Below are 55,792 nucleotides of genomic sequence, written 5' to 3'. Positions count from 1 at the left end.
GGCCGGCTGGATCCGGCGGACATCCGTGCGTTCATCGAGGCGTATACGGCGGGGACGGTGGCGGACTACCAGATGGCGGCCATGTGCATGGCCATCTTCTTCCGGGGCATGGACTCCCGGGAGCTGGGCGCCTGGGCCCGCGCCATGCTGGAGTCCGGCGAGGTCCTGGACCTGTCCGACACGCCGGGTGTGAAGGTGGACAAGCATTCCACGGGCGGGGTGGGCGACAAGGTCTCCCTCAGCCTGGCGCCGCTGGCCGCCGCGTGCGGCGTCCCGGTGCCCATGATTTCGGGCCGCGGCCTGGGGCACACGGGGGGGACGCTGGACAAGCTGGAGTCCATCCCTGGCTTCAACGTCAACCTGCCGACGTCCGAGTACCGGCGGCTGGTGCGCGAGGTGAACTGCTGCCTGATTGGCCAGACGGCGCAGGTGGCCCCCGCGGACAAGAAGCTCTACGCGCTGCGGGACGTGACGGCGACGGTGGACTGCATCCCGCTGATTGCGTCCTCCATCATGAGCAAGAAGCTGGCGGAGGGCATCGACGCGCTGGTGCTGGACGTGAAGGTGGGCAGCGGCGCCTTCATGAAGCGCGACGAGGACGCGCGCACGCTGGCCAAGACGATGATTGGCCTGGGCGCGGAGATGGGGAAGAAGGTCGTGGCCCTGCTCACCGACATGGACCAGCCGCTGGGCCGCAAGGTGGGCAACGCGCTGGAGGTCATCGAGGCGGTGGACATGCTCCGCGGCAACGCGCCGGAGGACTACACCGAGATTACGTATGCCCTCACGGCGGAGATGCTGGTGCTGGGCAAGAAGGCCGCCTCCGTGGAGGAGGCGCGCGAGCAGCTGCGCAAGGTGGTGGAGGATGGCAGCGCGGTGCGCAAGCTGAAGGAGATTGTCCAGGTGCAGGGGGGAGACCCGCGCGCCATCGACGACTACTCGCTGCTGCCGCAGGCGAAGTCCACCGCGGACGTGGTGGCGCCCCGGGACGGGTTCGTCACCGGCATCGACACGGAGGGCGTGGGCCTGGCGGCGGTGGCGCTGGGCGCGGGCCGGCAGCGGACGGACAGCAAGATTGACCCGGCCGTGGGTTTTACGCTGCTGAAGAAGACGGGCGAGTCCGTGAAGCAGGGCGAGCCCGTGGTGCGCGTGCACTACAACGACGCGGCCCCGCTGGAGAACGTGAAGGCGCGCCTCCTGGCCGCGTACCACTTCGGCGACGCGGCCCCCGCGGCCCGGCCGCTCATCCGCGAGCGGGTGGAGTAGGGCGCGGCGCTGAGTGGTGACCCGGGAGCCCCCGTCGATGCCCTGCCAGGGCGCGGCGCGGGGCTCCTTTCACGTGGCGCCTCAGGGAGTGGCGCCGGTCAGGTCGCCTCCGCCTCCGCCCTGCGGGCCACGAGCAGCGACTCGATGTCCCGGATGACGCGGATGCACAGCACCGCCGCCGCGATGGAGAGGCTCTCCGCGAGAATCCCGGCGAGGAGCGACACGGACAGCGAAGAGGCGCTCGCGGTATCCGCCCGGGCGAAGGTGTTGCCGACGTTGCTGATGATGTTGCTGAGGATCCACGTCGCCCACCAGGCCGTGAGCATGGACCGCCGCTCAGGAGGGCCGCCCAATGCTTGCCAGAGGCCCCGCACCACCTCGAGCGGCTTGACGAGGTTGGCGAACGGAATGAACCAGCAGAACGTGGCCCAGCCGGTTGATTCGTCGCTCAAGCCCAGGGCATTGGCGGTCTTCACGCTCAGGCGCAGCCAGCGCAGGTAGAGGACCATGGTGGCGAGCATCGTCAGCAGGGAGGGGAGCGCGAGCAGCGCGTTCAGTTGGTCGAAGGACTCGGCGTCTTCGAGGCTGGGGCTCCCATTTTCGAAGCTCAGGTAGAGCCAGAGGTTGAGGATGGCGACCGGGACGGCGAGGACCGCGCTCGCCGCCAGGGCCACGCTCGCCCACCGCGTCCGGGCCCGGGTGAAGGGCAGCGCCTGGACCTGCCGAGCGGAGCAGGGTGCGCAGACACCCGCCTGGGCTGTCCGGCACTTCGCGCAGAGAAAGCGCCCGCACCGCTCACACGTCCCCGTGGACGGTTCGCCATCATGTTCAGGGCAGACGGGGGCTGTTTCGGGAACGGCGGATTCGGTCATCATGGTGTCGTCAGGGCAAGGGCAGGCCGCCGCGCACGCATCGCGCGTTGGAACGAATAGGGAGCGGGCGGGAGGAGGACCTTCGGCGGCGCACTCTAGCGGGAGGGCCCGTCGTCGCACAGAGGTGCCCCGGACCCGGCCCGCCACCGGGAGACGGTCGGCACCTTCTGGCTTCACCCCGCACAGGGAAGGCGCCATCCTTCAGCCCTGAGCCATTCGGGGCAGGGGAACATGAACCAGGGCGCGGCGCTGTACATCCATCCGGGCGTGAAGGTCCGGCCGTGCGAGTGGGGCTACGGCGTCTTCACCGACGCCTTCATCAAGGCGGGCGACCTCATCGAGGAATGCCACTACCTCAAGCTGCCGCGCACCCTCTCCCAGAACCCCCAGCTCCAGGACTACGTCTTCCTGCTCAAATGGGCCGCGCACGAAGTACCCCGGCAGGGCGAGTGGGTGGCGCTCGTGCTGGGGTATGGGATGATCTACAACCACGCCCGCGAGCCCAACACGTCCTATCACCGCGAGGCGACCCGGGACGTCTTCTGCTACCACGCGCTGCGGGACATCCACCCCGGCGAGCAGCTCTGCATCAGCTACGGCGAGGACTGGTGGGCGTCCCGGGATCAGGGCGTCCCGGCCTGAGCGCCTCGCCCAGCCCCCCCGCGCCGGGCCCCCGGTGGGGCGCGGGCAATCCGCCAAATGGCCCGGCCTGGAACGGTGGGGCCCCAAATTCCCGGCCTCGCGCGCGGGTGTTCCCTCGTATGATGCCCAGATGACGAGGCGTCGTGACAAGGCGGGGAGGGCGGTCGGAGGGGTGGACGTCGTCTCGGACGAGACGGCGGCACGCGTCTACGGTATGGGCTCGCGGGCCAGGACCCACGGGGACGTGGGTTTCAAATGCGTGGCGGTGGCGCGAGCATGAGCGGCAGGGAGGTAGCGGCGATGGCCGAGAGGAACGACTCGATGAGCGACAAGGCCGAGGACCGACGGGACTCACCCCGGGTCCCCATGCGCCTGAAGGTGCGCCGGGAGGACAGCTCGGGGGACTTCGAGCAGCATGAGGGAGACCTGTCCCTGGGCGGCTGCGCCTGGCAGGGCTCCGGGTGGGCGCAGGGGACGCGGGTGGAAGTCCGCTTCCACCTGCCCATGCTCCCCGATGAGGTGGTGGCGAAGGGTGAGGTGCTCCACGTCACGCAGGGCGCCAACGGCCCGGCGGCGCGGGTCCGCTTCGTGGACCTGCCGGTGGAGTCCGAACTGGCCATCGCGCGCCACCTGGATGACGTGCAGCGCGGTACGGCCCGCTCGTAACGGCCCGCAATCCGGCTTCGTGTAGGAGGGCGTCATGGCGGACGAGGTTCCCTGGGAGCGCCTGTTCGAGGAAGCCGCGCGCGTGCGTGCGCGCGCCCACGTGCCCTATTCACGGTTCCCCGTGGGGGCCGCCGTCCTCTATGCGGACGGCGCCGTGGTGGCCGGCTGCAACGTGGAGAACGCCACCTACGGGCTCACCGTCTGCGCGGAGCGCAATGCCTTCGCCGCGGGAGTGGCCCAGGGGCACACCCAGCCGGTGGCCGTGGCCATCGTCGTGGACACCCCCGAGCCCTGTCCTCCGTGTGGCATGTGCCGCCAGGTCATGGCCGAGTTTGGCGGGCAGGAGTTGCCCGTGCGCAGCCGGACGCCGAAGGGCGGCGAGGCGCGCTACACCCTGGGAGGGCTGCTGCCGCATGCCTTCACCAAAGACTTCCTCTAAAGAGAGAGCCTGAGCACGCCGTGGATTTGCTCCTGACTGGTGGCACGGTTGTAACGATGAACCGCGAGCGCGAGGTGCTCGTGGATGCGGACGTCCTCGTCCAGGATGGGCGCATCGCCAAGGTGGGCCGGGGCCTCAAGCCCCGGGGCACCCGGCGGGTGGTGGACGTGACGGGCAAGGTGGTGCTGCCGGGCCTCATCCACGGCCACCTCCACGCCTGTCAGACGCTCTTCCGCGGACGCGCGGATGGACTGGAGTTGCTGGACTGGCTCCGCGAGCGCATCTGGCCCTTCGAGGCCGCGCACGACGCCGCGTCCATGCGGGCCTCCGCGGACCTGACCTTCGCGGAGCTCATCCGCTCGGGCGCCACGGCGGCGCTCGACATGGGCAGCGTGTACCACTACGACGCCGTCTTCGAGTCGGCGCGGGACTCCGGCTTCCGGCTGGTGGGCGGCAAGGCGATGATGGACGCGGGCGCGGGCGTGCCCGCGGGCCTGCGCGAGAGCACCGAGGCGTCGCTGCGGGAGAGCCTGGCGCTGAAGGAGCGCTGGCACGGCACGCACGACGGCCGGCTGCGCTACGCCTTCGCCCCGCGCTTCGTGCTGTCCTGCACCCCGGCGCTGCTGCGCGAGGTGGCGCGGCTGGCCCGGGAGCACGGGCTGCGCATCCACACCCACGCCAGTGAGAACGCGAAGGAGACGGACGCGGTCCGCCAGTACACCGGCGGCGAGGACAACGTGGCCTTCTTCCACACGGTGGGGATGTCCGGCCCGCACGTGACGATGGCCCACTGCGTGTGGCTGTCCCAGGAGGAGCAGGACCTCCTGCGCGACACCCGCACGGTGGTGTGCCATTGCCCCGGCTCCAACCTCAAGCTGGCGTCGGGCATCGCCAAGGTGCCGGAGCTGCTGGAGGCCGGCGTGGCGGTGGCGCTGGGCGCTGACGGGGCGCCCTGCAACAACACGCTCGACATCTTCTACGAGATGAAGCTCGCCGCGGTCATGCACAACCCGCGCGTGGGGCCGTGCGCGATGACGCCCATGCGCGTGCTGGAGATGGCCACGCTGCACGGCGCCCGGGCGCTGGGCCTGGAGGACGAGGTGGGCTCGCTGGAGCCCGGCAAGCGCGCCGACATCACCGTGGTGGACGTCAGCGGCCTGCACGCGGGCCCCACGCCCGAGGACGTGCTGGTGCCGCTGGTGCACTCCGCGCGGGGCAGCGACGTGGCGCACGTCTTCATCGACGGCCAGCCGGTGCTGCGCGACGGCGTGCTCACCACGCTGGACGCCTCCTCCGTCCTGGCGAACGCGAACGCGCAGGTGGCGCGCATCCTCAAGCGCCGCCAGAAGAAGGCGCGCAGCGGCTGAGGCTCAGGCCGGCAGCCGCAGCACGAAGGACGTGGACCAGCCGGGCGCGTCCTCCACCGCCAACCGCCCGCCGTGGGCCTCCGCGGCGAGCCGGCAGAAGTAGAGCCCCAGGCCGTAGCCCCGGCGGCTGTCCCGCTCCGGGTCGGCCTGCCCGTACTTGTCGAAGATGCGCCCGCGCGCCTCTTCGGAGATGGGCGGGCCGTCGTTGCGCACCGCGAGCCAGCGGCCGTCCTCATCCGCGCCGGCCTCCAGGCGCACCCGCCCGCCCGACGGGGCGTAGCGCAGGGCGTTGGTGGTGAGGTTCTCCAGGACGCGGACCAGCAGGCCGGCGTCGCCCACCAGCTCCAGCCGCGCGGGGACCTCCGCGTCCAGGGTGAGCTTGCGCGCGCGCGCCATGCCCTCCAGGGAGCGGCGCACGTCCTCCACGATGCGCGTGGCCGGGAAGGTGGCCCGCTGCGGCTCCAGCCGGCCTTCCTCCAGCCGGGGCACGTCCAGGAGGTCGGAGATCATCCGGTCCAGCCGCGCGGTGACGGCCAGTCCCGTGCGGACCGTCTCCCCGAGGCCGCCGTGCCGGGGCACCTCCTGCTCCATCCACGACAAGGACAGCGTCAGCGCCGACAGGGGCGAGCGCAGGTCATGGACCAGGAACTCGGTCAGCTGCTCCTTGTCCCGTTGCAGCCGCTGCAGCTCGGCGTTCTGGGCCTGGGCATCCGCCAGCATGCGCTCAATCGTGCGGCGCGCCTCCTCCACTTCCTGGAAGCGGCGGGCCTCCAGCGCCCGGTCCACTTCCAGGCGGGAGAGCGTCACCGCCAGGCCGCGCAGCCGCCCGGTGCCGTAGTGGCTCACCACGGCCACCAGCACCAGCGCCACCACGGCGATGGCCACCGCGCCCCAGCCCACGTCCGCCTGCCGCATGAGCGTCGCCTGGGCCACGGCGGACAGCAGCGCGGTGCCGTAGACGACGGTGCCGCGCATGCCCAGCCCGCTCAGGGCGACGACGAGCGCGAACAGGCCCAGGCTGAAGCCCGCGACACCCGCCGGAAAGGGCGACACGGGCAGGGTCGTGGCCTGGAGCCAATACACGAGCCCCACGTCCACCAGGGACTGCACCGCGCCCAGGCCCCGGGCCACGCGCCGCTGGCGGAGCATGAACAGCACGCCAGCGACCGAGGCGTAGAGCCCCAACGCGGGTGGGTACACGCCCCAGTCCCGGCCTCCGGCCAGCCACAGCGTGGTGCTGATGGCCAGGAAGAGGGCGGCGCCGACGAGCCGCACCGCCGCGCCCGCGCCGACGACGCTCCGCCGCTGGGCGTCCATGGCCCGCGACATCGTCTCTTCGAGCGGGCCGGGCACGGGAGGCGGAGACGTCACGAGGCGTGGGTTTTCCCCGCTTCCTTCGTTGCTTGCAAGCCCTGCCACCTATCGTGCGGAAGCGGACGGAAGGGCGGACGCAGCGCGGGCGGGCCCCATTTTCCGGCGCGGAACCGTCACGTCACGCTTTTGTATCCGCCGCAATCGCCTTAGGTAGAAGCGCGTAAGGACAGAGAAGCCATTGGGACTGTGTCTGCTTGCTCGCCCCGGCAATCGTGTAAGGTGGCTGCAAGTAGGTCTGGACGGAGGTAGACCGCCGATATGTGGCAACGATTCAAGAGAGCAATGCGCAGCTTCGCCGGGTTCTTCGTCTCCTCCATCGAGGACCCGGAGTTGATTCTCGAGCAGAACGTCCGTGACCTGAACGACCAGGTCCCGAAGATGAACGAGTCCATCGCCATGGTCCGGGCGAACGTGACGCTGCTGGAGAAGGAGAACGCCAAGTACCAGGACGACGTGCGCTCGCTGACGGCCAAGGTGAAGGCCGGCATCCAGGCGGGCCGTGACGACCTGGCCGCGCAGTACGCCTCCAAGCTCCAGATGGAGCGGGACGCGCTGGCCCGCAACGAGCAGCAGCTCGCCACCGCGCGCCAGGCCTACGAGAAGGCCCTGTCGGTGAAGAAGGCGTTCATGCGCGAGAAGGAGCGCAAGACGCAGGAGGCCATGAACGCCATCCGCGAGGCGCGCCGCGCCAAGTGGCAGGCCAAGGTCGCCGACACGATGGAGTCCTTCACCGTGGCGGGCATCGACTCCACCCACGATGAGATGCTGCGCAAGGTGCAGGAGAAGTCCGCCATCAACGAGGCCCGCATGCAGATGGCCCTCGAGTCGGTGGACCACACCGCGGCGAACATCGAGGAAGAGGCGGAGAAGATCCAGGCCGACGAGCTGGTGAAGCAGTTCAAGATGGAGATGGGGCTCGTCAGCAGCCCGGCGCCGGTGTCCGAGGTGGGCAGCGGTCCGGAGAAGACCATCGGCAAGAAGGTCGGCGTCGAGTAGTCCGTCTTGAATGAAGCTCCACCGCGGTCCAGGTCTCTTCCTCTTCCTGTTCCTCTGTGCGCTCGGCGCGAGCTACGTGCTCGCGTCGCGCATGGGGTACCTGGACCGCTTGCAGGAGCGGTACTTCCCGTCCACGCGTGAGGCGGTCCGCCTGTCGCCGGGAGACTTCCCGGCCGGCGTGGCGGCCCCGGTGGCGGACGTGGCCTCCGTGCCCCTGCGGCCGGTGCTCATCGGCTTCAGCCCGCGCGGCGCCTCCGCGGGCCTGCTGGTGGCGGCGGGCGGGGCGACGACGCTGGACAACCCGGTGCCTCCGCCCGGCGCGCCGCAGGGGCTGCTGAAGACGGCCTATGCGCTGGACGCGCGGGCGGTGCTCTTCGCCAAGGAAGACGACCTGCGGCACGCGCTGGCCATTGGCGCGGAGAACGGCGGCGTGGACATGGCCACCCTGTCCGTGGACCGGCTGGCCGCGTGGGCGCCGTCGCTGCGGGACGCGGCGCCCCGCACGCTGATGCTGGTGGGGCGCAGCCGGGGGCAGGAGGCCCTGGCCGCGGTGGGTGTGCCGGACCTCGCCTCCCTGCGCGGCAAGCGCCTGGGCGTGTATCCGTATGGCTCGTCGCACTACTTCGCGCTGTGGCTGCTGTCGCGCGCGGGGCTGCGCATCACGGACGTGCGCTGGGTGGAGCTGCCCACCACCTTGGATGCGGGGCGGGCGCTGCGCGAGGGCCGGGCGGACGCGGTGGTGGGGCTGTGGGGGGACGTGGAGCTGGCGGCGCGGGACCGGGGCGGCGCGGTGCTGGCGACGACGGCGGATGCGCCGCACCTGGTGGCCACGGTGCTGGTGGCCCGGGGGGACTTCGCCGCGCGCTACCCGGACGCGGTGCGGCGGGTGCTGCGGGGGCTCCTGGACACGGGGCAGAGCGTGTTGAAGGACCCGACGGCGGGGGCCCGGATGCTGGGCGAGGTGGCGCCGTACCTGGGTGACCCCATTGAAGCCATCCGGAGCGCGCCGCCGGCCACGCTGGCGGACAATCGGGCCTTCTTCGGGCTTTCCGGCGAGGCGCCCGTCACCTATGACGAGCTCTTCCAGAGCGCCGCGGCGCTCTTCCAGAAGTTGAAGCGAGGGCCTCCGGTGCCTCCCGCGGAGGACACGAAGGATTTGGGGGCCTTGAAGTACGTGTCGGAGGCGCGCGGCCCCTGACGCTGGAGGACGGACGTGGCGAAGTCGCCGAACTACATCAAGGCCGCCTTCATGATGCCCGCCAACCTGGTGGGGCTGGGCACGGCGGCTGCCTCGGCGGCCATGACGGGCGAGCCGCTGCCCATGCTGGTGGCGCTGGGCCTGGAAGGCCTCTACCTGGGCGTCATGTCGTCCATGAAGCGCTTCCAGCGGGCGGTGCGGGCGAACACGCTCGACGACCCGGAGGCGGCGCGCAAGGCGCTGGACGCGCTCCAGGCGGACCTGGCGCCCTCTCAGCGCGAGCACTACCAGCAGCTCGTCGGGCTGAAGGAGAAGATCCTCGCCAACTACCGGAAGCTGCCGGGCGGCAAGGTGTTGGAGGCGGACAGCGAGCCCCGGCTGGATGCGCTGCTGACGTCCTTCCTGCGGCTCATCTCCACGCTGAACCAGTACCGCACGTACCTGAACAGCTCCGACCGCGAGCACCTGCAGCGCGAGGTGGCGGAGCTGGAGGCGGACCTGGCGCGGGAGACGAACCCGCGGCTGAAGGACGTGAAGCAGAACCGCGTGGACATCCTCCGCAAGCGGCTGGCGCGCTTCGAGCAGGCCGGTGAGAGCCGCGAGGTGGTGAGCCACCAGCTGGCGGGCATCGAAGATTTGATGCGGCTGACGCACGAGCAGTCCGTGGCCATCCGCGACCCGGAGGTCGTCAACCGCCAGCTCACCATGCTGAGCGCGGAGGCGGAGGCCACCGAGGAGTCCGTGCGGCAGATGGAGCAGTTCCTCGAGTTCTCCGAGGAGACGCGGGGCCCGCTGCCCCACGGCGGCCGGGTGCGTTGAAGCTCCACGGCCCGCGGCCGTCGCCTGCCCATCATCCGGGCTCCCGGACTGGCGCTGGGGCCCCCACGAATCGGTTGACTCTCCGCCCCAGGCAGCCTGAGGTGCCCGCATGCTCCGCCGAGTCTGGCTCCCGTCCCTCCTCATCGTGCTCGCCGTCGCGGGCTGCTCCCGTTGTGGCAAGGACGCGGACCCCGCCGCCCCGGCCGCGACGGCGGGGGTGGCCCGCTACCTGCCACGCGACGCGCAGGCCGCCGTGGTCATCAATGACCTGGGGGCGCTGGGTGAGAAGCTCGCCCGCTTCCAGAAGCTGAAGGCCGCCTCGTTCGCCGCGCAGCTCCAGAACTTCTCCACCGCGGAGGGCTACGTCTCCGCGGTGATGCGCCAGATTGGCGTGGACCTGCGCAGCCGGCAGGCGCTCGAGACGGCCGGCATCGCGCCGGAGCTCGGCGCGGGCGCGGCGTTCCTCGGCGGCAACCGCGCCATCTCCGTGGTGGGCGTCAAGGACGCGGGCAAGCTCGAGGAGACGTTCGGCAACTTCGCGCGCAGCCGCCTGGGCGCGTCCGACAAGCAGCAGGCCTCCGTGGACGGCGGTGACCTGGTCACCTTCAGCCGTCCGGGCAGCGCCGCGCCCGCGCTGGGCATCTTCTTCGTGAAGGGGACGCGCTTCGCGCTGCTCGGCGCGGGGCCCACCGCCGCCACGCTGGGGACGCTGGCCACGCAGCCGGAGGAGCGCTCGCTCGCGAAGGAGCCGGTGATGGCGGCGTCGCTGCAACGGCTCCCGGCCCAGCGCGACTTCCACGTCTGGCTCCCGGGCGGCGCCGGACTCGTGCCGCCGGGCACCGTCCAGGGCGTCACGCTCACGGGCCGCATCGACGACCGCGCGGTGACGCTGAGCGCGGACGCGCCCTGGCCGGACACCGAGGCGTCGCTGGCGGCGCTGGACGCGGTGGCGCCCGCCGCGAGCGACCTGCTGGCCCCGCTGCCCGCCGACAGCTTCCTGGTGGCCCGGTTCCGCGGGGACGCGTCGCACCTCGACGGCGTGTGGCCCTATCTGGCCGGCGGCTATCTCACCCGCGCGGTGCAGAACAGCGGCCTCAACGTGAAGACCGAGCTGCTCGACAACCTCAAGCCGGGCGCGGTGCTGGGCCTGTCGCTGTCGCCCACGGTGAACCTGGGCGCGGGCATGCCGGCGTTGGATTTGCGCCGCACCAACCCCTTCCGCTTCGTCCACCTGGTGGCGCTCGCGGACGCCGAGGACGCTCCGAAGATGCAGTCCACGCTGGAGCAGCTGCCGCGCATCGCGGAGAACTTCGGCGCGAAGGTGGAGGCGTCGGACTTGAGCGGCCAGCGCGTGTACCTCACGACCTACCGCGCGGGCGAAGGCGCGCACTTCGCGCTCGCGCCTGGCGGGCGGCTGGTGGTGGCCTCGCCCAAGGCGCGGCTGGAGTCCACGCTGGCCTCGCTCGCGAAGCCCTCGGGTGACGGGCCGGTGGCCGCGGACCTGAAGGACGCGGGCCAGGACGCGGCCTTCAGCGCCGTGCTGGATTTGCGGCGCCTGTCGGACGCGGTGAAGAACCTGCCGTCGGAGGCCTGGGGTATTGGCGGCTTCGCCATCAAGGCCACCACCGTGCGCTGGCTGGAGGCCGTGGACGACCTGCGCGCCGTGACGCTGGCCGTGTCCCGCAAGGACAAGGCGCTCCAGGCGGAGCTGTCCCTGCGCCTGGCGCCCTCCGCCGCCACCTCCAGCCCGTCGGCCGCGCCGTGATTCAAGCCCGGGACGTCGTGAAGACGTACGTGGATGGCGACGGCACCCAGGTGCGCGTGCTCGACGGCATGTCGCTGGACGTGGCGGAGGGGGAGTTCGTCGCGGTGGTGGGCTCGTCCGGCAGCGGGAAGTCCACGCTGCTGCACCTGCTGGGCGGGCTGGACGTCGACTACCGCGGCGACCTCCGCGTGGGCGGCGTGACGCTGCGCGGCCTGGGCGACAAGGCCCTGGCGCGCTTCCGCAACACGCACGTGGGCTTCGTCTTCCAGTCCTTCCACCTCATCCCCAACCTCTCCGCGGTGGAGAACGTGCTGTTGCCGTCGCACTTCGGCGCGGCGCCCCCGGATGCGCGCGCGCGCGCGGAGGCGCTGCTGGAGCGCGTGGGCCTGGGCACGAAGAAGGACCGCGCGCCGGTGCGCCTGTCCGGCGGCGAGCGGCAGCGCGTGGCCATTGCCCGCGCCCTGTTCGGCAAGCCCCGCCTGCTGCTGTGTGACGAGCCCACGGGCAACCTGGACGCGGCCACCGGCACGGGCGTCATCGCCTTGTTCCAGGAACTGCACCGCGAAGGGCTCACCGTGTTGTGCGTCACCCATGAGGAGCGGATGAGCGCTGTGGCTGGACGGGTGCTGCGGCTCAAGGACGGGCAGCTCGTGGAGGAGCGCGCGGGACTTCAGGTGGCCACGGGAGGTTCGCCATGAGGCTGGACGCGCTGGCCCGGCTGGTCCGGCTGAGCCTCGCCCGCGAGCGCAAGGGGGCCTTCTTCTCCGCCTTCGGCGTGGCCATGGGCGTGGGCGCGCTGGTGTTCTTCGTGGGCCTGGGCCTGGGCGTTGGCGCCGTCATCCGGGAGAAGATCTTCCCCACGGACGCGCGGCTGGTGGACGTGGTGCCCCCGGCGGTGTCGCTGGGCTCGCTGCTGGGCGGTGGCAAGCTGGACGCGCCCACGGTGGAGCGCCTGCGCGAGCTGCCCGGCGTGGAGGCCGCCTACCGGAAGATGAACGTGCGCGTGCCCGCGGTGACGCGCTACGACGGCGTCTTCTTCGGCACCCGGCTGCGCATGGGCATGGAGGTGCTGGCCCTGGGCGTGGAGCCGGCGCTGGTGCAGGGCGACGTGCAACTGGGCGAGTTCAAGGACGCGGGGGAGGGGCAGCCGATTCCGGCGCTCGTGTCCACGCGGCTGTTGGAGCTGTACAACAAGACGTTCGCCCCGGCGCGCAAGCTGCCGCAGCTCTCCGCCAACATGCTGGTGGGCTTCGGCTTCCCGGTGGAGTTCAACCGCTCCTACGTGGCCGCGGCGTCCGCGTCGGGGCCCACGCAGCCCGGGCAGGCACAGGTGGTGGGGGCGTCCGACCGGGCGCTGCTGGCCGGCATCACCATTCCGCTGGAGGCGGCCGTCCGCCTCAACCGTGCGTTCGGCGTGGACGCGGAGAACTACTCCGGCGTCACGCTGGTCGCCACGGACCCGTCTCAGGTGCCCGTCATCGTGGACGCGGTGAAGGGCATGGGGCTGGAAATCGACGACCAGGAGCGCCGGATGGCGGAGAACTCGGGCGCGGCGGTGGCGCTCACCACGTCCGCGCTGGCGCTGCTGTCCCTGCTCATCTGCGTCCTCGCGGCGGTGAACATCGCCCACGCGTTGTCCGCCTCCGTCCGGGCGCGCGCCAGGGAGATTGGCGTCATGCAGGCGGTGGGTGCCTCACGCGCGGACATCCGCGCCATCGTCCTGGCCGAGGCCGCCGTGGTGGGGCTCGCGGGCGGCGCCGCGGGAACCACCGCCGCGCTGCTGCTCTCCCTGGGCGTCAACCGCCTGGCGGCGGGCTACCTGCCCAACTTCCCCTTCAAGCCCGACAGCTTCTTCTCCTTCCCCTGGCCGGTGGTGGTCGGCGGTGTCGCCCTGGGGCTCGTCGCCGCGCTCGCGGGCGCGTACTTCCCCAGCCGCCGCGCCGCCGCCACCGACCCCGCACGCACGCTCGCCGGATGACACTTCCTTCTCGCAAGACGCTGCTTGGCAACACGCTGAGCTTGATGGCCATCGCCTGGATTTACGGAGGCGACCTCTCCGACGCCGTGCGCGCCCGCACCGCGGACGTGTCCGCCTTCATGACGGTGCCCTCCCTGGAGCGGCCCGCCGTGGTGCTGGCGGTGGCCGCGGTGGCCGCGCTCGCGTTCGTCGTGGGCCTGCTCCAGCGCAAGGCCGAGGGCTTCAAGGGCTACCGGCTGCTGCCCATCGTCCTGGTGGGCGCGCTCTTCGTGGACCTCGTGCTGTCGGAGAGCCGCACGCCCCTGACGTCCACGGACATCGCGTCCATGGCGCTCCAGCGCTTCCACCAATCCGCGCAGGAGCGCACCTCCGCGCTGGAGGTGCCGGATGACCCGCGCCTCCTCCAGTCCCTGCTGGAGGAGCTGGGCCGGCCGCCGTACCTCGTGCGGGGGGAGCCACTTCCGGGGTACTCCCTCCAGGTCCGAAAGGACTGCGAGGGCCCCGTGCAGGACGCACCCGGTGTGCGCCCGGGGACGCTGCTCTACTGCGTGGCGCCAGAACGGCAGGGCGCCTGGGTGACGATGGTGGGCCTTCCCGCGGAGGAGCGCTTCGGCTCGCCGGCCGTCGTGTCCGTCGCGGGCGAGGCGCGCTTCCTGCTGGTGCGCCCCATTCCGCCGGATGAGGCGGAGCCAGGAACCGCATTCCGCGACAGCCTTGCCGCCCCACCGTCACCCGCCGGTGACACGGACGCGGGTCCTCCTCGGGCCGGGCCCTGATCCGCCGCCTGCCTGCCTGGTCAGTTTGGGCGGGGCTTTCACGAGGTTGACCCTTTGGAGCCCCGGTCGATAGGCTCGCCGAGAACGGACCCTCCCCCACGTGACGACCACTCAACCGAAGCGGCAGCCCATCCCGTTTGGGAAATATCTCCTTCTGGACCGCATCAACATTGGCGGCATGGCGGAGGTGTGGCGCGGGAAGCAGTTCGGCGCGAGCGGCTTCGAGCGGCTCGTCGCCATCAAGCGCATCCTCCCCAACATCGCGGAGGACGACGAGTTCATCTCGATGTTCATCGACGAGGCGAAGATCAGCGTCCAGCTGACCCACGCCAACGTCGCGTCCATCTACGAGCTGGGCAACATCGTCGGCAGCTACTTCATCTCGATGGAGTACATCCCCGGCAAGGACATGCGGGCCATCTTCGACCGGTGCCGGAAGAAGGGCGAGCCCGCTCCGGTGCCGCTGGTGGCCTACTGCGTGTCCAAGATGTGCGAAGGCCTGGACTACGCCCACCGGAAGAAGGACGGGATGGGGCGGGACATGAACATCGTCCACCGCGACATCTCGCCGCAGAACATCCTCATCTCCTATGAGGGTGAGGTCAAAGTCATCGACTTCGGCATCGCGAAGGCGGCTGGCAAGGCGACCAAGACGCAGGCCGGCATCCTCAAGGGCAAGTTCGGCTACATGAGCCCGGAGCAGATTCGCGGCCTGCCGTTGGACCGGCGCTCGGACGTGTTCGCCATTGGCGTGTGCCTCTACGAGATGCTGACCGGTGAGCGCCTCTTCGTGGGCGACAGCGACTTCAGCGTGTTGGAGAAGGTGCGCAAGGCGGAGGTGCCGTCACCCACCACGTACAACCGGCGCATCCCGGAGGTGCTGGAGCGAATCGTCCTCAAGGCGTTGGCCAAGGACGTGGACGAGCGCTACCAGTACGCCAGCGAGCTGGGTGATGACCTGCAGCGCTTCCTCATCACCAGCGACACCATCTTCAGCCGCAAGGACCTGGCGCAGTACATGAAGTCCACGTTCGCTGAGGACGTGGAGCGCGAGAAGCAGCGCCTGCTGGACTACGCGGACATCAAGCCGCCCGAAGGCATGCAGGCCGCGCTGGAAGCGGCGTCCTTCAACAGCCCCATCATGCCCGCCGCGCCGGCGCCGGCGCCCGTGCCGGTGGTGCAGCCGGTGGCGCCGCAGCCCCGGATGACGGGCTCCATGGCGGCGGTGTCGCCCGGGGGCGTGCGCCGCTCCCCCACGCTGGCCGCGCTGCCGAAGCTGACGGCCGCCACCGCCGCGCCCGCGGCCGACGATGACGGCGGTGGGGCGACGCAGCTCGTCTCCAGCGACCACGAGTTCGCGGACGCGCCGGAGCCCACGACGCAGCCGGGTGCCGCCGTCGGGCGCGCCATCACCCCGCTGGAGGTGCCTTCGTCGCCGGGCGACGAAGAGCCCGTCAGCGGCAGGACGGCGGTCATTCCGCCGCCCTCGCCCCTGTCGCCCCCCGTGGGCCCGCCGCGGCTGTCGCACGCGAACATCCCCGTGGTGCGGCCTTCCATGTCCGTGCCCACGCTGTCGCCTTCGGACGCGGGGCCCGCGCCCCGGGTGAGCCGGGGCGGTGGCCTGCCTCGGATGACGCGGGACGTGCCGGTGCTCGACGGCCCGCAGGCCGCGCCGCGCCCGCCGCCGCCCGTGGCCCCGCCCGCGCCGGTGGCCCCCGCGTACGACGATGAAGACGACGTGGACGCCCCGGAGCGGCCCACCGGCGCGATGCCGCCCGTGGGCGGCCGTGCGCCCATCCCGAGGAAGGTGCTGTTCGGCGGCATTGGCGCGGTCGCGGTGCTCGTGCTGGCGCTGATTGGCTGGGCGGTGTCGGGGCCCGGTGTGGGCTACGTGCTGGTGGACCTGCAGGGCGTGCCCTCGGAGGTGCGCGGCCGCCTGCAGGTGCGCCTGGACACGCAGCTGGTGCCCCTGGAGGGTGGCAGCGCGACGCTCCTGCGCGAGGTGCCCGCCGGCAAGGTCATGGTGGTGGTGAGCGCGGAGGGCTACAACACCTTCACGAAGACGGTGGAGGTCGCCGCGGGCAAGGACGTCACGCCCGTGCAGGCGGTGCTGGAGAGCCTGGTGCGCACCGCGGCGTTGGTGCTCACGACGGAGCCCGCAACGGCCGAGGTGAAGGTGGATGGCCGGGTGGTGCGCGAGCAGGGCAAGGTGGCGGCCTACATCAAGGATGTGCCCCTCAACGGCTCGGAGTGGGTGGTGGAGGTGAGCGCGCCTGGCCACAAGCCGGCGTCCAAGCGGGTGCCGGTGTCCGGCGGCGGTCCGGTGGAGGTGTCGCTCAAGCTGGAGCCGCTGGTGACGCGGGTGTCGGTGAAGGTGGAGTCCAAGCCGGCCGGCGCCACCATCTTCGTGGACGGCAAGGACATGGGCGCCACCACGCCCGCCGTCGTGCAGGTGCCCCCCAGCGCGCGGCAGCTCACCCTGAAGCTGAAGTGCCACAACGAGGCGGAGGTGGACGTCCCGGACGCGGCGCCAGGCAATGAGCCGGCCACGGCGAGCGTTTCCCTCAAGCGGCAGCCGCGCTGCCGTTAGCGCGACAGGAGGCGGGAGTTCGTGAGCAAGGTGCGCAAGGTGAGCAAGGCGGATCCGCTGGCGGATCTCCCTCGTTGGGCCCAGCAGTTGGCCCGGAAGTACTACACGAAGACGGTCAGCGCCTTCCTGCTGTACGGGGCCGTGAGGGATTTGCAGCCCCTGCAGATGGAGGATGGCGGCCGGGGCTTCGGCACGCTCAAGACGTTCCTCTCCGAGGAGCTCTTCGGCGGCCGGGACCACGTCATCTTCTATGACCGCTCTTCCGGCATCCGCTCCGCGACGCCGGAAACGCAGAAGGACCTGCAGCGGGCCATGGCGGGCTACGACGCCATGTACGGCACCGACTACGCCAAGGTCATGCCGCGCGATCCGGGCCGCGCGCTCCAGATACTGGAGAACTTCATGCGCATGCGCCTGAGCGAGGGCCGCTCGCTGGCGCTCATCATCGACTTCGCGGAGACGCTCGTCCCCGGCGGAGAGATGAGCCACCTCTCCAGCGAGGACCGCTTCGTGGTGGCCACGCTGGACAAGTGGGCGCATGACCCGCAGTTCCTCGCGGCCGACGTGTCCGTGGTGCTGCTGGCGGAGAACCTGGCGGACGTGTCGCCGCGCATCAGCCGCAACCCGTATGTGGCGCCCATCGAGCTGCCCCTGCCCACGGAGGAGGAGCGGCTGGAGTACGTGCGCTACAAGCTGGAGGGCAAGCGGCTCCAGTCCGTGTCGGACGTGCCGCTGGCGGGCCTGGCGAAGATGACGGCGGGCCTGTCCCGCATCAACCTGGACCGCGTGCTCACCGAGGCGCTCGAGCGCGAGGTGCGCATCTCCTCCGAGCTGCTCAAGGAGAAGAAGCGCGAAATCATCCAGGCGGAGTGCCACGGCCTGCTGGAGTTCATCGAGCCGGTGCACACGCTGGACGCGGTGGCGGGGCACGCCAAGGCCAAGCAGATGCTGCGGCATGCCGCCGGGGCCCTGAAGAAGGGGCGCCTGGAGGTCATGCCCATGGGCTACCTGCTGTCCGGGCCCGTGGGCACGGGCAAGACGTTCATGGTGAGCTGCTTCGCCGGGGAGATTGGAATCCCCGTGGTGAAGTTCCTCAACTTCCGCAGCCAGTGGCAGGGCGTCACCGAGGCGAACCTCGAGAAGATCTTCAACCTGCTCAAGGCCCTGTGGCCCGTGGCGGTGATGATTGACGAGGCGGACACGTTCCTCGGCAACCGCGACTCCGGCGGGGACTCCGGGACGAGCAGCCGCGTCTTCGGCTCCATCGCCTCGTTCATGGGCAACACATTCTACCGCGGGAAGATTGTCTGGTTCCTGATGACGGCGCGGCCGGACCTGCTGCCCATCGACCTCAAGCGGCAGGGGCGCGCGGAGGAGCACCTGGCGCTCTTCTACCCGCAGACGGACGCGGAGCGGGACGAGCTGTTCCAGGTCATGTCCAAGAAGACGGGCGTGTCCGTGGACGGCGTCGAGTCCTTCTCCACGCTGATTCCGGAGGGCGTGCGCGCCTTCAGCGGCGCGGACATTGAAGCCGTCATGGTGCGCGCGAAGTTCCGCGCGCTGGCGGAGGGCCGCGAGGGGGTGACGAAGGACGACCTGGCCGCGGTGCTCGCGGACTTCGTGCCCCCCAGCTACCCGCTGGAAATCGAGCTGCAGAACCTGGTGGCGGTGCAGGAGTGCACCAGCCGCGCGCTGCTGCCCGAGGCCTTCCGCCAACTGGACCGGGACTACATCACCCGGCGCGTGCGCGAGCTGAAGGCGCTGCTGGAGTCTCAGTAGCCCGTCGCCGCCTCACGCCCAGGCGCTTGTCCTGGGCGCGCGGCCCGCTGAGACTGGGGGCATGGCTGCTGGCTCCACTGCTCCGCGCTCCTGGTTCGCGTACTCGCTCGACCTGGCCCCGGTGATTGCGCGCGAGCGCCTCCCGGGGCTCCCGCCCATCCCCGACGTGCTGGAGGGCGAGCTGGCCGAGGCGCTCGACGTGGACGTCGTCTACGACGTGGCGTCGGCGGCCTGGGGCGGGAAGGTGGCTCGGCTGGTGGATGCGCCGGGCCGCAAGCTCCCCGGCATGCTCCGCCGCGTCCCCACGACCGCCTGGGACGCGCTGGTCCGCCTGGAGTCGGCGATGGCGGGCGCCACCGATGTCCGACAGGTGAAGGTGCGCACCTTCACCGGGGCCGTGCTCAGCGCCCACGTCTTCACGCCCGCGGCGCCCGCGGCGCCCGCCCAGGGGCTCGTGAGTGAGGCCTTCCTCGTCACCCTGGCGCTGTCAGCGGAGGAGGCCGGGCTGTCCCCGGAGCACGTGGAGCGGCTCCAGGCCGAGGCCCGGATTGTCCAGGCCCTCCAGCACGCGGGCCCCGAGGCCCTGAGCCCGTCAAAGGCCCCTGGAAAGAAGGGTTAGGCGGATATCCAGGTCCGAAACGACCCCTGGATACTTTTTCTTCGTGAGAAAACGGAGCCGTGACGCAACTTGGCGCGGCGAACGGCCGAGGATGAGAGGCGGGGCCCCACCTCGTGTTTCTCCTCGTCGGCCCCGAGGACATTCAGGATGACGCTGCGACCCACCTCGACGCGAGCCGTTCCCCCGCGCCCGGCATCGGCCGCTTCGCCCCTCAATGCCGTCACCACGCCGGGAGGAAGCTGGAGACGCTCGACGGCCCGCGAGGTGCCCATTGGCGAGCTCCAGGAGAAGTTCGGCTGGAAGGATGACAGCTGGCAGGTGGGGTTGATGAACGCGGCGGACGCCGCGAGCGGCGTCAAGTCGCGCAATGGCAACGGGGCGGTGTCCGCTGCGGAGCTGGAGCGCTACCTGTCCGCGCCCGAGGACGGGCAGTACCTGACGTCCACCGCGCTTCAGCAGAAGCGCTCCGCGCTGGACGCGAAGCTCGCGCAGGGGAATGGCACCGCGGTGGACGTGGACGCCTTCGAGCGCGGCTGGCAGGCCACGGTGGCCCGGCGCGCGGACCTGCTGGGTGGCAACGAAGACGGCCAGCTCAGCGCGGAGGAGCTGGACGCGTTCATCCAGGCGTCGAAGGCGGGCAAGCACGCGGACACCCGCTGGGTGCCGGACCAGCAGATGGCCGCGCTCCAGAGCCGCGTGGCGGAAGCGGCCGGAGAGCTGGACCCGCTGCGCCCGGCCGGAGCGCTGGGCTCGGAGGGCTTGAGCCTGGTGAAGGAGTACTCGCGCCTGGCGCTGGACCAGGGGGCCAACGTCCCCACCTTCGTGAGCTACATGCTGTCCGCGTCGGACATCCAGGAGACGCCCGCGACGGTGTCCCGGCTGGAGAGCACCTTCGTCCGCGACCCCGAGCTGGGCCGCACCGGCGTCACCGACTCCGACTACACGCGGACGGGCTTCGACCGGGGCCACATGAAGCCGGCGGAGGACTCGCCCACGCAGGAGGCGATGGACGAGAGCCACCTGATGACCAACATCGCCCCCCAGCACGGCAACCACAACCAGCAGGTGTGGCGCACGCTGGAGCAGGGCGTCTCAGGTCTGGTGAATTCGCTGGGCGGCAAGGCGCACATCTTCACCGGCAACCTGTACCTGGATGACCAGGGGCAGCCGGTGCCTCCGGAGCAGCGGGAGACGACGGGGGCGGGGGAGCGCCGCCTCGCCGTGCCCACGCACAACTTCAAGACGGTCCTCCACGAGCTGCCGAACGGCGGCCTCACGATGTACGCGTACCTGGTGCCCAACGCGAAGGACGGGCCGTCGAAGAAGGAGGACATCCTTCCGCTGCTCGACGCGCACCGCGTGCCCGTGGACCGCATCGAGGAGCTGCTGGGGCAGGACCTCTACGCCAACCTGCCCCAGCGGGTTCAGGACAGGCTGGAGAAGGGCACGCCGGGCGAGGGCGTCTTCCAGCGCGACAGCCTGTACTTCGCGGCCAGCCTGTTCCGCTTCGCGCCCGGCAACTGACGCGGGGCCTGGGCTTCGCTTCAGGGCGAAGCACGGGCTCACGCCACGGGGCGCGGTACGCCCAGGTGCGGGTCGTCCACGTGCTCCACGACGGCCACGCGGTCTCCGACGGAGAGCGCGTCGTGCAGCACGCGCACGGCCTCGTTCGAGTGGCGGATGCAGCCGTGCGAGACGTCGGTGCCCAGGAGTGCCGGGGCGTTCGTTCCGTGCAGCTCTTCACCGGAGTGCCGGCCATCCGCCCAGGAGAGGTCGAGCATGCGCACGCCGAAGACGTGGCGGTCGTTCCACAGCCGCGAGCCGGCCGCTTCGGTGGCCAGTTGATCCAACTTCGTGCGGACCACCTTGAGCCCGGCGCGGGTCGGGGAGGCCGCGGCGCCCGTGGCGTTGGGGAAGATGTCCACGAGCTGCCCACGGGTGTCGAAGAGGAAGGTCCGGTGCTCCTGGAGAGCCACCACCACGCGGACCTGCTGGCCGTCGAAGAAGGCGGAAGGCAGCCCCCGCGCCTGTCCGCGCGTCCCAGGCGCTGGCGCCAGCGCATCCAGCGCGCGCAGCGTGGCGGCATCCAGCGCGCCCGTGGGGCGGACGGCGGGGAAGGTGCGCGAGGCATGGACCTGGAAGTTCCGCAGCGCTCGGGCGGTGTGCGGACCGTGGCGTCCGTCCGAGCCACCGTGCAGGGCGAAGCCCAGGTCGAGCAGGGCAGCCTGTACGGCGCGGAGGCCCTCGCCCTGGCTGCCGGGGCCAAGGACGTGGGCCCCTGACGCGACGTCCGCCAGTTGGGGCAGTCCAGTGAAGCGCGCGTTGGCAGGGGGCGCTGGGGTGCGCGCGAGCCGGTCCACGCCCTCCGGGGGCAGGGGTGTCCCGGCCGGTGGACGCGCATCCAGCGCGCGCTGGACGCGTGGGGACTTCCCAAGGGACGCCGGAGGCGGCGCGTCCGAGACGTCAGGTGGAAGGACGGGAAGGCGAGTGCTCGTCGGAGAGATGGATGAGGTCATCCTCCGCGTCTGTGCAAATCACTCGCCCGAAGCCAGCCCGTGGGGACTCCGTGCGCGTCGTCCCGCCGCGCGGGAGGCTACGGCGCGCTGAGGAGCAGGACCTTCCCCGTGGGGAGGGTGCGGTGGTCCTTGATCTTGTTCCACCGCATGATGTCGTCCACGCTGACGCCGTAGCGCTGGGCGACGGACCAGAGCGTCTCGCCCTCCGCCAGCGCGTGGACCTTGCCGGCCTTGCCCGCGGGCCTGGCGACGCTCACCGAGTGCTTCGCCAGCACCGTGCCGCCGCGCTCCTGCACGCTGGCGGTGGCCGTGGTGCCCTCCGGCCAGACGAACAGCGTGGAGCCCACCTGGAGCGTCGGGTTGCGCCGCTTGAGGTTGTTCCACTGCTTCAGCGAGTCCACCGACACGTTGAACTTGTTCGCAATCACCCAGAGGCTGTCGCCGGACATCACGCCGTACGTCACGCGCGTGCGCCCGTTGATGGTCTCCTTCTTCACGGGCCCCGCGGCCACCGGGCCCTTGGGCGTGCCCGCCGGGACCTCGTCCTCGGGCCGCACCACCACGCCGCTGCGGCGGGCCTGCGCCACCTTCGTCGCCAGCGCGCCGCCCGAGCGCTTGCCGGCGGGAATCGGAATCACCAGCTCCCCGCCCACGCGCAACCTGTGGGCCGACTTCAACTGGTTCATCTGGAGGATGGCCTCGGACGCCGTGCCGTGCTTCTCCGCGATGTGGGACAGGGTGTCGCCGCGCTTCACCTTGTGGATGCGGAAGGTGAGCCGCTCCGCGGGGCTGATGCGCTTGTAGTTGTCCGCGAACTGCGTCCCCGCCCCCTTGGGGAGCCGGAGCGTGTAGGGCTTCTTGGCCGTCGCCGGCGGGGTGCACCAGCGCTTCAGCTCCGGGTTGAGGTCCTGCACCGCCTTGACGGACACGCCGGCCGCGCGGGCGACGACGTCCAGGTCCGCCGCGTCGGTGAGCTGCACCTCGTCGAAGTCGAGCACGGGCTCGGGGTCGAACTCGTTCTCGTTGAAGCCGAACGCCGCCGGGTGCTTGGCCACCAGCGCCGCGGCAATCAGCTTGGGCACGTAGTGCTTCGTCTCCTTCGCCAGCCCGCGCTCTTCGGACAGGAGCCAGAAGTCCGTCGTCCCGTGCCGCGCCACCATCCGCCGGACGCGCCCGGAGCCGGTGTTGTAGCCGGCCCACGCCAGGTACCAATGTCCCAGCTCCCGCTTGAGGTCCTTCAGGTACGACGCCGCGGCGTGGGTGGCCTTGATGGGGTCCCTCCGCTCGTCCACCCAGAAGTCCTGCTTCAGCCCGTACTGCTTGCCGGTGCTGGAGATGAACTGCCACGGCCCCGCCGCGTGCGCCCACGAATAGGCATGCGCGGAGAAGCCGCTCTCAATCATCGCCAGGTACACCGTGTCCTTTGGCAGGCCGTACTGCTCCAGGATGGGGTGCATCACCGGCACGTACCGGGCCGCGCGCGACATCCACTTGCGGAACCAGCGCCGCCCAGGGCCCTGGAAGAACTGGACGTACTGGGCCACCAGCGGCTGCATCTCCACCGGGATGTCGTAGCGGTCCTGAATCTGCCGCACGTCGAAGGTGGCCAGGTCCGTGATGAGCGGAATCTCCGGCAGCGCTTCGTCCTCGCGGAAGGTGTGCTCGTCAAGCGCGTCCAGCATGCGCATCCGCAGCGGGTTGGCGAGCCCGAGCCGCCGCAGCGACTGCATCACCTCGGCGGTGGAACGCGACGCCGGGTCCAGCGCGGCGCCCTCCAGGGCGCGCAGCTCCTCCAACTCGGCGGACTCGGATTCGACGGCGTCGCGCGTGGCCTCGCCTTGCTCGGAGGCGTCCTCGGCGACCATCGGCGTGCCGGGCTCCAGCGGCTCCACCGCGGGCGCATCGGCCTCATCGGTCGAGGCCTCCGCGGCGCCGGAGTCAGCGCCTGGCGCCACCTCGGCGGGTGACTGCGCCGCGGGGGCCTGCGCGCCATCGGATGCCACCCCCTGTGCCTTGGCGGGAACGGGCCCCACGGGCGGTGGGGTGGGCCCCGAGGAAGGGGCCGAGGCCAGGGCGAGCAGAAGCAGAGGTAGAGGCAGCATACAGTCGCGGGAACGGGCGCCCGGAGGCGGGCGAAAGCGGGAAGTATTCGCCCTTTTCCTTGACAGTCAAACAAGGAGTCGCGGTGTGCGCCCCTTGTCTGGACGCCTGGCAGGCGCAACCGACCAGGCGAGGCCCTGGATTCCTGGATGACTAAGGCTTCCCGTGCCCCGGCCCCACGATGCGCGGCAGGTACGTCGCGAAATCGAAGTGAGGCGAGTTCTCCGGGTTATGACAGGTGACGCACACGCTCTCGCCTGGCGAGGCGATGATGTTGTCCGTGCCAGGCGCATTCGCGTGCTCCGAGCCCGGGCCGTGGCAGCTCTCGCAGCCCACGTCTTCGCGGCCCGCCACCTTGTCCAGCCGACACACGCCGCCGGGCTGCTCCCAGCCGGTGACGTGACACCCCACGCAGTTGAGGTGGAACTGCTTGCCCACCTGTTCCAGCGTCTCCCAGGCGTGGTGGTGCTTGGACTGCTCCCAGATGGGGAAGGCGTCCTGGTGGCAGGTGCGGCAAGGCGCGTTGCCCACGAAGCCCGCGCGGCCCGGCGCCGGAGGCGGGCAGTCCTGTCCATGCGCCTTCGCCCAGGCGAGGTTCATCTTCCCCACGTCCGCGTCGTAGGCGGACACCAGCGCCACCGCCTCCGCGTCGGAGGGGAGGCTGGACTCCAGCGGCACGAAGCGCAGCGTGAAGGCGTTGACGCCGTCGGGGCTGACGGGCGGCGCGTTCAGCAGGGCCTGCCGGCGCGCCACCAGCTCGTCGCGCTTGCCCTGCTTGAGCGCCTTGAGCTTCGGGTCCGTGCCGGGGAGGTTGATGTCCTTGTCCAGCAGCGCCGTGCGTTGCTCCAGGGCGGCGGCCTCGCGCTCCAGGTCATCCTGACCCTTCTGCAACGAGAAGGGGCCTGCCTGGGGCGCATAGGCCAGGTCCACGCGCAGCAGCGAGCGTCCCTTGCTCTGCAGCGCCACCACCGGCACCGCGGACCGCACCAGCCGGTTCTGCTCTCCGCTGAACTCGGTGGCGGTGCGGGTGGCCACCACCACGTCGGCCTGCAATCCCGGCTGCTCCACCGCCTGCTGGGCCACGTCCAGCGTGACGTCCAGCAGGCCCACCACGAAGTCCGCGCCCCGCGCGCGGGCCTGGGCGCTGGCCTGGGCGAGCTGCGCGGCCGTGGTCGCCGCCACCACGCTCACCTTCCGTTCGCCCGCGGGCAGCAGCTTCACCGCGCCCGGCGCCAGCTCCGGCAGCCCCAGGCCCTTGCGGAAGTCCACGCCTCGCGTGTCGTCCAGCGGGCCGGTGGCGCGCACCGCCAGGCCCATGTGCCGCATGGCGTCCGCGAGCGCCTTCGCCTTGCGCTCCTCCTGGGGCACCTGTCCGGGCTTGAGCCGCGGCTCGCCGAAGAGGCTGTTGCCGCCATCCACATAGAGGACGGGCAGCGAACCCTCGCGCGCCGCCCGCACCTGCGCGGCGGCGCGGGCGATGCCGCCTCGCATGTTCTCGCTGCAGCCGCACGGGCCCAGGTAGCCGCGCGTGTCGGCGGAGAGGAAGAGGATGGCGCCCCGGCCCTGGCCGGCGGCCGCGGCGGGCTTCGCGGCGGCGGTGGCCGATGAAGCGTCTGCTTCCGCGGGCTTGGGAGGCGGGTCCTTGCGTGCACAGCCAGCGAGCGACGCGGCCAGCAGGGCCGCGGCGAGGAAGGCACGCATGGGATTCACCAGAGGATGCTCTGCACCAGCTCGTCGATCTTCTCGCCCATGGCTTCCAGTCCGTTCACCTTGGACAGGGAGCCGTCGGCACCCACCTGCTCGGCCAGCTTGGACAGCTCGTCGTCCGGGAGGCTGGAGAAGAGGACGATGGGGATGTCCTGCGTGCCGTATTCGTTCTTCAGCGTGCGGCAGATGTCCGTGCCCTTGGCCTCGGGCATGTGGATGTCGGTGAGGATGAGGTCCGGGCGCCAGGTCTGCAGCGTCTTCTCGAACTCCATGAGCGTGGAGGTGGCGATGACCTCGTAGCCGCGCGCCTCGAGCACGGCCTTCTCCATCGCGAGCGTAATCTCGCTGTCGTCAATCAGGAGGATTCTTCGCTTCTCGGACACGGCGACCTTCCTTCACGCCGTTTCTATCCTACCCCCACGCGCCGCACCAACGCTTTCCCGTGCGCTCCCGGGGTCGGCGTTTCCCTGATTTCGGATGTCCATCGCCGCACGCTCGGCCGCCGGGCGCCCGGGGCCGACTTCTTTCCAGTGAGACACCCCAAAGGGGATATGGCAGTCAGCCATGATGCACCGTGACAGTTGGACCCTGAGAGCACTCGTCCTGGGACTGGGGCTGCTGTGGAGCCTTCCTGCCGCCGCGCTCAACGTGGGCCTCGGTCCGCCTCCACCCTCGGTGGACCGGAGGACGCCGCAGGCCGCCGTGCAGGGCTTCCTGGCCGCCGCGCACCGGGGGGACTACACCCTGGCGGCGCACTACCTGGACCTGGACTACATCCCCCGCGCCCAGCAGGCGGAGCGGGGCGTCCAACTGGCCCGCGCGCTCAAGTTCGTGCTGGACCGCAAGCTGCCCGTGAACGTGGGCTCGCTGAGCAAGGAGCCGGAGGGCGACCCGGCCGACGCGCGCTACGACCAGCTGGGCACCATCCCGTTGCAGGGAAGCAACGTCCCCATCCGCGTCCAGCGCGTCCCCTCCGAAGGGGGGCTGGTCTGGGTCTTCAACGAATCCACGGTGCGGCAGGCGGACCCGCTCTTCGCGGAGCACGGCCCCCGGCTGGTCGGCTTCCTTCCGGCCTTCTTCTTCAAGGACACGGTGCTGGGGCTGGAGCCTTGGCAGTGGCTGGGGCTGCTGGTGACGGTGCTGGGCAGCCTGGGCCTGTCGGTGCTGCTGGAGCGCCTGGTCCTGGCCTTGGCTCGCCGGGTGGCGCGGTGGACCCGGTTCACCTGGGAGGACGACGTGGTCTCCTCCGGGAAGGGGCCGGTGAAGCTGCTCACCTTCTCCGCGCTGCTGGTGGTGGGCACGCTGCTGTTGCGGCTGCCGCGGCCGGCGCAGGGCTTCTTCATGCGGGTCGCCTACTCGCTGAGCGTCGTAGCGCTGGCCTGGGCCGTCCTGCGCATCCTCCACGTCTCCGTCGCCTTCGTGCAGAGCCGCGTGTCGTCGGAGATGAAGGACGCGACCCGGGCGCGCAGCGTGAGCACGCAGTTGGTGGTGCTCCGCGCCATCTTCGAGGTGGCCACCTATGTCATCGCCGCGGCGCTGCTGCTCATCCAGTTCGAGGTGGTGCGCAACGTCGGTGTGTCGCTGCTGGCCTCCGCCGGTATCGCCGGTCTGGTGCTCGGCCTCGCGGCGCAGAAGTCCATTGGCACGCTGCTGGCCGGCATCCAGCTCTCCATCACCCAGCCCATCAGCATCGGCGACACGCTCATCACCGAGGGCGAATACGGCACGGTGGAGAAAATCACGCTCACCTATGTGGTGCTGCGGACGTGGGACCAGCGCCGGCTGGTCATCCCCATCGTCCAGTTCCTGGACAAGCCCTTCCAGAACTGGAGCAAGGGGAACCCGGAGATGCTGGGGCCCGTCATCCTCCAGGTGGACTACCAGACGGACATCGACGCGCTGCGCGCGGAGCTGCGCCGCATCCTGGAGAACGAGGGCAAATCCATGTGGGACGGCCGCGTGGCGTCGGTGGTCGTCATGGACGTGCTGGACCGGACCCTCACGGTGCGCGCGCTGGTCAGCGTGTCGGACTTCAGCACGCTCTTCGACCTGCGGGCCCTGGTGCGCGAGAAGCTGGTGGCCTTCCTGCGCGCCCACCCGCTGTGGCTGCCCGTCACCCGCACGGAGGCGCGCCCCTTCCCGCCGCCTGAGCTGGAGTCGACACAGCTGGCCGCGTCCCCGGATGCGCCGCCCAAGCCGCCTCGGGCGTAAAGGCGGGCTGCCTCCCAGGCGCAGTGAGGCCTTGCCTGGGGGCATGGGGTCTTGAATAGTCGGCGCGCCGCGCCGTCACAGCGCTGGAAATTCGCACCTACCGCCCGGGGGAGTCTTCGAGATGATGCGTCATGTCAGGTTGTGTGGGGCCCTTGCGATGCTGGCCGCCACCGTGCCGCTGACCGCCAGTGCCCAATCCGGAGGCCGCACGGACGGTCCAGAGGAGTCCGAGTACGGCAAGGGCGGCTACAGCGGCCCCGGCGGCCGGAGCGTGTCGCTCCAGCTCGACTGGGGCGCGGCCATCAACTCCCGCAAGCCGCCTCGGGGCGCGCCGGAAGGCCCGCCGCTGTTCGTGGGCGCCACGCTGTCGCTGTGGGGCGCGGACTGGTACCAGCTGGACGTGAGTGGTGCCTACGTGTTCGACGGGGGCCGCTTCGTCGGCATGGTGGGCCCGCGCTTCCGGACCTGGGGCTGGCCGCTGGTGTTCACCGCGGGCCTGAAGGCCGGCGCCATCGTCATCCCGGAGGGAGAGGGCCTGCGCTTCGGCATCTCGCCGCAGCTGGGGGCCGAAATCCTCCTGGGTGACCGGGAGAACATCCTCATGGCCCTCAACTACACCCCGGACATCCCCATTGGCGGCGGCGGCGTCACGCACCGCCTGGGCATGTCCGTGGGTTACAAGTTCTAGGAAGGAGGCTTCAAGATGATTGCCCAGCTGCTTGCCGCCACGCTGGCGCTGACCTCCAGCCAGGCGCCTGTCTCCGTCGCCGGCCGAGGAAGCCCGCAGGTGAACCTGCCGTTCCCGGCCGGGGACGTGCAGACCTACAACATCATCCAATGGGACCCCAACCAGCTCCCGCGCATCTACGAGCGCTCCGACCAGCTCCCGCTCACCGACGAGGAGCTGACGAAGCTGTCCCAGGCCGGCTTCGAGCCCGCCCAGCTCGTGAAGATGATTGAAGAGCGCCGCTGCGCCTGCGACGCCAGCGCGGACGGTCTCATCCGGCTCAAGAAGGCCGGCGTGGACAAGGACGTGCTGGCCGCGGTGTCCCGGCACGGCCTGGCGCCCAACCGCGGGCTGAACCTGCTGGTGACGCTGGACTTCACCGGGGAGAGCCGCACCGCGCGCGAGGCGTTCCTCTACTTCTTCGTGGACGACGGGGACCTCACCCGCGTCTTCACCGCCAACATCCCGGAGCTGCTGCGCCGCCGCAACAGCCACGAGACGACGGTGGACCGCAGCGACATCCTCGTCGCGCGCACCGTGCGGCGCGTCCAGCTGGCGGGCCAGGTGCCGCTGCGCACCTACGGCAAGCACCACGTGCTGGTGGTCGCCAGCGCCAGCCCCACGCTCACGCACCCGTCCCAGCTCACCGCGCAGGAGCTGTCGCGGGCGCAGCGCTACACCTTCGACTATCCCCGTGCGTCGCTGCAGAACGTCTGCCGCCTGACGGCCGGGTACCGCCGTGACGCGGTGCTCGCCTACAAGTGGAACTTCGAAGGCAGCCGCTTCGAATGCGAATGGAACTAGGAGTGACCCGCACCATGAACACCCGCCGCCTGCTTCTGTCCGCCTGTCTCGCCGCTTCGCTGTCCGCCTGCACGGGCCCGCGCGCCTTCACGCGTGGCACGTACGAGGACCCGAACACCATCGAGATGCTGTCGGACCGCTTCAACGAGAACGACCTGCAGCTCATCGCGAAGAAGATGGCGGAGTCGCTCGCCACCTCGGCGCGCTTCTCCCAGCCCCGGCCGGACGGCTCGCTGCCCATCGTCCTGGTGGGCAAGCTGAAGAACAGCACCTCCGAGCACATCGACATGCGCTCGCTGGGCGACAAGATCCAGACGGCGCTGGCGCAGACGGGCCGCTTCGCCCTGGTGGACCAGCAGGCGCGCCAGGACATCGCGGAGGAGTACGAGTACCAGCAGTCCGGCTACGTCGACCCGAACGCCGCCAAGGGCCCGGGTCAGCAGACGTCGGTGGACTTCCTGATGACGGGCGACCTCGCCTCCATCATCCAGGAGGTCGGCCGGGACAAGCTCGTCTATTACAAGATGACCGCGAAGCTCAGCAACGTGCGGACCGGCCTCATTGAATGGACGGACGAGAAGCAGATCCGCAAGAAGTTCGAGAAGCGCGGCGTGAGCTGGTAACGGGCGGCACCCTTCCATGGCCATCCACTCCCGCAGCCCAATCCGCCTGAGCGGGTGGGGTGCGCTCGCGCTCGCGAGCGTGCTCCTCCTGTCGTCGGGCTGCGCGGGTGACTATGTGGCGCGCACCCGGGGCGTGCGGTCCGCGTACCAACAGGGGGACTATTCGCGCGCGCTGTCCTCCCTGGAGGCCGCGACGAAGGAGGGCCCCGAGCAGGACCGCCTGCTGGTGCTGATGGACAAGGGCATGGTGCTGCACGCCGCCGGGCAGTGGGCGGAGAGCAACGCCGTGCTCGAGGAGGCGGAGCGGCTCAGCGAGCAGCTCGACAGTGTCTCCGTCAGCGAGGAGGCGAAGACGCTCGTCACCAACGAGCGTCAGCGCGCCTACCGCGGGGAGGACTTCGAGAAGCTGATGATTTCCGTCCTCCAGGCGCTCAACTACGTGGGGCTGGGCGACGACGAAGCCGCCATGGTGGAGGTCCGCCAGGTCAACGAGCGCCTGGAGAAGATGATTGCCGAGGAGAAGAAGCCCTATGAGCAGCTCGCCATCGCGCGCTACCTGGGCGGCGTCATCCGGGAGGACCATCGGGACTGGGATTCGGCGTACATCGACTACGCGAAGGCCTATGAAATCGCGCCACGCAAGGACGCGCTGGCGGAGCCCCTGCTGCGGCTGGCGAAGAAGGCGGGCCGCGACGACGTGTACGCGCAGCTGCTGGCGAAGTACCCGGACGTCCCGCATGCGCCGCTGGCGCCGGACGAGGGGCAGCTCGTCGTCGTGGTGGAGGCGGGCCTGTCTCCAGAGAAGCATCGCAACGCCAGGGACCCGGGCGGCGGCGGCGCCCTGATTGAAGTCCCCGTCTACCGGAAGCGGGGACTCGCCCCGCCGGTGAGCGTGGCCTTGGAGGGCGAGTCGAAGCAGGCGGTGACGGTGACGTCCCTGTCGGACGTGGCCGTGGTCCACCTGGATGACCGGATTGGCCGCCTGCTGGCGAAGCAGCTCGCGGGCGTGGCGGTGAAGGCGGGCGTGGCGGCGGGCGTGGGCGCGCTGACGAAGAGCGATGAGCTGGGCGTGCTGACCTTCCTCGTCCTCAACGCGATGAATGCGCCAGACCTGCGTTCCTGGCTCTCCCTGCCCGCGGAGTTCCAGGTGGCGCGCTTCCGCGTGCCCGCCGGGAGCCACACCGTGCGTGTGATGGCTTGGGGACAGACGACCGAGCATCCCGTGGAGGTGAAGCCGGGCCGGGTGGGGTTGTTGGTGCTCCGGCGCTACTGATTTGGTTTTTTGATGTAGGGTGCGCGCCCCATGTCGCCGGTCCTGGCCACGGTGGCCCTGTATTCCCTCATCATCGTCCTCGGCGCGCTGGCTGGCGCGGTGGTCGTCGTCCTGAACGACCGGACCACCCATCTGGTGCGCTTCCTGGCTTTCGCCGCGGGAGTGATGCTGGGGGCCGCCTTCTTCCACATGCTGCCGGAGGCGTACTCGGGGGGCGGGTGGTGGGCCTTCGCGCTGGTGCCCGCGGGCTTCGCCTTCCTGCTGGTGCTGGAGCGCTACCTCGTGGCGCATGCGGGCGAGGACATCTCCCATGGAGACACCGTGGCGGGCACCGGGCAGGTGGTGCATCCGGGCCACGTGCTGGGGCTCACCGCCTTCCTCGGGCTGTCCACGCACACGCTGTTTGACGGCATTGCCCTGGGCTCGGCGGTGGAGGAGGGCGTGGGCGGCATGGCGATGCTGGCCATCGTCGCGCACAAGGTGCCCTCCGCGCTGTCGCTGGCCTCCATCCTCAAGACGGAGGGGCGCTCGCGGGTCTCCATCCTGTCGCTGTCCACGCTGTACGGGATGATGGTGCCGGCCGGCGCGCTGCTCTACTTCCTCTTCGACGCGATGCTGCAGTTCGAAAGCCTCGCGGCCAAGGCCCTGGCCTTCTCCGCCGGCACGTTCCTCTACATCGCCGTGTCGGACCTGCTGCCGCACGTGCATCGGCACGGCAAGGACCAGCCGGGGCGCAACGTGCTGGCGCTCTTCGTGGGCCTGCTGCTGATGTTCCTGCTCGCGCGCCTCATGGGACACCCAGGGCACCCCGAGCACTGAGCGCCCTTCATGGAAAAACGCACGGACTGGTACGAACACCCGCAGTACTACGAAGCCATCTTCGGCACGGACACCGTGCGCGAGGTGGACTTCCTCCAGACGCTCAGCGAGCGCTTCGGCACGGGCGGCAAGCTGTGGCTCGAGCCCGCCTGCGGCGCGGGACGGCTCGTAGAGGAGGCGTCGAGCCGGGGCCTGCGGGTGGTGGGCTATGACATCTCCGAGGCGATGCTGGCCCATGCGCGCAAGCGCCTGACGCCGGCGCAGCGGCGGCGCGTGAAGCTGGGGCCGTCACGCATGGAGTCCTTCGCCGACCCGTCGCTGGAGGGGCAGGTGGACCTGGCGCACTGCCTGGTGTCGACCTTCCGCTACCTGGACAGCGAGGCCGCGGCGCGCCAGCACCTGCTGGGGACGCGGCGGCTCTTGAAGCCGGGCGGCATCTACGTGCTCGGCTTCCACCTCACGGACTACGCGCGCGCCCGGCCTGAACACGAGCGCTGGGTGGGGCAGGTGGGCGAGGACCGCGTCGTCTGCAACACGAACGAGGGCCTGCCGGAGCAGCGCGCGCGGCGCTCGCCCATGCGCAACCGCCTGCGTGTCACCGGGCCGGACAAGGACTGGCTCATCGAAACCCAGTGGCACTTCCGCACGTACAGCAATGCCCAGGCGGCGAAGCTGTTCCGCGACGCGGGCATGCGGGTGCTGGCCGGGTACACCTTCGACTACGACATGGACGCACCTGTGGAGCGGGGGAGCCTCCGGTTGGACCGCGTCTTCGTCCTCCAGCCGGACCCCGGGTCTGCGTCCGCGCGGAAAGCGCCCAAGACGGCCGAGACGCCCCTAAAACCACGCAAGGTTTCACGATGAGGGCGTTTTAGGCGGGCGGAAGCGGGACTCACGGTGAACTTTGGGCCGCCTGCGTTCTGATGGGACGCCGGCGCGTCCTGCTGAAACGCAAATCGGGCCCCTCCGGGGTGGTTGCGTTCACCCATCCCCCTGGAATCACATGAATGTCGCATCTGGCACGGGACGCGCATGGTGTTTTGCCGTGGCGCTTCGGGAGACCGGGCTGCCCCGCAGTATCGGAGTTTCGGGAACGCGGAAGGAGGGGCCGCTCCTTCCGCGTTCTTCATCTCCGCTACACTCCGTCCCCCTGATGTGGTTCCTGTCGGAGGGCACTGGACGGAGGCGAGTGGATGCAAGACGAGATGGCGCAACTCCTCACGGATTTGCGGGGAGCCAGGGACTTCGAGGCCGCGGCTGCCGCAGCGCTCCGGCGGCTGCAGGCCGTCGCCCAGGAGGCCGTTGCGTCCAGTCGGTACGCAGCCCGGGGCCGGGTGTTGCGCGGCATCGTCCACCTCCGCCCGGGAGAGGCCTACCGCAGCCTGGCCGCGCTGGAGGTAGGGGCAGCGGAGATTACGGATGCCAGTGTGGGCACGCCCTTCTTCACGTCCGCCACGGCGTGGCGCGCGGTGGTGGAGCACCGGTGCGCGGTGTCCATCGACGTGAATGTCGGCACGGTGCAGCCCCATGCGCCCAACGCCCCCGTGACGGGGGACCCGAGCCTGGCGGGCTTCAACAGCAACGAGAGCCGGCAGCGCTTCCTGGGCCGTCACGCGACGCACGTCTGCGTGCTTCCGCTGCGCACGCCGGGCGGTGACATCGAGGGCATGATTTCGCTGGAGGCGGACTGCCTGGCGGCGATGGGACAAGACTTCGTCTGGCTGGACGCGGGAGACCGGCTCCAACTGCTGGCCGACGTGGCGGCGCCGTACCTGGCCCGGCTGCCGCAGCGGCCCGTGGCCCGGCCGGAGGTGGATGAGTTCCTCCCGGTGGTGGGGCGCTCCATGGCGGAGCTGCTGCCCATCCTCCGCGTCTTCGCGCTTCAGGATGAGACCATCCTCATCAGCGGCGCCACCGGCGCGGGCAAGTCGCGGCTGGCGCGCTGGTGCCATGAGCGCTCCAACCGCCGCGGCAAGCCCTTCGAGACGCTGGACCTGGTGACGGTGCCCGAGGACCTCCAGATGGCGGAGCTCTTCGGCTGGAAGAAGGGCGCCTTCACCGGCGCGGTGCGAGATGCCCCCGGCAGCGTGGCCCGCGCGGAGGGCGGCACGCTGTTCATCGACGAAATCGACAAGCTGTCGCTCAAGGCCCAGGCGGGGCTGCTGCACCTGTTGGAGTCGCGCAGCTACCGGCCGCTGGGCGAGGGCACCGGTGAGCGGCAGGCGGACGTGCGCTTCATCATCGGCACCAACGCGGACCTGCACGCGGAGGTGCGCGCCGGCCGCTTCCGCGAGGACCTCTACTACCGCGTCAACGTGCTGCCGGTGCGCATGCCGGCCCTGCAGGAGCGCCAGGACGAAATCCCCCTGTGGGCGCAGTACATGGTGAACCGCCGGCACCGCGAGCGCTCGCCGGACGGCCACGCCCGGCTGATGAAGGAGGCGGAGCGGCTGCTGGTGGGGAGCCCCTGGCCGGGGAACCTGCGGCAGCTCGACAACATCGTCCGCCGCGCCTACACGCTGGCCATGGTGGAGCACGCGGGCGCCACGGGCGAGCTGGTGCTGCACGAGAAGCACGTCGCGCGGGCGCTCGACTACGAGCAGGCCCCTGGTGCCCGGCCGCTGCCGGAGGCGCTGCGCGCGGCCGCGCAGGCCTTCGTCGCGGAGGCGCGTCGCCGCAATGCCCCGTTGGATTTGGACCTGGCCGATGCCTTCCGCGGCATGGTGCTGGGGCTGGCCATCCGCCAGGTGGGGCGGGACGAGGGCTTCAAGCTGCTGGGCCGTGAGAGCCTGGTGAAGAACCGCAACCACCACAAGGCGCTCAAGCGCGAGCTGGAGAAGGTGGACTCGCTCTACAAGGCGCTGGGCGAGGAGAGCTCGCCCTTCTCCGACTTGCTGTCGGAGGTCGAAGGCGTCTGAGCCGCCGCGGCGCGCGGAACCTACCGGGCGTCGGCGTGGGGGCCCGCGGCGATGCCCGTGGCGCCCCGGGCCAGCTCGTCACACACGAGCGCGTGGAGCCGGAAGGCCATGCGCGCCTCCTGCACCACCTCGCGCGTCTCCTCCTCGTCCAGCTCCAGCCCGTCGAGGCGCGAGTGGAAGCGGACGCGGAAGGCCGCGAGCTCCGCTTCGGGCACCGTGCCGTAGAAGGTGGTGCCCTGGCCTTCCGCCAGCTCGAAGGCGTCCGTGATGCGCCGCGCCCGGCGGTGCCCGCTGAAGACGTCCAGCACGCAGCGCGCGTAGGCATGCGCCACCAGCAGGTGAGGGGCGTCCTCGGACACTTCCCGGATGCGCTCGGCGTGCAGCCGCGCCTCCACGCAGGCGAAGGTGTCCGTCCGGGACTCGCCGCAGAAGTACGTCAGGTCCGCTTCCAGCGCGGAGGCCAGCCGCAGCTCGGGCAGCAGCAGCGCAGTGGTGAGCGGGGTGCTCATGACGTGGGGCAGCGCCGCTTCGAACGCCGTGTAGAGCGTGTGGAGCTGCCGCAGGTGGCTCACGTAGTGCTGCGCCCGGACGTACTGGCCGTAGAGGCCGCCGTCCCACGCGTCGAAGAAGAGGGACTGGATGAACAGCGAGCGCTCCGCCTGCTCGGCCAGCTTCGCGGTGTCTTCCGCCAGCAGCTCGGACAGGGGCGCCGGGGCGGTGGCCCGGGGCAGCGGCGTGGGCGCCGGGTGCCGGGGCTCCACCAGCCGCTTCACGCGCGCGGACACCTCCGTCCGCGGCAGCCGCAACGTGCCGGTGGCGCTCACTGCTTCCACCCGCCGGCCCGCGCGCTCATCGCCAGGGGCTCGGCGTCCTCATTCGACAAGGCCTCCAGCGGCGTCCCCAGCTGCTGGAGCGCCTCCGCCAGCGTCACCCCGATGGCGCGGAGGACCTCCTCCTCCACGCGAATCGTCACCGGCCCCATGGCCAGGTGGATGTGCCCGCACGAGCACTGCGTCACTTCCGCGCATGGACCTCGCGCCAGCACCGTCTTGCCGCATCCCTGACCGGGCATCGTCGTCATCCTTGATTTTGATTTTGAGTATCGAAATCAAAATGATGATGCACCAAAGGCTTGCGGAGAGCAAGCCCCGGCCTCTCCTCGACTTGAGGTGGGTGTGGGGAAGTGGACCGGCGTCCGACGGTGGGGGCGTCAGCGGCCCAGGGGCTGGCGCTGCGCGTCCCGTAGACCCACCAGCACGCTGGCGCCGCTGGCCGCCACGCGCAGCTCGCCGTAGCGGGCGCCCTCGTAGCGGTCGGCGTGGCCTTCCTGGAAGAAGAAGGCCTCCGCGCCCAGTCGGTAGCGCCCCTTGCGCAGGCGGTACCGGAGCTTGAGCTCGCCGGGCGCCAGCGGCGCGTCGGGCGTGTCGAAGCGCGCGAAGGTGCCCACGCCCTTCGCGTCCAGCCGCAGCACCAGATTCCCATCGGTCGCGGTGGTGGTGGGGTGCGCGCGCCGCTCGCGGCTGATGGCGTAGTCCAGCACCATGTAGTCGCCCTGAATCAGCGAGCGCGGGTCGACCGGGGCCAGCTCCAGCAGCACCGGCGTGCCCGAGCGCAGCACGTGCTCCTTCTGGATGACGAGCCCCGTGGGGACGAGCAGCGCGAAGGCCAGCCCGCCGAAGATGACCGCCGTGCGCGACATCACCGCACCTCCGTCGCCGGGGCGGGGAAGCGCCGCAGCAGGAACGAACGCAGGCCCAGGAACACCAGGCCGCTGCCCATCAACGCCAGCGACTTGGCCAGCAGCGTGAGGCCCAGGTCGTAGTAGTACCAACCGCCGGACGCGAGCAGGTACGCCACCGCCAGCCCCAGCAGCACGCTGCTGCGCCGGTGGAAGCCGAGCACCAGCATGCCCACGGCGGTGATGACCGCCGGTGTATGGGGTGTGAGCACGGCCACCAGCGTCAGCGCCGCGAACACCGCCGCGCCCGCCACGCCGGTGGGCTCCAGCGCCAGCTCCCGCAGCACGCGCCACGCCGTGTACAGCGTCAGCGCCGTCAGGCCCAGCGTCAGCACGGCATCCGGGAGCGCGGAGACGGTGTCGAAGAGGTGCCGGGCCACGTCCCGCATGCCGCGCGCCAGCAGCACGCCGGGGATGGCGCACGCGAGCGCGAAGGCCACCGGCCCCACCAGCTCGCCCGGGTTGCCCCGACGCAGCCGCGCCTGCTCCAGGAAGAGGACGTGCATCAGCGCCGCGCAGCCCAGAATCAGCAGGTCCAACGCGAAGCCGCCCACCAGGTGCCAGGCGAGGAACCCGGCCGCGCCCACCACTCCCAACGTGCTCAGGAAGCGGAGGATGGCGTCCGGGTAGACGAACAGCAGCACGCCACTGATGACCAGCACCAGCGCCGCGCCGACGTCTTCGTTCTTCGTTTCGATGGCGAAGCTGACGGAGGCCATGGCGGCGCCGGCCAGGCACAGGGCCAGCGCGAGCTGCTCCACGAAGACGCCGCGCACCGTGCGACGCAGCATCGTCGCGCCCGTGCACAGGCCCAGGCCCACCACGCCCATCACCACCTCTTCCTCCCAGAGGCCCGCGCAGGCGAAGAAGCTCAGCACGAAGAGGGCGGACAGCCAGGCGCCGACGCCGGCGAAGGCCTTCACGAACCAGGGCACGGCCACGGACTGGCGCTGGTGGGCTTCCAGGGCCACGCGGGCGCGGTCCACGGCGTCGGGCGCGAGCTGGCCTTCGGCCTGGAGCGCGTTCAGCACGTCCTGCAACGAGGGACGCAGGGCCATGTCAGGACTCCTCCGTGGCGCCGGTGACGCGGGCTTCGTGCCGCAGCCACCACACCGCGAGCGCCACCTGGGCGATGACGAAGAGCGGCAGCACGAAGAGGCCCAGGACCTCCACGTCCTGGTAGGAATCGAAGACGACGCTGACGGCGCCGGAGGTCAGGAGCGTCATCCCGCTCACCGCGCCGAGCGTGAGCATGAACAGCTCGCCCTTCAGGTGCCGGTGCAGGGCATATTCGGCCGCGAGCGAGGCCAGGACCAGGAGGAGCGCCACCACGGCGCCCGCGGGGGCTCCCGACGGGTGCATGATGAATGGCACCGAGGCGACGAGCACCGGGGCCACCGCCATCACCGCCAGCACCCGAGGCACCCAGCGCGCCTGGAGCCAGGACACGCGCAGGTTGGCGAAGTGCTCGTAGGTGGCCCAGGTGAAGCCGTTGAGCCCGCCCAGCACCACCGCCAGCCAGTACGTCTGGTCCGGCTCCGTCTCCAGCACCTGGTCCCAGAAGAGGATGACGCCGGTGTTGACCAGCACCAGCGCCAGCAGCCCCAGGGGCGCGAAGCGGGATGCGGCCACCCAGGGCAGGATGAGCACGGCCCAGCCGATGAACAGCTCATACGGGTCCGCGCCCGTCTGATACGCCTGCCCGTACACGGCCAGCAGCGCGCCCACGAGCACCGAGGCCGCCAGCAGTGACAGCTGGCCTCCCAGCGTCGCGCCTTGCCTCCAGGCGCCCACGGCCGCGCCGGTGATGGCCGCCGCGATGAGGCCCAGCTTCGCGAAGCGGTGCATGTCCGCCCAGTTGTACGCGAAGAAGTAGATGACGCCCGCGAGCACCAGCAGCCCGCCCAGGCCCATCAGCGTGGTGGACAGGAAGCGCCGCCAGTCCTGCCGAGGCGGGGTGGCCACGGACAGGTGCAGCGCGCGCTCCAGGGTGGTCGGCGTCAGGACGCCAGCGTCCGCGAGTGCCCGGAGTCGTTCCGGCGTCGCGTCAAGGTCGAGCAAGGGTTTCAACACGGGCGCAGTCTAGCTGTCCGGCGGGGTGGCGCGTCCATCGGCGTGCCTTCGCCCGGCGAAATCGTCGTGGGTGGAGGACCCGAAAATCCCGCGCCTTTCGTATCTGTCTTCGAGGGCGATGGACGGATGGACGGGCCTGGGGCCCGTACCGCCGCCTCGCTCGCCAATCCACAGAAAGGTTTCAACCGTGCGCTCAATGATGAAGCGGCTCTCCCTGGGTGTGTGCATTTCCACGTCGATGGCGTTGCTGGGGTGCGGCGGCGAGCCGATGGACGCCAACGCCATGGCGGACTTGTCGCTGCCCGAGGAGGCCGTGGGCACCACCGCGTCCGCGGTGGAGACGGCCAGTGACTTCCGCATTCGCACCGCCAACCGCTACGCGGGCATCCATGGCTACGCGGCGGGCTTCGGCAACTTCCATGAGGCCAACTACGGCGCGGGCGTGGTGCGTGGCACCATCCTGCTCAAGCCGGGCACCCTGGCGCACTACCTCGCGGTGCCCCGCTCCGCGCTGGGCAACACGGCGCTGAGCGACATCCCGGAGCTGTTCCGCCGCGCGCAGGACTACGGCAACGCGCACGGATTGGGTATCGCGCTGCCCGCGTTCGAGCAGGGCCTCAACGGCTCCATCGTGGAGTATGGCATCAACTTCCTCCACCCCAGCGTCGTCGAGTTCCGCGACGTCCCCGGCTGGGCCATTGGCTACCCGAACGTGAATGACGCTGGGGCGATGATGCGCGCCGCCAACGACTACGCCTCCGCGAACGGCTTCTCCGCGGGCCTGCCCACCTTCCACTCCGCCACGTACAACGGCACGCAGGTGTACGGCATGCACCTCGTCCACGCGGGCTACGCCGACTCGCGGGACGTGCTCGCGGACGTGCTGGCCATGCAGGACCGCTTCAGCTCCGACGCCGCCACCGTCACGGGCGCCAACTGGGCCCGGACGCTGCGGCGCCACGAGGCCGCGCAGGACGCCATCCAGACCTGCACCCACCTGACCAACCTGGAGAAGTCCGGGCTGCGCAATGCCTACCGCAAGGCCATCCACCACACGGGCACGAATGAGGCCGGCATCAACGCGCGGGCGGAGTTGGGTGGAGACGATGTATGGATCAACTTCGGCGTGCTCTTCCCGCAGGGGGACACGGAGATTGCCCAGACGCTCATCCACGAGATGATGCACATCGCCGGTTACTCGCACCCGGACCGCCGCGACGGCATCGACACGCCGTATGACGGGGGCCCGTACTACAACTCCGCGCCGCTGCGCGCCGAGCTGTGCATCGCGGGCTTCCAGAGCATCCACTCGACGCGCGAGTCCAGCCGCGAGCTCCAGGAGCGCTGACGTCCAGCAGGGGTCGCGTCAGTCGCTGGTGACGAGCAGCGGCGTGGTGAGGGGGCGCTCCTCGCAGTCCAGGGGCGTCCCGTCCTCCCACGCCAGCATCAGCAGGTCCGCGGGGCCATCCAGCGCGATGATGGGGTGGTGCCACTGGCCGGGGCGGTAATTCACGCCCTGGCCCGGGCCGCACACGAAGGCTTGCAGCCGGTCCAGGTCCGGCTCGCCGCGCGCGTCGTCCGGACACACGACGACCAGGAAGCGCTGGCACGCGAGCGCCACGAACAGCTGCGTGGAGCAGGGGTGGCGCTCCAGCAGGCGCACCTCGAAGGGCAGGGACTTCGCCACGGAGCGGAACACCGCCAGGTTGGGCGCTGCCTGGGGCCGCGTGCCCGTCAGGTTCGCCACCTGGTCATACCGCGTGGCCGTGCCCTGGTTGGCGCTGTTGCCCCCCGCGAGCTCCAGCCCGATGACGTCGCCGAAGGGCGCGAAGGACTCCTTCGTGAGTGGTCGTGCGCGGATGGGCAAGCTCATGCGGTGTCTCCCTCAGTCCCGTGAGTCGTCGTCGTCCACGAGCATCATCCCGTGCTTCGTGAGCAGCTTGCGCAGGTACACCCGGGCGATGCCCGCCTCGCGGGCCGCGCGGGAGATGTTCCGGTCGCAGCGCGCGATGAGGCCCTGGAGGTAGTCCCGCTCGAACACTTCGATGAGCCGCTCCTTGGCCTCCTTGAAGGGCAGCTCCGCGTCGAGCGCCCCTTGCGGCCTCCGGGTCGAACCCGAGCGGGCCTCCATGGGCGGCAGGGTGTCCTCGCCCAGGTGGATGGCCTGCTCCACCACGTTGCGCAGCTCGCGCACGTTGCCGGGCCAGGGGTACTGGGCCAGCAGGGCGCGCGTCTGCTCGGACAGCGCGCTGGGCGGGCGGCCCAGCCGCTCCAGCATGGCGTCAATGAGCAGCGGCAAATCGTCCACCCGCTCCCGCAGCGGCGGTGGGACGACCTTGAGCACCGCCAGCCGGTGATAGAGGTCCTTGCGGAACCGGCCCTGCTGCACGGCCTGCTCCAGGTCGACGTGCGTGGCCGCGACGACGCGCATGTCCACCGTGCGGTAGTCGTTGGCGCCCACGCGCTTCACCTGCCGGCGCTCCAGCACGCGCAGGAGCCGGGGTTGCAACTCCAGCGGCAGCTCGCCGATTTCATCCAGGAAGACGGTGCCCCCCTGGGCACGCTCGAAGGCCCCGGCGCGCTCGGCCTGGGCCCCCGTGAAGGCGCCCTTCACGTGTCCGAAGAGCTCCGACTCCATCAAGGAGGGCGGAATCCCGGCGATGTCCACGATGATGAAGGGCCCACTGGCCCGCGGGCCTTCCTGGTGGAGCGCCTCCGCGCACAGCTCCTTGCCCGTCCCCGTCTCGCCCTGGACGAGCACGTCCCCGCCGCCCGCGGCCACCCGCTCCAGGACGGTGAACAGCTCGCGCATCCGCCCGCTGGCACCCACGAGCGCGCCGAAGCTCCGCCGCGACGACAGCGGCATGGGCCGCTCCCGTGAGTCCTCTGGCACCACCTTGAGCACGACGGTGCCCAGCGTCAGCGACGCCCCGGGCCGCACCTCCAGCTCGGTGAAGCGCACCCCTTCATGGAAGGAGCCGTTGCGCGAGCCCAGGTCGGTGGCCACCACCCGCTCGTCCGACACCTCCAACTGAAGGTGCCGCCGGGACACGACGCGGTCCGTCAGGACGATGTCGCACGTGGAGGACGTGCCGAGCCGGAGCACCCCCGGGCGCAGGACGTGGCTGTGTCCCGCCTGCTCCCCGGAGAGCACCAGCAGCTTCAACCGCAAGGGGCCGCGCCGCGCCACCGGGACGGGCGCCGTCTGGACCAGCGCGTCCACCTCCGTGTCCATGTCACCTGGTTCCGCCACGGCGCGCAGGCTACCACCTCGCCCATGCGGGGGAGGGGGTGACAACTGTTGTTGCCACCTGACAACCGCGGTTATCAGGCCTGCCGGAGCGCCATTCCGGGCGTCCTCCTCCAGGCGTGTGCCTCGCCCTGGCTCCGACGGCGCTGGCGGGCCCTGGCACACCGACTGCAGTGACCTGGCTCCGCTTCGAGAACGACACCACCGAGCCGCCCACCCGCGATGTCTTGCCTTGAATGGCCAGACACCTCGCGGGCGGGCTTGTTTGTTTTTGATTCGGGCTCGTCCCAATCGGAAGCGCGCGAAAACAAATAAAAACACCGCGCGAAACACCGCACGTATCCGACAGAGAATGTTCATGTAGTCAGCGCGCGGGGCTTTCGGCTGAAACGGCCACCTGCCCCCAATTCAAACCATTGTAGCAATCACTATCAGGAGTCACGACCATGAGCCTGTCCATCGCGAAGTCCATTCAGTGCAACGGCTTCTCCGGCAACACCCGTGGCTGCGGCCCCACGGACCGCTACCAGGCGGCCTACCAGTCGATGGACCCGTCCAAGGCGGCGCAGACGGTGCTCAAGCACTTCGACGCCATCGAGGGCGTGGGCATGAACGCCAGCGGCAAGGGCGCTGGGGACAACAACATCGGGACGTCGGAGCTCAAGCGCGTGGCGGACCCGAACAGCGGCTTCCCTCCCGAGGTCCGCGCCGCCGCGAAGTGGGTGCTCGACCATCCCATCGCCCTGCGCTCGCTGGACCAGGGCGCCAGCAAGGCCCATGGCGGCAACAACGAGGTGCACCTGAGCAAGGCGGACCTCCAGGCGCGCGCGGGCAATGCCGCGGACTGCGGGGCTCCGCAGCGGCCTGTCCTCCCGCAGCGTCCGCCGCTGTGCGGCTCCGGGTTCGGAGGAGGCTTCGGCGGCGGAGTCGGTGGCCCGGGCGGCCTGCCCAACCCCCACCGTCCCAACCTGCCGCCGCGGCTGGACCTGTGCGGTCCTCAGTCCCGCCCGCCCTTCGGCGCTGGCCGCCAGGAGCCCATGGACGTCTACAAGGCGGCCCAGACGCTCAAGGACCACTTCCACTTCGCCGAGGGCGTGGGCATGAACGCCAGCGGCAACGGCGCCGGGGACAACAACATCGGCATGTCGGAGCTCAAGCGCGTGGCGGACCCGAGCAGCGGCGCGCCGAAGGAGCTCCGTGAGGCGGCGCAGTTCCTCATCAACCACCCCACGGCGCTGCGCTCGGTGGACCAGGGCGCCAGCAAGTCCAAGTCCAGCAAGGAGGTCCACATCAGCCTCCAGGACCTGGAGTCCTTCACGGCGAAGGCGCCCCGCCGCGAGACGCAGTCCAACCGCCTGGACCTGGCGCAGTTCATGGGCCGGGCGAGCATCTGGGGCTGAGTTCGCCCGCTGCCCCGGCTGCCCACCCGTCACGGGCCGCCGTGGCGCGCTGAAGGTGACTGGGAGCCGGGCCCTGGGGGGCGCCCGGCTTGCCACCTCCTGACACTGGCGCCTCCGGGGGGGAGGGCCCAGTGTCAGGGCATGGCAACCATCGACATCACCAAAGCCAACTTCAAGGAACTCGTCTCGAAGGAGGGAATCGTCCTCCTCGACTGGTGGGCCGAGTGGTGCGCACCGTGCCGCACCTTCGCGCCTGTGTTCGAACAGGCGAGCACGAAGAATCCGGACCTCGTCTTCGGCAAGCTCGACACCGACGCGGAGGTGGAGCTCGCGGGGGCTTTCGCCATCCGCTCCATCCCCACGCTGATGGTCTTCCGTGACGGCATCATGTTGTTCGAACAAGCGGGAGCGCTGCCGGCCAATGCGCTGGATGACCTCATCCGCCAGGTGCGCGCGCTCGACATGAACGAGGTGCGTCAACAACTGGTGGAGCGCCAGGTACAGCAGGGCGCGCCGCCCCAGGCCTGAGACGGCACACCGCTGTCCAGCGCGAAGACGGGCGGAGCCTCCCGGGGGGAGAGGTCTTCCGCCACGTCTTCGTTTCAGCTCAGGACCTGCACCTTGCCGTGGTCGTCGCAGTGGCCGTCGTGCGGGTGATGCAGGTGACCTTCCACGAGATAGTCCATGTGGTCCCCGTGCGGCACGGCCACATGGCCACACGAGGGACCGTGACGGTGCGTGGCCTCATGGGCACCACAGGCGTGCTGCGGCGTGCATTGCGCGGGGTTGCGCGCGTCCTCGGAGAGGGTGCACTCGTCGGTGTGGTCCGAGTGCGGGTGGTGCAGGTGCCCGTCGTGCAGATAGTCCACGTGGTCCTGGTGCTGGATGGCGGGATGGCCACAGCCCTTGGCGTGGACGTGGTCATGGTGCGCGTGCATCTTGTGATTCATGGCAGCCTCCCTGGCGGTGGTGTCCGCGCGGGACACGGCGGGACGGTTGCCATCCAGGAAGGCCAGGACAAGCGCCGCCAGGACGAACCCCGACCGCCGGACCAGCCCGTGTCACCTGGACGCCGTCGGGCGGCTGCGCGCCGTGCGCCCGTCAAGGCTCCTGAGGCGCGGCGAGGAACGCCTTCAACTCCGGGAGCACGCGCTCCGGGCGCTCCTGGTGGGGGCTGTGGCCCGCGTCCAGGCGCAGGAGCCGGGCGTTGGGGAGGCGCCGCGCCGCCTGCTCGGCAATGGAGACGGGCAGGGTGTCCTCGCGCTCGCCCCAGACGAGCAGCACCGGCGCCGTCAAGGCGTCGAGCTTCTCCGCGCGATGGAAGACGGGGCCCGCCACGGGTACGAGCCGGTTGAAGGCCCGGGTGGCCTCAAGGCTGGCACCCGGGCGGGTGAGCAGCTCATACTCCAGGGCGCCCAGCCGCTCACCCAGCGGCGTCGGAGGGGGCGGCATCATCTGGGCCCAGGCCCAGGGGCCCAGCGAGCGCGCCAGCCGTTCGGGACCGGCGCGGAAGAAGAGGCGGGCCTTTCGTGTCATCTCCGGCCCCAGGCCCATGGCGTCCACGAGGGCCAGCCGCTCCACGGGCACCCGGCCGCGCAGCGCGAGCTCCAGCGCCACGAGCCCGCCCAGCGAGTGGCCCACCACGGCCACCGGGCCCGGGGCGAGCTGGGACAACAGCGCCTCGATGGGGGCGGTGAAGAAGGCCGCCGCGTCCTCGCCGGTGGCCAGCGGGCCTTCGGGGGGGGACGACATGCCGAAGCCCGGCAGGTCCACCGCCAGCACACGGTGTCCCCGGGCCAGGACCGTCAGGTAGGTGAACCACTGGGAGGCCGCGCCGCCTCGCCCGTGGAGCAGCACCACCGTGGGGCCGGCGCCCGCCTCCAGGACCCGGAGGGCCCCGCCGCCCGGCATCCAGTGAACCGTCACGACCACCGCGGGGGCCAACTGGGCCAGCAGCGCGGCCTCCACCGGCCCCACCGAGGGGGCCTTCATGCCGGCGTCCTCGACACCGCCGTCCGCCGGGAGTGGAACAGGGGTTGGCGTGGCGGCTGTGAGTGGTACATGGGGAGGACACTCCAGGAGGGGCGGACGGGCGGGCAACATACTGGAATGCGTGGCCCTCAGCGGTGTTGAGCCGGATACCCTGTAAACCCTAGGCTGCCCGCCGCCAGTCCGACACGAGGCGACATGAACACCGACATTCGCGCGCTCACCGAACGCGTGCAGCAGGAAAGCAGCTTCGTCGAGGTCCTCAACCAGGAAACCAGCAAGGTCATCGTCGGGCAGCGCTACATGCTGGAGCGCATCCTCATTGGCCTGCTGTGCAACGGACACGTGCTGCTGGAGGGCGTGCCCGGCCTCGCCAAGACGCTCACGGTGCGCACCGTGGCGGATTCGCTCAACGCCACCTTCATGCGCATCCAGTTCACCCCGGACCTGCTGCCCGCGGACGTGGTGGGCACCATGATCTACAACCAGCAGGCGGCGAACTTCACCGTCCGCAAGGGCCCCATCTTCGCCAACATCGTGCTCGCGGACGAAATCAACCGCGCCCCGGCGAAGGTGCAGTCCGCGCTCCTGGAGGCCATGGCCGAGCGCCAGGTCACCATCGGCGACCAGTCCTTCCCGTTGCCCACGCCCTTCCTGGTGCTGGCGACGCAGAACCCCATTGAGCAGGAGGGCACCTACCCGCTGCCCGAGGCGCAGGTGGACCGCTTCATGCTCAAGGTGAAGGTGGGCTACCCGACGCGTGATGAAGAGAAGATCATCATGGACCGGATGTCCGGCGGCTCGTCGCCGCGCGCCCAGCGGGTCATCGACCTGCAGCACCTGGTTCGTGCGCGCGAGCTCGTCCACCACATCTACATGGACGAGAAGGTGAAGGAGTACATCCTCAACGTGGTGTTCGCCACGCGTGAGCCTGGCAAGTACGGCCTCAAGGATTTGGCGGACTACATCCAGTTCGGCGCGTCGCCGCGCGCCACCATCGCGCTGGCCCAGGCGGCGCGCGCGCACGCCTTCCTGCGCCACCGCGGCTTCGTCACGCCCGAAGACGTGAAGGCCATTGCCTTCGACGTGCTCCGCCACCGCGTCGCCATGACGTACGAGGCGGAGGCCGAGGACCTCACGCCGGAGAAGATCATCCAGCGCGTGTTCGACCGCGTCGAAGTCCCCTGACCCTTCCTCCCCAAGCCCGCCAGGCGCCCCGTGCTTCCCAAGGACCTCATCCGCCGCATCCGCAAGCTGGAGATTCGCACCCGCAAGGTGGTCTCCGACATGCTCGCCGGCCAGTACCACTCGGTCTTCAAGGGCCGGGGCATGGCCTTCTCCGAGGTGCGCCAGTACCAGCCCGGTGACGAGATTCGCATCATCGACTGGAACGTCACCGCGCGCATGGACGAGGCCTACGTCAAGGTCTTCACCGAGGAGCGCGAGCTGACGGTGATGCTGGTGGTGGACGTCTCCGCGTCGAAGGAGTTCGGCTCGCGCGAGCGCACCAAGTCGGAGATCGCCGCGGAGGTGGCGGCGCAGATCGCCTTCAGCGCCATCGCCAACAATGACAGGGTGGGGCTCGTCCTCTTCTCGGACCGGGTGGAGAAGGTGGTGCCGCCGCGCAAGGGCCGCACGCATGTGCTGCGGCTGGTGAGCGACATCCTCACGTTCCAGCCGCAGGGGCGGGGGACGGACCTGTCCGCGGGGCTCAACTACCTGACGCGGGTGGCGAAGCGGAAGGCGGTGACGTTCCTCATCTCCGACTTCCAGGCGCGCGACTACGAGAAGCCGCTGCGGCTGGTGGGGCGCAAGCACGACCTGGTGCCGGTGGTGGTGGCGGACCCGTTGGAGGAGGCCTTCCCCCGGCTGGGGCTGGTGGACATGGAGGACCCGGAGACGGGCGAGCGCTTCGTCGTCGACACCAGCGACCCGCGCGTGCGGGGGCGCTTCGCCCGGGCCATGCAGGCCGCGCGCGACGAGCGGCGCAAGCTGTTCAAGAAGCTGGAGCTGGACCACGTGGAGCTGCGCGCGGGTGATGACCACGGCAAGGCGCTGGCGAACTTCTTTCGCGCGCGGGCTCGGAGGATGGCGGCATGAACCGGCGCATCCCCTTGCTGGCGGTGTGGCTCGTGGTGGCGGCTCCGGTGGTGGCGGCTCCGGCGTGGGCCCAGGCCCCTGCGCCAGAGGCCGCGGCGACGGAGCAGGTCGAACCCCAGCACCTGTCCGTGCGGCTGGAGCCGCAGCAGGTCCGCATTGGCGACCCCTTCGTCTACGAGGTGGTCATCACCCATCCGAAGGACCACCGCTATGAGCTGAAGGTGCCCCAGGAGACGGGGGACTTCGAGTTCCTGGACCAGACGCGCCAGCGCCAGGACGGGCCGGACTCGGCGACCACCACCTTCCGGGTGCGGATGTCCGCCTTCGCCCTGGGCTCGGTGACGGTGCCGGCGCTGCCCTTCGACGTGGCCACGCCGGAGGGGCCCAAGGCGTTCACGGTGCCGGGCCGCGCGGTGGACGTGACGTCCACGCTGCCGCCGGACGCGGACGGGCAGGGCGCGGACCTCTTCGACTACAAGCCGCCGGAGGAGGTGCCCATCCGTTCGTGGCGCCTGGTGCTCACGGTGCTGGGCGTGCTGGCGGCGGCGCTGCTGGCGTGGGTGCTCTTCCGCTGGTGGAGGAACCGGCCCAGGCACGTGGAGGTGGTGCCGGTGCTGCCCCTGGACGTGCGCACCCGCAAGGCGTTGGACGCGCTGAAGGCGGAGGATTTGCCCTCGCGCGGCCGGGTGAAGGACTTCTATTTCCGGCTGTCCGAAATCGTCCGTGGCTATCTGGGCGAGCGCTACGGCTTCGAGGCGCTGGAGTGCACCAGCTCCGAGCTGATGGCGTCGCTGCGGCGCATGTCCACGCCGGGGCTGCCAGAGGACAAGCTGATGCGCTTCGTGTCCGAGTCGGACATGGTGAAGTACGCGCGCGCGGATTCCTCGGCCGACGCCTGCCGCGACGCGCTGGCCTTCGGCTACTCGCTCATCGACACGACGTACGTTCCGCCACCGCCGCCCCAGGCTCCCGACAATGCCGCCGCTCCCCGCGTTCAATAACCCAGAGGCGCTCTGGGGGCTGCTGCTCGTGCCGCTGCTGCTCTGGCAGGCCTGGCGGGAGCGGCGCGCCCGCGCCACGCTGCGCTTCTCCGCGGCGCATGTCTTCGCCCACAGTGGCCGCGGCCTGCGCACGTACCTGCTGCCGCTGCTGCCGCTGTTGCGCGTGGCGGCGGTGGCGGCGGCGGTGCTGGCCATCGCCCGGCCGCAGGTGCGCGACTCGCGCGTGCGGGACTTGTCGGTGGAGGGCATCGACATCGTGGTGGCGTTGGACCTGTCCACGTCGATGGAGGCCGGTGACTTCCGTCCGCAGAACCGCATGCACGTCGCCAAGGAAGTGCTGAGCGAGTTCATCGCCAACCGGGTGAACGACCGCATCGGCCTGGTGGTGTTCGCGGGCGCGGCGTACACGCAGGCGCCGCTGACGCTGGACTACGGCGTGCTGAAGGAAGTGGTGAAGCAACTGCGCACGCGCGTGCTGGAGGACGGCACCGCCATTGGTGACGCGCTGGCCACGTCCCTCAACCGCCTGCGGGACTCGGAGGCGAAGAGCCGGGTGGTGGTGCTCATCACCGACGGCGACAACAACTCCGGGAAGATCTCGCCCATGGACTCGGCGAACATGGCCCAGGCGCTGAGGGTGCCCATCTACACGATTCTGGTGGGCAAGGGCGGCAAGGTGCCCTTCCCGCAGGGCACGGACCTGTTCGGCAACACCGTGTGGCGCGACACGGAGATTCCCATCAACCCGGAGCTGATGCAGGACATCGCGGACCGGACCGGCGGCGAGTACTACCGCGCCACGGACCCGGAGCAGCTGCGGGAGGGACTCCAGAAGGTGCTGGACTCGCTGGAGCGCTCGAAGCTGATGGAGGGCGGCGCCAGCGCCACCTACCGCGAGGAGTTCCATCCCTTCCTCCTGGCCGCCTTCGGCCTCGCCGCGCTGGAGCTGCTCCTGCGCGCCTCCTTCCTGAGGGTCTTCCCGTGACGCCCGTGGAACCCTGGCGCTTCACTGTGCTCGGTTACCAGGCGGGGCTCGCGCAGCCCTTGTTCCTGCTGCTGGTGCTCGTGGGCGTGACGTTGGGCCTGCTCGCGCTGGTGGGGGCGCTGCGGCGCCGCTCGCGCGTGCGGGCGCTGCTGCATGAGCGCCACGCGGAGCGCTTCACGCCGGGCGTGTCGGTGTGGCGTCCGGCCACGCGGGGCGGGCTGTACGGCCTGGGGCTGGCGCTCTTCGGCTTCGCGCTGGCGCAGCCGCAGTGTGGCACCAAGAGCGAGCTGACGAAGCGGCGCGGCATCGACGTGGTGGTGGCGCTGGACGCCTCCAAGTCCATGCTGGCGCGGGACATCCAGCCCAGCCGCCTGGAGCGCGCGAAGCTGGAGCTGACCACGCTGCTGGACGAGCTGAAGGGTGACCGCGTGGGCCTGGTGGTGTTCGCGGGGGATGCGTTCATCCAGTCCCCGCTCACGTCGGACTACTCGGCGGTGAAGCTGTTTTTGCGCGCGGTGGACCCGGACGTGATGCCCCAGGGCGGCACCAACGTGGGCGCGGCGCTGCGGCTGGCGCGGCAGGTGCTGGAGAACGCGGACCGCGGCTCGAAGGAGCGCGTGGTCGTCCTGCTGACGGACGGTGAGGACCTGGTGGGCGACGTGGGGGAGGCCACCGAGGCGCTGAAGGACGCGGGCGTGCAGGTGCTGGCGGTGGGCGTGGGCTCGGAATCCGGTGAGCCCATCCCCGTCTTCGACCGGCGCGGCGCGTTCGTGGACTACAAGAAGGACGCTGCGGGGGAGACGGTGATTACGCGGCTGGACCGGGCGGGGCTGACGGCCATCGCCGATGCCACCGGGGGCACCTTCTACTTCCAGCCCCGTGGCGTGGCCATGTCGCAGGTGGTGGAGCGCATCGACCAGATGCAGAAGAGTGAGCTGGAGAGCCGGGTGACGGTCCGCTACGACGAGCGCTTCCAGTCGTTCGCCATTCCGGGGCTGGCCTTGCTGGCGCTGGGCATGTTGCTCTTGCCGTCGTCGCGCCGGAGGCCGTCACCATGAGCGCCGCGAGGACGCGCGCGGCGCGGTGGTTGGCGTGGGGCCTGGTGACGTCGCTGGCGCTGCCGTCGCCCGTGTGGGCCGCGGGGCCGCTGGAGCGGGACCACCCGCTGGTGGAGCAGGGCCGCGAGGCGTACACGGCGGGCCGCTTCGACGAAGCGCTGGAGGCGTTCGAGGCCGCGAAGAAGGAGCGCCCCAACGACGTCACGGTGGACTTCAACCGCGCGGACGCGATGGCCAAGCTGGGGCGCATCGCGGATGCGAAGGCCCTGTTCCAGTCGGTGACGGAGTCCAACCGCGCCGACCTCCGGCAGAAGGCCTGGTACAACCTGGGCAACCTGCACGCGACCACCGGAGACCGGCAGGAAGCGCTGAAGGCCTACCGGCGCGCGCTCACGCTGGACCCGCAGGACGTGCAGGCCCGCCACAACTACGAGGTGGTGCTGCGCAACCTGCCGCCGCCGCAGGACAAGGGCCAGGATGGCGGCACGGACGGCGGCAACGACGGCGGCAGTGACGGTGGGCGTCCGGATGCCGGCGAGGATGGCGGCACGAAGGGCGACGGCGGCACGCCCCAGGACGGTGGCACCGATGGTGGCTCGGACGGCGGTGCCGACGGCGGCGCGGATGGTGGCGCCAGCGATGGCGGCATGGATGGCGGTGCCGACGGTGGCGACGGCGACGGTGGCAGCGACGGCGGCTCCGACGGAGGCGCGGACGGCGGCGACCAGGGCCCGCCGGACAAGGGCGACGGGGGCGCGGACGGCGGCGCGGATGGTGGAGAGGACGACGGAGAGGGTGAGCCCCAGGACGGTGGCAGTGACGGCGGCAGCGCGGGAGAAGAAGCCTCGGAGGAATCCGAGGCGGACGGTGGCTCCAGCGAGTCGGACCTGGACCGGCAGGAGGCGGAGCGCCTGCTGGATGCGATGAAGCAGAATGAGAAGAACCTCCAGCTCTGGCGGTTCCAGCAGAAGAAGAAGCAAAGGAAGCCGAATGAGAAGGACTGGTAGCGCCCTCGGCGTGGTGTTCGCCGTGTTCGCCCTGCTGGCCACCGCGCCGGCGTGGGCGGCCTCGGACGACCTCGATTTCTACCAGACGGCGGACCGTACGGAGGTGGGCACCGAGGACACCTTCCGCCTCACGGTGGTGGTGGTGGACGCGCCCGCCAACGCGCAGGTGAAGTTGCCGGAGTCGGACGACTTCTCCGTCCTCTCCAGCTCGCGCAGCAGCCAGCGCGCCATCTCCCTGTCGGGCGGTGGCCCCGCCGTCATCCAGGACGTCACGCGGCACGTGCTGGTGATGAGGGCCAATCGCGCGGGACGGCTCAAGGTTCCACCGTCGCAAATCACGGTGCGTGGCAAGACGTACCGCACGCAGCCCGTGGAGTTGACGGTCAAGGCCGGCCGGGTGGGCGGTGCGCCGCCCGGGCAGGCGGGGCGTGGGCGGGACCGGCAGCCGGACCCCTTCGCCAGCATCCAGTCGCAGATGCAGCAGATGGAGGAGGCCTTCGGCGACATGGCGGAGGCGGACCGGCCCACGATTCCGCGTGGGGACTCCGACCTCTTCCTGCGCGCCAGCCTGGACCGGGACACCGTGTACGTGGGCGAGCAGGTGACGCTGTCGCTCTACATCTATTCGCGCGTGGACCTGTCCAGCGTGGACGCCGTCACCATGCCCAAGCTGGAGGGCTTCTGGACCGAAGAGGTGGAGAGCCCCACGCAGTTGTCGGGCGAGCAGCGCGTGGTGGACGGCATCCCGTACCGCGCCTACCTGCTGCGCCGCCGCGCCATCTTCCCGGTGAAGTCCGGCACGCTGCCTATCACCGCCGCGGAGGCGGACATCACCACCGGCTTCCTCTTCGCCGGCCACCGTGTGCACCGGGTGTCCAACGCGCTCAAGGTGAAGGTGAAGCCGCTGCCGCCCGGGGGGCCCCAGGACATGCCCAACGCGCACGTGGGCAACTGGCGGCTGTCCATGGACGTGTCCCAGACGCGCGTGGAGCTGGGCCAGCCCGTCACGGTGAAGGTCAGCCTGGAAGGGGTGGGCAACGTGAAGAACGTCACGCCCCCCGCGCTGAAGGGCCCCGCCGCGCTCAAGATTTATGACCCCACCACGACGGACAAGGTGTCGCCGCAGCGCCACCGGGTGCAGGGCCGGCGGGTGATGGAGTATCTGGTGATGCCGCAGCGCACGGGCAGCTTCACGCTGCCCGCGCTGGAGTTCACCTACTTCGACCCGCGCGCCCGCAAGTACGAGGTGGCCCGCACCGACCCCGTGACGATTACGGTGGAGGCGGGCGCGGGAGGCGCATCGTCCATCGCCTCGGCGTCGCCTCAATCTTCGTCGGACCAGGCCAACGAGCAGAAGAACGTGCTGACGGCGGGCGGCCTGCGGCCGGTGCGTTACCAGGCGCGCTTCGAGGCGCCGGGCGTGCCCGTGTGGAAGCGGGGCTTCTTCGTCCCGGCGGTGCTGGCGCCGCTGGGGCTGCTGCTGGGCGTGGCGCTGATTGGCGGCGTGCGCGGGCGGCTGGCGCTGCGCACCGAGGCGGGACGTGGGCGTCAGCAGGCGAAGGCCGCGCGCAAGCGTCTGGCGGATGCGGAGAAGCGCCAGTCCAGCGCGGACGTGGGGGCCTTCTACGGCGAGGTGGAGAAAGCGCTGCACGGCTTCCTGGAGGCGCGGCTGGGGATGCCGGTGGTGGGCCTCACCCGTGAGGTGCTCGCCGAGAAGCTGACGGCGGCGGGCGCGGATGCGGAGCGGCGCGCCAAGGTGCTCTTCGTGCTGGAGGCGTGTGACTTCGGGCGCTACGGCGGCGGGGGAAATCCGGCCGAGCGACAGAAGGTGATGGATGCCGCCGCGGCGGCCATGGAGGGCTGGGCGTGAGCGGCTACTACACGCCGGAAGAGGCGCAGGACATCTTCCTCAAGGCCAACGAGGCCTACGCGCGCGAGGACTACGCGGCGGCCAAGGAGGGCTACGAGAAGCTGCTGGCGAATGGCCAGGGTGGCCCCGACGTGCTCTACAACCTGGGCACCACGCACCTGGCGCAGGGCGACTTGGGCCGCGCGGTGCTGGCGCTCGAACAGGCCCGCAGAGAAGGGGGGCAGGCTCCAGATTTGGAGGCCAACCTCGCGGTGGCCCGGGCGCGGCAGGTGGACAAGGTGGTGGGCGCCACCGCGGAGGACGCCTTCCTGCCTCGCGTCGCGGCGGCCACGGACGGCCCGGTGGTGGCGTGGACCTTCCTGGGCACCTGGGTGGCGGCCTTCGTCCTCGTGCTGCTCTGGCGGTTGCTGGGGCGGGGCCGGCGCACGGCGGTGGGCGTGCTGGCGGTCCTGCTCTTCGCGGTGGCGGTTCCGTCAGGGTTGCTGGTGGCCACGCACGCCTACGTGGGGGCCACGGTGCACGAAGCCGTGGTGCTGGCGCCCACGCTGGTGGCGCGTGAGCTGCCTCAGCCCGGCGCCCGCTCCATCTTCGAGGTGCACGCTGGCCTCAAGGTGCGCCTGCTCGAAGAGACGGGCCGCTTCGTCCGCATCCGTCTGCCCAACGGCCTGGAGGGCTGGGCCGAGCGGGAAGGCGTGGCCGAAATCTGAGTCGCGCGCGGAGTGTGGGGGGACGCGAAAACCTGGAAATGTCCGCCATTTGGAGGGTAGACTGCCTCCGGAGGAATGGCCGGTATTGCCAGGAGGTCGTGGCCCTGTGTTTTCGGTCGAGGCACTCGTCGGCAAGAACCGGCTGATCATCCGCCTCTGGGGTGTCGTCACGGAGGAGGAAGCGCTCCAGATTGGCGATGCGTCGCTGCGCGCGCTCGAGCGGCTCCGGCCGGGGCTCGACATCCTGTCTGACCTGACGGGCGTGACGGCGCTGCCAGAGTCGGGTTCTGGTCAGATTGAGCGCGTCGTTGAAGCGGCCCGGGTCCGCGGCTTCCGCCGGGTGGTGCGCGTGGTGGGGCGCTCCGCCATGGCGGCGGTGCGGTTCCAGCGCAGCAGCCGGAACGTAGGGCACGAGGCCTACCTGGCCTTCTCCCTCGAAGAGGCGGAGCAGCTGCTGGAAGGCGGCTGGCCGTGAGCCACCATGGCTACGCCCGCCTGTCAGTCCTCCTAATCGAAAAGCAAGGCATCCAGTGTGTGTCCGGCTTACGTATGAGGGAGACGGGTGCCATTGCACAATCCGTTGCATCCTCCCTGGTGCGGCTACGCCCCGGAGGGCTATACCGCGCGCGGCGGGTGGCATTGGCATCGTGTTTCGTCCGGAGAACCATGGCTGGCAATTCCCAGGCACCCTTCCACATCCTCCTCGTCGAGGATGAGCCGGTCATCCGGGAGCTGGTGCGCTCCATGCTGAGTGACGGCACCGTGGAGGTGGCGTGCGCCGCCACGGGGCTGGAGGGCCTGAAGCTGGCCAAGAGCCAGACGTTCCACCTCATCCTGATGGATGTGGTGTTGCCGCAGCTGGACGGTATCTCCGTGTGCCGCATCCTCAAGGGGGACCCGGCCACCGCGGGGGTGCCTCTCTACATGCTCACCGCGAAGGCGAAGCGCTCCGACATGGAGAGCGCCACCCAAGCCGGGGCGGACGGCTACATCCACAAGCCCTTCCGAGGCGCCGAGCTGATGGCGCTGGTGGAGCGGCTGCGCGAAGCGGGGCCGAAGCCGGAACTGCCCTGAGTCAGGGCAGGCGCGGGTGGAGGTAGCGCGCCAGGGCGATGAGGTCGTCCCAGTCCAGCTCGCCGAACTCCAGCGCCACACCGTCCACCTCGCGGCGGCGAATCTGGCAGGTGGTGATGATTTCCCGCTCTCCGGGCAGCGGCACCGCGATGGTGAGCTCCCGCGCGGTGTCGGCCGGGTGGGCCATCAGGAACAGGCCCGCCATGGACACGTCCCGGGCGCGCACCATCACCGAGCGTCCCTTGAGGAGCACCTTCACGGGGAGGTTGGCGTCGACGCGCGGGTGAAAGCGCTCGGCAATCTGGGGGCCGCCATCGGTCGTCCTCACCGCGTTCTCCTCTTCTCCACACGACAGGGTGCAACAACTCTGAGGCACTCTGGAGCGGACGCAAGTTTCCAGTCACGGCCGCCGTCCAGCCTCCCGGACGCTCCTCCCGGTCCGCGGAGCGGTGCTGGACCCGCCCTGGCGGCTCAACGCCTGGGAATGTCAGGGGTTAGCGCTGGCACGGCGGCTGAAGTGAGGCCGGGCAACTCTCCGCAGGAGGCTGCCCGTGTCCAATGACAGTCGGATTCCCACGCTGACCATCACCCATACGGTTCCGCGTCAGACGCCGCAGAACGACTTCGGCACGGTGCTGGCGCGCGCGGCGAACGAGGTGGTGCGCTCGGGGGCGGGCCTGGTGGGCGGCATGATTC

Annotated in this window: 53 protein-coding genes and 1 pseudogene (1 of these 54 cut by a window edge); 37 read left to right on the top strand and 17 right to left on the bottom strand. The window is 70.6% G+C overall.

From position 1 onward, the window contains the following. Window positions 1–1,266, top strand: partial view of a thymidine phosphorylase gene (locus tag HV826_RS17470; protein WP_176418162.1) — the 3' portion only. Its footprint begins 39 nt before the window's first position; 1,266 of the gene's 1,305 nt are visible here — the last part of the coding sequence; the start codon falls outside the window, past its left edge; the stop codon is at window positions 1,264–1,266. 98 nt (window positions 1,267–1,364) lie between these two features. Here HV826_RS17470 and HV826_RS17465 read toward each other — a convergent pair whose 3' ends face one another. Continuing rightward, window positions 1,365–1,940: a DUF4328 domain-containing protein gene (locus tag HV826_RS17465; protein WP_368670944.1), complete on the bottom strand. Its 576-nt coding sequence runs from the start codon at window positions 1,938–1,940 to the stop codon at window positions 1,365–1,367. Between the two features lie 96 nt (window positions 1,941–2,036). After that, window positions 2,037–2,138 (bottom strand): annotated as a pseudogene (locus HV826_RS37270) (B-box zinc finger protein); the annotation flags it as partial. Between the two features lie 231 nt (window positions 2,139–2,369). Between HV826_RS37270 and HV826_RS17460 the strand changes: the two are divergent. From HV826_RS17460 to HV826_RS17445, 4 genes are all read left to right on the top strand, one after another. Next, entirely contained in the window at window positions 2,370–2,780 is a 411-nt protein-coding gene (locus HV826_RS17460) for an SET domain-containing protein-lysine N-methyltransferase (RefSeq protein WP_176418160.1), read from the top strand. A 300-nt stretch (window positions 2,781–3,080) separates the two neighbouring features. After that, the gene (locus HV826_RS17455; protein ID WP_255207805.1) at window positions 3,081–3,446 is read left to right on the top strand and encodes a TIGR02266 family protein; all 366 of its coding nucleotides are present in this window, start codon (window positions 3,081–3,083) and stop codon (window positions 3,444–3,446) included. Window positions 3,447–3,480: 34 nt separating this feature from the next. Beyond that, complete coding sequence (locus tag HV826_RS17450; RefSeq protein WP_176410488.1) at window positions 3,481–3,885, top strand: cytidine deaminase; 405 nt, start codon at window positions 3,481–3,483, stop codon at window positions 3,883–3,885. Window positions 3,886–3,905: 20 nt separating this feature from the next. Beyond that, complete coding sequence (locus tag HV826_RS17445) at window positions 3,906–5,252, top strand: 5'-deoxyadenosine deaminase (protein WP_176418158.1); 1,347 nt, start codon at window positions 3,906–3,908, stop codon at window positions 5,250–5,252. 3 nt (window positions 5,253–5,255) lie between these two features. Here HV826_RS17445 and HV826_RS17440 read toward each other — a convergent pair whose 3' ends face one another. Beyond that, window positions 5,256–6,623 carry a HAMP domain-containing sensor histidine kinase gene (locus tag HV826_RS17440; RefSeq protein WP_176418157.1) on the bottom strand — a complete coding sequence of 456 codons (1,368 nt, stop codon included), beginning with the start codon at window positions 6,621–6,623 and terminating at the stop codon, window positions 5,256–5,258. 261 nt (window positions 6,624–6,884) lie between these two features. Between HV826_RS17440 and HV826_RS17435 the strand changes: the two genes are divergently transcribed. From HV826_RS17435 to HV826_RS17385, 11 genes are all read left to right on the top strand, one after another. Continuing rightward, on the top strand, window positions 6,885–7,622 hold the full coding sequence (locus tag HV826_RS17435; RefSeq protein WP_176418156.1) for a PspA/IM30 family protein: 738 nt from the start codon (window positions 6,885–6,887) through the stop codon (window positions 7,620–7,622). Between the two features lie 10 nt (window positions 7,623–7,632). After that, a complete protein-coding gene (locus tag HV826_RS17430) occupies window positions 7,633–8,820 on the top strand; it encodes an ABC transporter substrate-binding protein (protein ID WP_176418155.1) in 1,188 nt (395 codons plus the stop codon). Between the two features lie 15 nt (window positions 8,821–8,835). Then, window positions 8,836–9,639, top strand: a complete 804-nt coding sequence (locus HV826_RS17425) for a hypothetical protein (RefSeq protein ID WP_163786156.1) — start codon at window positions 8,836–8,838, stop codon at window positions 9,637–9,639. A 109-nt stretch (window positions 9,640–9,748) separates the two neighbouring features. Beyond that, window positions 9,749–11,404: a hypothetical protein gene (locus HV826_RS17420; RefSeq protein ID WP_176418154.1), complete on the top strand. Its 1,656-nt coding sequence runs from the start codon at window positions 9,749–9,751 to the stop codon at window positions 11,402–11,404. Then, window positions 11,401–12,102, top strand: a complete 702-nt coding sequence (locus HV826_RS17415; protein WP_176418153.1) for an ABC transporter ATP-binding protein — start codon at window positions 11,401–11,403, stop codon at window positions 12,100–12,102. The genes HV826_RS17420 and HV826_RS17415 overlap by 4 nt, the downstream gene beginning before the upstream one ends. Next, window positions 12,099–13,382 (top strand): ABC transporter permease, encoded by a 1,284-nt coding sequence (locus HV826_RS17410; protein WP_176418152.1) that lies wholly within the window; start codon window positions 12,099–12,101, stop codon window positions 13,380–13,382. Before HV826_RS17415 ends, HV826_RS17410 begins: the two co-directional genes overlap by 4 nt. Further along, window positions 13,379–14,158: a hypothetical protein gene (locus tag HV826_RS17405; protein ID WP_176418151.1), complete on the top strand. Its 780-nt coding sequence runs from the start codon at window positions 13,379–13,381 to the stop codon at window positions 14,156–14,158. The genes HV826_RS17410 and HV826_RS17405 overlap by 4 nt, the downstream gene beginning before the upstream one ends. A gap of 100 nt (window positions 14,159–14,258) precedes the next feature. Then, a complete protein-coding gene (locus HV826_RS17400) occupies window positions 14,259–16,748 on the top strand; it encodes a serine/threonine-protein kinase (RefSeq protein ID WP_176418150.1) in 2,490 nt (829 codons plus the stop codon). A 21-nt stretch (window positions 16,749–16,769) separates the two neighbouring features. Next, window positions 16,770–18,527, top strand: a complete 1,758-nt coding sequence (locus tag HV826_RS17395; RefSeq protein ID WP_176418149.1) for an AAA family ATPase — start codon at window positions 16,770–16,772, stop codon at window positions 18,525–18,527. A gap of 61 nt (window positions 18,528–18,588) precedes the next feature. Continuing rightward, on the top strand, window positions 18,589–19,146 hold the full coding sequence (locus HV826_RS17390) for a gamma-glutamylcyclotransferase (RefSeq protein ID WP_176418148.1): 558 nt from the start codon (window positions 18,589–18,591) through the stop codon (window positions 19,144–19,146). Between the two features lie 69 nt (window positions 19,147–19,215). Beyond that, a complete protein-coding gene (locus HV826_RS17385) occupies window positions 19,216–20,670 on the top strand; it encodes a DNA/RNA non-specific endonuclease (RefSeq protein WP_176418147.1) in 1,455 nt (484 codons plus the stop codon). A gap of 38 nt (window positions 20,671–20,708) precedes the next feature. On the opposite strand, the gene HV826_RS17380 is transcribed toward HV826_RS17385, so the two are convergent. From HV826_RS17380 to HV826_RS17365, 4 genes are all read right to left on the bottom strand, one after another. After that, window positions 20,709–21,662, bottom strand: a complete 954-nt coding sequence (locus HV826_RS17380; protein ID WP_176418146.1) for a L,D-transpeptidase family protein — start codon at window positions 21,660–21,662, stop codon at window positions 20,709–20,711. Between the two features lie 77 nt (window positions 21,663–21,739). Continuing rightward, on the bottom strand, window positions 21,740–23,764 hold the full coding sequence (locus HV826_RS17375) for a LysM peptidoglycan-binding domain-containing protein (protein WP_176418145.1): 2,025 nt from the start codon (window positions 23,762–23,764) through the stop codon (window positions 21,740–21,742). Window positions 23,765–23,915: 151 nt separating this feature from the next. Further along, window positions 23,916–25,463, bottom strand: coding sequence for a cytochrome c family protein (locus HV826_RS17370; RefSeq protein WP_176418144.1), 1,548 nt, complete (start codon window positions 25,461–25,463; stop codon window positions 23,916–23,918). A 5-nt stretch (window positions 25,464–25,468) separates the two neighbouring features. Next, the gene (locus HV826_RS17365; RefSeq protein ID WP_002634498.1) at window positions 25,469–25,852 is read right to left on the bottom strand and encodes a PleD family two-component system response regulator; all 384 of its coding nucleotides are present in this window, start codon (window positions 25,850–25,852) and stop codon (window positions 25,469–25,471) included. A 181-nt stretch (window positions 25,853–26,033) separates the two neighbouring features. Here HV826_RS17365 and HV826_RS17360 point away from each other — a divergent pair, with 181 nt between their 5' ends. From HV826_RS17360 to HV826_RS17325, 8 genes are all read left to right on the top strand, one after another. Continuing rightward, window positions 26,034–27,680, top strand: coding sequence for a mechanosensitive ion channel family protein (locus HV826_RS17360; RefSeq protein ID WP_176418143.1), 1,647 nt, complete (start codon window positions 26,034–26,036; stop codon window positions 27,678–27,680). A 121-nt stretch (window positions 27,681–27,801) separates the two neighbouring features. Beyond that, on the top strand, window positions 27,802–28,368 hold the full coding sequence (locus HV826_RS17355; RefSeq protein ID WP_176418142.1) for a hypothetical protein: 567 nt from the start codon (window positions 27,802–27,804) through the stop codon (window positions 28,366–28,368). A gap of 15 nt (window positions 28,369–28,383) precedes the next feature. After that, a complete protein-coding gene (locus HV826_RS17350) occupies window positions 28,384–29,211 on the top strand; it encodes a hypothetical protein (RefSeq protein WP_176418141.1) in 828 nt (275 codons plus the stop codon). A 14-nt stretch (window positions 29,212–29,225) separates the two neighbouring features. Continuing rightward, the gene (gene lpoB, locus HV826_RS17345; protein WP_163780181.1) at window positions 29,226–29,834 is read left to right on the top strand and encodes a penicillin-binding protein activator LpoB; all 609 of its coding nucleotides are present in this window, start codon (window positions 29,226–29,228) and stop codon (window positions 29,832–29,834) included. A 16-nt stretch (window positions 29,835–29,850) separates the two neighbouring features. Beyond that, window positions 29,851–31,107 carry a COG3014 family protein gene (locus tag HV826_RS17340; RefSeq protein ID WP_176418140.1) on the top strand — a complete coding sequence of 419 codons (1,257 nt, stop codon included), beginning with the start codon at window positions 29,851–29,853 and terminating at the stop codon, window positions 31,105–31,107. 30 nt (window positions 31,108–31,137) lie between these two features. Next, a complete protein-coding gene (locus tag HV826_RS17335; RefSeq protein WP_176418139.1) occupies window positions 31,138–31,926 on the top strand; it encodes a ZIP family metal transporter in 789 nt (262 codons plus the stop codon). A gap of 9 nt (window positions 31,927–31,935) precedes the next feature. Beyond that, window positions 31,936–32,790 (top strand): bifunctional 2-polyprenyl-6-hydroxyphenol methylase/3-demethylubiquinol 3-O-methyltransferase UbiG, encoded by an 855-nt coding sequence (locus HV826_RS17330; protein WP_176418138.1) that lies wholly within the window; start codon window positions 31,936–31,938, stop codon window positions 32,788–32,790. 329 nt (window positions 32,791–33,119) lie between these two features. After that, window positions 33,120–34,844: a sigma-54 dependent transcriptional regulator gene (locus tag HV826_RS17325; RefSeq protein WP_176418137.1), complete on the top strand. Its 1,725-nt coding sequence runs from the start codon at window positions 33,120–33,122 to the stop codon at window positions 34,842–34,844. A gap of 20 nt (window positions 34,845–34,864) precedes the next feature. On the opposite strand, the gene HV826_RS17320 is transcribed toward HV826_RS17325, so the two are convergent. The 5 genes from HV826_RS17320 to HV826_RS17300 form a co-directional block, all read right to left on the bottom strand. Then, window positions 34,865–35,668, bottom strand: a complete 804-nt coding sequence (locus HV826_RS17320; RefSeq protein ID WP_176418182.1) for a biliverdin-producing heme oxygenase — start codon at window positions 35,666–35,668, stop codon at window positions 34,865–34,867. Next, window positions 35,665–35,916 (bottom strand): hypothetical protein, encoded by a 252-nt coding sequence (locus HV826_RS17315; protein ID WP_176418136.1) that lies wholly within the window; start codon window positions 35,914–35,916, stop codon window positions 35,665–35,667. Before HV826_RS17315 ends, HV826_RS17320 begins: the two co-directional genes overlap by 4 nt. A 138-nt stretch (window positions 35,917–36,054) precedes the next feature. Next, window positions 36,055–36,543: a GDYXXLXY domain-containing protein gene (locus HV826_RS17310; RefSeq protein ID WP_176418135.1), complete on the bottom strand. Its 489-nt coding sequence runs from the start codon at window positions 36,541–36,543 to the stop codon at window positions 36,055–36,057. Next, on the bottom strand, window positions 36,543–37,640 hold the full coding sequence (locus HV826_RS17305) for a DUF4401 domain-containing protein (RefSeq protein ID WP_176418134.1): 1,098 nt from the start codon (window positions 37,638–37,640) through the stop codon (window positions 36,543–36,545). The genes HV826_RS17310 and HV826_RS17305 overlap by 1 nt, the downstream gene beginning before the upstream one ends. Before the next feature lies 1 nt (window position 37,641). Continuing rightward, a complete protein-coding gene (locus HV826_RS17300; protein WP_176418133.1) occupies window positions 37,642–38,655 on the bottom strand; it encodes a DUF2157 domain-containing protein in 1,014 nt (337 codons plus the stop codon). 196 nt (window positions 38,656–38,851) lie between these two features. Here HV826_RS17300 and HV826_RS17295 point away from each other — a divergent pair, with 196 nt between their 5' ends. Further along, window positions 38,852–40,003: a hypothetical protein gene (locus HV826_RS17295; RefSeq protein WP_255207802.1), complete on the top strand. Its 1,152-nt coding sequence runs from the start codon at window positions 38,852–38,854 to the stop codon at window positions 40,001–40,003. Window positions 40,004–40,021: 18 nt separating this feature from the next. On the opposite strand, the gene HV826_RS17290 is transcribed toward HV826_RS17295, so the two are convergent. Together HV826_RS17290 and HV826_RS17285 are read right to left on the bottom strand one after the other, a co-directional pair. Further along, window positions 40,022–40,528, bottom strand: a complete 507-nt coding sequence (locus HV826_RS17290) for an ureidoglycolate lyase (protein WP_176418132.1) — start codon at window positions 40,526–40,528, stop codon at window positions 40,022–40,024. Window positions 40,529–40,540: 12 nt separating this feature from the next. Then, window positions 40,541–41,890: a sigma 54-interacting transcriptional regulator gene (locus HV826_RS17285; RefSeq protein ID WP_176418180.1), complete on the bottom strand. Its 1,350-nt coding sequence runs from the start codon at window positions 41,888–41,890 to the stop codon at window positions 40,541–40,543. Between the two features lie 461 nt (window positions 41,891–42,351). On the opposite strand from HV826_RS17285, the gene HV826_RS17280 reads away from it, so the two are divergent. Further along, window positions 42,352–43,305: a hypothetical protein gene (locus tag HV826_RS17280; protein ID WP_176418131.1), complete on the top strand. Its 954-nt coding sequence runs from the start codon at window positions 42,352–42,354 to the stop codon at window positions 43,303–43,305. A 141-nt stretch (window positions 43,306–43,446) separates the two neighbouring features. After that, window positions 43,447–43,833: a thioredoxin gene (trxA, locus tag HV826_RS17275; protein WP_176418130.1), complete on the top strand. Its 387-nt coding sequence runs from the start codon at window positions 43,447–43,449 to the stop codon at window positions 43,831–43,833. 74 nt (window positions 43,834–43,907) lie between these two features. On the opposite strand, the gene HV826_RS17270 is transcribed toward trxA, so the two are convergent. Then, window positions 43,908–44,255 carry a hypothetical protein gene (locus tag HV826_RS17270; protein ID WP_176418129.1) on the bottom strand — a complete coding sequence of 116 codons (348 nt, stop codon included), beginning with the start codon at window positions 44,253–44,255 and terminating at the stop codon, window positions 43,908–43,910. A gap of 151 nt (window positions 44,256–44,406) precedes the next feature. Further along, entirely contained in the window at window positions 44,407–45,297 is an 891-nt protein-coding gene (locus tag HV826_RS17265; RefSeq protein WP_176418128.1) for an alpha/beta fold hydrolase, read from the bottom strand. Between the two features lie 195 nt (window positions 45,298–45,492). Here HV826_RS17265 and HV826_RS17260 point away from each other — a divergent pair, with 195 nt between their 5' ends. The 10 genes from HV826_RS17260 to HV826_RS17215 all read left to right on the top strand — a co-directional run bounded on the left by HV826_RS17260 (window position 45,493) and on the right by HV826_RS17215 (window position 55,096). Next, complete coding sequence (locus HV826_RS17260; protein ID WP_176418127.1) at window positions 45,493–46,482, top strand: MoxR family ATPase; 990 nt, start codon at window positions 45,493–45,495, stop codon at window positions 46,480–46,482. Between the two features lie 30 nt (window positions 46,483–46,512). Next, on the top strand, window positions 46,513–47,394 hold the full coding sequence (locus HV826_RS17255) for a DUF58 domain-containing protein (protein ID WP_176418126.1): 882 nt from the start codon (window positions 46,513–46,515) through the stop codon (window positions 47,392–47,394). After that, window positions 47,391–48,395 carry a BatD family protein gene (locus HV826_RS17250; RefSeq protein ID WP_176418125.1) on the top strand — a complete coding sequence of 335 codons (1,005 nt, stop codon included), beginning with the start codon at window positions 47,391–47,393 and terminating at the stop codon, window positions 48,393–48,395. The genes HV826_RS17255 and HV826_RS17250 overlap by 4 nt, the downstream gene beginning before the upstream one ends. Continuing rightward, window positions 48,370–49,380, top strand: coding sequence for a VWA domain-containing protein (locus HV826_RS17245; protein ID WP_176418124.1), 1,011 nt, complete (start codon window positions 48,370–48,372; stop codon window positions 49,378–49,380). The genes HV826_RS17250 and HV826_RS17245 overlap by 26 nt, the downstream gene beginning before the upstream one ends. After that, window positions 49,377–50,438: a VWA domain-containing protein gene (locus HV826_RS17240; protein WP_176418123.1), complete on the top strand. Its 1,062-nt coding sequence runs from the start codon at window positions 49,377–49,379 to the stop codon at window positions 50,436–50,438. Before HV826_RS17245 ends, HV826_RS17240 begins: the two co-directional genes overlap by 4 nt. Then, window positions 50,435–51,445 (top strand): tetratricopeptide repeat protein, encoded by a 1,011-nt coding sequence (locus tag HV826_RS17235; RefSeq protein WP_176418122.1) that lies wholly within the window; start codon window positions 50,435–50,437, stop codon window positions 51,443–51,445. Before HV826_RS17240 ends, HV826_RS17235 begins: the two co-directional genes overlap by 4 nt. Continuing rightward, complete coding sequence (locus HV826_RS17230; protein WP_176418121.1) at window positions 51,429–53,315, top strand: BatD family protein; 1,887 nt, start codon at window positions 51,429–51,431, stop codon at window positions 53,313–53,315. Before HV826_RS17235 ends, HV826_RS17230 begins: the two co-directional genes overlap by 17 nt. Next, on the top strand, window positions 53,312–54,022 hold the full coding sequence (locus HV826_RS17225; protein ID WP_176418120.1) for a tetratricopeptide repeat protein: 711 nt from the start codon (window positions 53,312–53,314) through the stop codon (window positions 54,020–54,022). Before HV826_RS17230 ends, HV826_RS17225 begins: the two co-directional genes overlap by 4 nt. Window positions 54,023–54,128: 106 nt before the next feature. Beyond that, window positions 54,129–54,497, top strand: a complete 369-nt coding sequence (locus tag HV826_RS17220) for a hypothetical protein (protein ID WP_368670943.1) — start codon at window positions 54,129–54,131, stop codon at window positions 54,495–54,497. Between the two features lie 191 nt (window positions 54,498–54,688). Beyond that, window positions 54,689–55,096 carry a response regulator gene (locus HV826_RS17215; protein WP_176418118.1) on the top strand — a complete coding sequence of 136 codons (408 nt, stop codon included), beginning with the start codon at window positions 54,689–54,691 and terminating at the stop codon, window positions 55,094–55,096. Between the two features lies 1 nt (window position 55,097). Here HV826_RS17215 and HV826_RS17210 read toward each other — a convergent pair whose 3' ends face one another. Further along, a complete protein-coding gene (locus HV826_RS17210) occupies window positions 55,098–55,424 on the bottom strand; it encodes a PilZ domain-containing protein (protein ID WP_163780136.1) in 327 nt (108 codons plus the stop codon). Between the last annotated feature and the right edge of the window lie 368 nt (window positions 55,425–55,792).

It is taken from the genome of Myxococcus sp. AM010, assembly GCF_013372585.1.
Classification (GTDB): domain Bacteria; phylum Myxococcota; class Myxococcia; order Myxococcales; family Myxococcaceae; genus Myxococcus; species Myxococcus vastator.
The sequence above is the reverse complement of the archived record's forward strand: the minus strand, read 5'-3'. Positions and strand labels throughout refer to the sequence as shown.

Excerpts from the sequence above, each read along its gene's own strand:
- HV826_RS17460 (WP_176418160.1), top strand. The coding sequence starts at position 2,370 with ATGAACCAGGGCGCGGCGCTGTACATCCATCCGGGCGTGAAGGTCCGG.
- HV826_RS17455 (WP_255207805.1), top strand. The coding sequence starts at position 3,081 with ATGGCCGAGAGGAACGACTCGATGAGCGACAAGGCCGAGGACCGACGG.
- HV826_RS17450 (WP_176410488.1), top strand. The coding sequence starts at position 3,481 with ATGGCGGACGAGGTTCCCTGGGAGCGCCTGTTCGAGGAAGCCGCGCGC.
- HV826_RS17435 (WP_176418156.1), top strand. The coding sequence starts at position 6,885 with ATGTGGCAACGATTCAAGAGAGCAATGCGCAGCTTCGCCGGGTTCTTC.
- HV826_RS17430 (WP_176418155.1), top strand. The coding sequence starts at position 7,633 with ATGAAGCTCCACCGCGGTCCAGGTCTCTTCCTCTTCCTGTTCCTCTGT.
- HV826_RS17420 (WP_176418154.1), top strand. The coding sequence starts at position 9,749 with ATGCTCCGCCGAGTCTGGCTCCCGTCCCTCCTCATCGTGCTCGCCGTC.
- HV826_RS17410 (WP_176418152.1), top strand. The coding sequence starts at position 12,099 with ATGAGGCTGGACGCGCTGGCCCGGCTGGTCCGGCTGAGCCTCGCCCGC.
- HV826_RS17405 (WP_176418151.1), top strand. The coding sequence starts at position 13,379 with ATGACACTTCCTTCTCGCAAGACGCTGCTTGGCAACACGCTGAGCTTG.
- HV826_RS17390 (WP_176418148.1), top strand. The coding sequence starts at position 18,589 with ATGGCTGCTGGCTCCACTGCTCCGCGCTCCTGGTTCGCGTACTCGCTC.
- HV826_RS17380 (WP_176418146.1), bottom strand. The coding sequence starts at position 21,662 with ATGACCTCATCCATCTCTCCGACGAGCACTCGCCTTCCCGTCCTTCCA.
- HV826_RS17375 (WP_176418145.1), bottom strand. The coding sequence starts at position 23,764 with ATGCTGCCTCTACCTCTGCTTCTGCTCGCCCTGGCCTCGGCCCCTTCC.
- HV826_RS17370 (WP_176418144.1), bottom strand. The coding sequence starts at position 25,463 with ATGCGTGCCTTCCTCGCCGCGGCCCTGCTGGCCGCGTCGCTCGCTGGC.
- HV826_RS17360 (WP_176418143.1), top strand. The coding sequence starts at position 26,034 with ATGATGCACCGTGACAGTTGGACCCTGAGAGCACTCGTCCTGGGACTG.
- HV826_RS17355 (WP_176418142.1), top strand. The coding sequence starts at position 27,802 with ATGATGCGTCATGTCAGGTTGTGTGGGGCCCTTGCGATGCTGGCCGCC.
- HV826_RS17350 (WP_176418141.1), top strand. The coding sequence starts at position 28,384 with ATGATTGCCCAGCTGCTTGCCGCCACGCTGGCGCTGACCTCCAGCCAG.
- lpoB (WP_163780181.1), top strand. The coding sequence starts at position 29,226 with ATGAACACCCGCCGCCTGCTTCTGTCCGCCTGTCTCGCCGCTTCGCTG.
- HV826_RS17340 (WP_176418140.1), top strand. The coding sequence starts at position 29,851 with ATGGCCATCCACTCCCGCAGCCCAATCCGCCTGAGCGGGTGGGGTGCG.
- HV826_RS17335 (WP_176418139.1), top strand. The coding sequence starts at position 31,138 with ATGTCGCCGGTCCTGGCCACGGTGGCCCTGTATTCCCTCATCATCGTC.
- HV826_RS17330 (WP_176418138.1), top strand. The coding sequence starts at position 31,936 with ATGGAAAAACGCACGGACTGGTACGAACACCCGCAGTACTACGAAGCC.
- HV826_RS17325 (WP_176418137.1), top strand. The coding sequence starts at position 33,120 with ATGCAAGACGAGATGGCGCAACTCCTCACGGATTTGCGGGGAGCCAGG.
- HV826_RS17315 (WP_176418136.1), bottom strand. The coding sequence starts at position 35,916 with ATGCCCGGTCAGGGATGCGGCAAGACGGTGCTGGCGCGAGGTCCATGC.
- HV826_RS17310 (WP_176418135.1), bottom strand. The coding sequence starts at position 36,543 with ATGTCGCGCACGGCGGTCATCTTCGGCGGGCTGGCCTTCGCGCTGCTC.
- HV826_RS17305 (WP_176418134.1), bottom strand. The coding sequence starts at position 37,640 with ATGGCCCTGCGTCCCTCGTTGCAGGACGTGCTGAACGCGCTCCAGGCC.
- HV826_RS17295 (WP_255207802.1), top strand. The coding sequence starts at position 38,852 with ATGATGAAGCGGCTCTCCCTGGGTGTGTGCATTTCCACGTCGATGGCG.
- HV826_RS17290 (WP_176418132.1), bottom strand. The coding sequence starts at position 40,528 with ATGAGCTTGCCCATCCGCGCACGACCACTCACGAAGGAGTCCTTCGCG.
- HV826_RS17285 (WP_176418180.1), bottom strand. The coding sequence starts at position 41,890 with ATGGACACGGAGGTGGACGCGCTGGTCCAGACGGCGCCCGTCCCGGTG.
- HV826_RS17280 (WP_176418131.1), top strand. The coding sequence starts at position 42,352 with ATGAGCCTGTCCATCGCGAAGTCCATTCAGTGCAACGGCTTCTCCGGC.
- trxA (WP_176418130.1), top strand. The coding sequence starts at position 43,447 with ATGGCAACCATCGACATCACCAAAGCCAACTTCAAGGAACTCGTCTCG.
- HV826_RS17270 (WP_176418129.1), bottom strand. The coding sequence starts at position 44,255 with ATGAATCACAAGATGCACGCGCACCATGACCACGTCCACGCCAAGGGC.
- HV826_RS17265 (WP_176418128.1), bottom strand. The coding sequence starts at position 45,297 with ATGAAGGCCCCCTCGGTGGGGCCGGTGGAGGCCGCGCTGCTGGCCCAG.
- HV826_RS17260 (WP_176418127.1), top strand. The coding sequence starts at position 45,493 with ATGAACACCGACATTCGCGCGCTCACCGAACGCGTGCAGCAGGAAAGC.
- HV826_RS17250 (WP_176418125.1), top strand. The coding sequence starts at position 47,391 with ATGAACCGGCGCATCCCCTTGCTGGCGGTGTGGCTCGTGGTGGCGGCT.
- HV826_RS17245 (WP_176418124.1), top strand. The coding sequence starts at position 48,370 with ATGCCGCCGCTCCCCGCGTTCAATAACCCAGAGGCGCTCTGGGGGCTG.
- HV826_RS17235 (WP_176418122.1), top strand. The coding sequence starts at position 50,435 with ATGAGCGCCGCGAGGACGCGCGCGGCGCGGTGGTTGGCGTGGGGCCTG.
- HV826_RS17230 (WP_176418121.1), top strand. The coding sequence starts at position 51,429 with ATGAGAAGGACTGGTAGCGCCCTCGGCGTGGTGTTCGCCGTGTTCGCC.
- HV826_RS17215 (WP_176418118.1), top strand. The coding sequence starts at position 54,689 with ATGGCTGGCAATTCCCAGGCACCCTTCCACATCCTCCTCGTCGAGGAT.